The 57,671-nt window shown below is 39.7% G+C and carries 43 protein-coding genes and 1 tRNA gene (1 of these 44 running past the window's edge); 25 read left to right on the forward strand and 19 right to left on the reverse strand.

Annotated features, from left to right (window positions below; translation table 11 throughout):
- Positions 1 to 101: 101 nt before the first annotated feature.
- Positions 102 to 650, reverse strand: coding sequence for an N-acetylmuramoyl-L-alanine amidase-like domain-containing protein (locus tag DDZ16_RS16350; protein ID WP_232526785.1), 549 nt, complete (start codon positions 648 to 650; stop codon positions 102 to 104).
- A gap of 345 nt (positions 651 to 995) precedes the next feature.
- Between DDZ16_RS16350 and DDZ16_RS16355 the strand changes: the two genes are divergently transcribed.
- From DDZ16_RS16355 to DDZ16_RS16400, 10 genes are all read left to right on the forward strand, one after another.
- Entirely contained in the window at positions 996 to 2,603 is a 1,608-nt protein-coding gene (locus DDZ16_RS16355; RefSeq protein ID WP_109265566.1) for a carboxyl transferase domain-containing protein, read from the forward strand.
- Between the two features lie 297 nt (positions 2,604 to 2,900).
- Positions 2,901 to 3,686 carry an enoyl-CoA hydratase/isomerase family protein gene (locus DDZ16_RS16360; RefSeq protein ID WP_109265567.1) on the forward strand — a complete coding sequence of 262 codons (786 nt, stop codon included), beginning with the start codon at positions 2,901 to 2,903 and terminating at the stop codon, positions 3,684 to 3,686.
- A 3-nt stretch (positions 3,687 to 3,689) separates the two neighbouring features.
- On the forward strand, positions 3,690 to 5,675 hold the full coding sequence (locus DDZ16_RS16365; protein ID WP_109265568.1) for an acetyl/propionyl/methylcrotonyl-CoA carboxylase subunit alpha: 1,986 nt from the start codon (positions 3,690 to 3,692) through the stop codon (positions 5,673 to 5,675).
- 69 nt (positions 5,676 to 5,744) lie between these two features.
- Positions 5,745 to 6,890: an acyl-CoA dehydrogenase family protein gene (locus tag DDZ16_RS16370; protein ID WP_109265569.1), complete on the forward strand. Its 1,146-nt coding sequence runs from the start codon at positions 5,745 to 5,747 to the stop codon at positions 6,888 to 6,890.
- 66 nt (positions 6,891 to 6,956) lie between these two features.
- Positions 6,957 to 7,958, forward strand: coding sequence for a beta/alpha barrel domain-containing protein (locus DDZ16_RS16375; protein WP_109265570.1), 1,002 nt, complete (start codon positions 6,957 to 6,959; stop codon positions 7,956 to 7,958).
- 230 nt (positions 7,959 to 8,188) lie between these two features.
- Positions 8,189 to 9,499, forward strand: coding sequence for a hydroxymethylglutaryl-CoA reductase (locus DDZ16_RS16380; RefSeq protein WP_109265630.1), 1,311 nt, complete (start codon positions 8,189 to 8,191; stop codon positions 9,497 to 9,499).
- A 12-nt stretch (positions 9,500 to 9,511) separates the two neighbouring features.
- Complete coding sequence (locus tag DDZ16_RS16385; RefSeq protein WP_109265571.1) at positions 9,512 to 10,456, forward strand: GYDIA family GHMP kinase; 945 nt, start codon at positions 9,512 to 9,514, stop codon at positions 10,454 to 10,456.
- On the forward strand, positions 10,453 to 11,499 hold the full coding sequence (gene mvaD, locus DDZ16_RS16390) for a diphosphomevalonate decarboxylase (RefSeq protein WP_109265572.1): 1,047 nt from the start codon (positions 10,453 to 10,455) through the stop codon (positions 11,497 to 11,499). Before DDZ16_RS16385 ends, mvaD begins: the two co-directional genes overlap by 4 nt.
- A gap of 6 nt (positions 11,500 to 11,505) precedes the next feature.
- On the forward strand, positions 11,506 to 12,507 hold the full coding sequence (locus DDZ16_RS16395; RefSeq protein WP_109265631.1) for a mevalonate kinase family protein: 1,002 nt from the start codon (positions 11,506 to 11,508) through the stop codon (positions 12,505 to 12,507).
- Positions 12,508 to 12,556: 49 nt separating this feature from the next.
- Entirely contained in the window at positions 12,557 to 12,901 is a 345-nt protein-coding gene (locus DDZ16_RS16400) for a phenylpyruvate tautomerase MIF-related protein (protein WP_109265573.1), read from the forward strand.
- 161 nt (positions 12,902 to 13,062) lie between these two features.
- Here DDZ16_RS16400 and DDZ16_RS16405 read toward each other — a convergent pair whose 3' ends face one another.
- The 3 genes from DDZ16_RS16405 to DDZ16_RS21060 form a co-directional block, all read right to left on the reverse strand.
- Positions 13,063 to 13,413, reverse strand: coding sequence for a P-II family nitrogen regulator (locus DDZ16_RS16405; protein WP_109265574.1), 351 nt, complete (start codon positions 13,411 to 13,413; stop codon positions 13,063 to 13,065).
- 206 nt (positions 13,414 to 13,619) lie between these two features.
- On the reverse strand, positions 13,620 to 14,942 hold the full coding sequence (locus DDZ16_RS16410) for an ammonium transporter (RefSeq protein WP_232526788.1): 1,323 nt from the start codon (positions 14,940 to 14,942) through the stop codon (positions 13,620 to 13,622).
- 323 nt (positions 14,943 to 15,265) lie between these two features.
- Positions 15,266 to 15,400: a hypothetical protein gene (locus tag DDZ16_RS21060; RefSeq protein ID WP_262511943.1), complete on the reverse strand. Its 135-nt coding sequence runs from the start codon at positions 15,398 to 15,400 to the stop codon at positions 15,266 to 15,268.
- A gap of 543 nt (positions 15,401 to 15,943) precedes the next feature.
- On the opposite strand from DDZ16_RS21060, the gene DDZ16_RS16420 reads away from it, so the two are divergent.
- The 8 genes from DDZ16_RS16420 to DDZ16_RS16455 all read left to right on the forward strand — a co-directional run bounded on the left by DDZ16_RS16420 (position 15,944) and on the right by DDZ16_RS16455 (position 25,614).
- Positions 15,944 to 18,061 carry a TonB-dependent receptor gene (locus tag DDZ16_RS16420; protein ID WP_109265577.1) on the forward strand — a complete coding sequence of 706 codons (2,118 nt, stop codon included), beginning with the start codon at positions 15,944 to 15,946 and terminating at the stop codon, positions 18,059 to 18,061.
- Between the two features lie 135 nt (positions 18,062 to 18,196).
- Entirely contained in the window at positions 18,197 to 19,396 is a 1,200-nt protein-coding gene (locus DDZ16_RS16425) for an MFS transporter (protein ID WP_109265578.1), read from the forward strand.
- Entirely contained in the window at positions 19,393 to 20,763 is a 1,371-nt protein-coding gene (hemN, locus tag DDZ16_RS16430) for an oxygen-independent coproporphyrinogen III oxidase (protein WP_109265579.1), read from the forward strand. The genes DDZ16_RS16425 and hemN overlap by 4 nt, the downstream gene beginning before the upstream one ends.
- A 345-nt stretch (positions 20,764 to 21,108) precedes the next feature.
- Positions 21,109 to 22,542 carry a protoporphyrinogen oxidase gene (gene hemG, locus DDZ16_RS16435; protein WP_109265580.1) on the forward strand — a complete coding sequence of 478 codons (1,434 nt, stop codon included), beginning with the start codon at positions 21,109 to 21,111 and terminating at the stop codon, positions 22,540 to 22,542.
- Positions 22,543 to 22,676: 134 nt separating this feature from the next.
- Positions 22,677 to 22,761: transfer RNA gene (locus tag DDZ16_RS16440), tRNA-Ser, on the forward strand.
- Positions 22,762 to 23,021: 260 nt separating this feature from the next.
- Positions 23,022 to 24,236 carry a site-specific integrase gene (locus DDZ16_RS16445; RefSeq protein ID WP_109265581.1) on the forward strand — a complete coding sequence of 405 codons (1,215 nt, stop codon included), beginning with the start codon at positions 23,022 to 23,024 and terminating at the stop codon, positions 24,234 to 24,236.
- Between the two features lie 174 nt (positions 24,237 to 24,410).
- Positions 24,411 to 24,944: a hypothetical protein gene (locus DDZ16_RS16450; protein ID WP_198416750.1), complete on the forward strand. Its 534-nt coding sequence runs from the start codon at positions 24,411 to 24,413 to the stop codon at positions 24,942 to 24,944.
- Positions 24,925 to 25,614, forward strand: coding sequence for a nucleotidyl transferase AbiEii/AbiGii toxin family protein (locus DDZ16_RS16455; RefSeq protein ID WP_109265582.1), 690 nt, complete (start codon positions 24,925 to 24,927; stop codon positions 25,612 to 25,614). Before DDZ16_RS16450 ends, DDZ16_RS16455 begins: the two co-directional genes overlap by 20 nt.
- 210 nt (positions 25,615 to 25,824) lie before the next feature.
- Here DDZ16_RS16455 and DDZ16_RS16460 read toward each other — a convergent pair whose 3' ends face one another.
- On the reverse strand, positions 25,825 to 26,448 hold the full coding sequence (locus DDZ16_RS16460) for a hypothetical protein (protein WP_109265583.1): 624 nt from the start codon (positions 26,446 to 26,448) through the stop codon (positions 25,825 to 25,827).
- 760 nt (positions 26,449 to 27,208) lie between these two features.
- A complete protein-coding gene (locus DDZ16_RS16470; protein WP_109265585.1) occupies positions 27,209 to 28,294 on the reverse strand; it encodes a pentapeptide repeat-containing protein in 1,086 nt (361 codons plus the stop codon).
- A gap of 1,204 nt (positions 28,295 to 29,498) precedes the next feature.
- Between DDZ16_RS16470 and istA the strand changes: the two genes are divergently transcribed.
- Together istA and istB are read left to right on the forward strand one after the other, a co-directional pair.
- Positions 29,499 to 31,046: an IS21 family transposase gene (gene istA, locus DDZ16_RS16480; protein ID WP_109265587.1), complete on the forward strand. Its 1,548-nt coding sequence runs from the start codon at positions 29,499 to 29,501 to the stop codon at positions 31,044 to 31,046.
- A 28-nt stretch (positions 31,047 to 31,074) separates the two neighbouring features.
- Entirely contained in the window at positions 31,075 to 31,812 is a 738-nt protein-coding gene (istB, locus tag DDZ16_RS16485; RefSeq protein ID WP_109265588.1) for an IS21-like element helper ATPase IstB, read from the forward strand.
- 441 nt (positions 31,813 to 32,253) lie between these two features.
- Here the strand turns inward: istB and DDZ16_RS16490 are convergent, their stop codons facing one another.
- From DDZ16_RS16490 to DDZ16_RS16555, 13 genes are all read right to left on the reverse strand, one after another.
- The gene (locus DDZ16_RS16490; protein WP_109265589.1) at positions 32,254 to 35,937 is read right to left on the reverse strand and encodes a YobI family P-loop NTPase; all 3,684 of its coding nucleotides are present in this window, start codon (positions 35,935 to 35,937) and stop codon (positions 32,254 to 32,256) included.
- A gap of 71 nt (positions 35,938 to 36,008) precedes the next feature.
- The gene (locus DDZ16_RS16495; RefSeq protein ID WP_109265590.1) at positions 36,009 to 38,864 is read right to left on the reverse strand and encodes a type I restriction endonuclease subunit R; all 2,856 of its coding nucleotides are present in this window, start codon (positions 38,862 to 38,864) and stop codon (positions 36,009 to 36,011) included.
- A complete protein-coding gene (locus tag DDZ16_RS20780) occupies positions 38,861 to 39,631 on the reverse strand; it encodes a transposase (protein WP_158275694.1) in 771 nt (256 codons plus the stop codon). Before DDZ16_RS20780 ends, DDZ16_RS16495 begins: the two co-directional genes overlap by 4 nt.
- Positions 39,632 to 39,675: 44 nt before the next feature.
- The gene (locus DDZ16_RS16510) at positions 39,676 to 40,776 is read right to left on the reverse strand and encodes a restriction endonuclease subunit S (RefSeq protein WP_109265592.1); all 1,101 of its coding nucleotides are present in this window, start codon (positions 40,774 to 40,776) and stop codon (positions 39,676 to 39,678) included.
- Between the two features lie 430 nt (positions 40,777 to 41,206).
- Complete coding sequence (locus DDZ16_RS16515) at positions 41,207 to 41,800, reverse strand: transposase (RefSeq protein ID WP_109265593.1); 594 nt, start codon at positions 41,798 to 41,800, stop codon at positions 41,207 to 41,209.
- 12 nt (positions 41,801 to 41,812) lie between these two features.
- On the reverse strand, positions 41,813 to 43,366 hold the full coding sequence (locus DDZ16_RS16520) for a type I restriction-modification system subunit M (RefSeq protein WP_109265594.1): 1,554 nt from the start codon (positions 43,364 to 43,366) through the stop codon (positions 41,813 to 41,815).
- Positions 43,367 to 43,425: 59 nt separating this feature from the next.
- A complete protein-coding gene (locus tag DDZ16_RS16525; protein WP_109265595.1) occupies positions 43,426 to 44,340 on the reverse strand; it encodes a restriction endonuclease in 915 nt (304 codons plus the stop codon).
- 233 nt (positions 44,341 to 44,573) lie between these two features.
- Positions 44,574 to 45,431: a toprim domain-containing protein gene (locus DDZ16_RS16530; protein ID WP_109265596.1), complete on the reverse strand. Its 858-nt coding sequence runs from the start codon at positions 45,429 to 45,431 to the stop codon at positions 44,574 to 44,576.
- Positions 45,432 to 45,681: 250 nt separating this feature from the next.
- Entirely contained in the window at positions 45,682 to 47,139 is a 1,458-nt protein-coding gene (locus tag DDZ16_RS16535; RefSeq protein WP_109265597.1) for a hypothetical protein, read from the reverse strand.
- Positions 47,140 to 47,227: 88 nt separating this feature from the next.
- Positions 47,228 to 47,503 (reverse strand): helix-turn-helix domain-containing protein, encoded by a 276-nt coding sequence (locus DDZ16_RS16540; RefSeq protein ID WP_109265598.1) that lies wholly within the window; start codon positions 47,501 to 47,503, stop codon positions 47,228 to 47,230.
- A 165-nt stretch (positions 47,504 to 47,668) separates the two neighbouring features.
- Positions 47,669 to 49,096 carry a hypothetical protein gene (locus DDZ16_RS16545; RefSeq protein ID WP_109265599.1) on the reverse strand — a complete coding sequence of 476 codons (1,428 nt, stop codon included), beginning with the start codon at positions 49,094 to 49,096 and terminating at the stop codon, positions 47,669 to 47,671.
- 115 nt (positions 49,097 to 49,211) lie between these two features.
- On the reverse strand, positions 49,212 to 50,741 hold the full coding sequence (locus DDZ16_RS16550) for a Fic family protein (protein WP_109265600.1): 1,530 nt from the start codon (positions 50,739 to 50,741) through the stop codon (positions 49,212 to 49,214).
- Positions 50,742 to 51,357: 616 nt separating this feature from the next.
- Entirely contained in the window at positions 51,358 to 51,816 is a 459-nt protein-coding gene (locus tag DDZ16_RS16555) for a DUF7713 domain-containing protein (protein WP_109265601.1), read from the reverse strand.
- A 294-nt stretch (positions 51,817 to 52,110) separates the two neighbouring features.
- Here DDZ16_RS16555 and DDZ16_RS16565 point away from each other — a divergent pair, with 294 nt between their 5' ends.
- From DDZ16_RS16565 to DDZ16_RS16595, 5 genes are all read left to right on the forward strand, one after another.
- A complete protein-coding gene (locus DDZ16_RS16565) occupies positions 52,111 to 54,243 on the forward strand; it encodes a S9 family peptidase (RefSeq protein ID WP_232526790.1) in 2,133 nt (710 codons plus the stop codon).
- A 1,036-nt stretch (positions 54,244 to 55,279) separates the two neighbouring features.
- Complete coding sequence (locus tag DDZ16_RS16580; RefSeq protein WP_109265604.1) at positions 55,280 to 55,510, forward strand: hypothetical protein; 231 nt, start codon at positions 55,280 to 55,282, stop codon at positions 55,508 to 55,510.
- 398 nt (positions 55,511 to 55,908) lie between these two features.
- Positions 55,909 to 56,595, forward strand: coding sequence for a response regulator transcription factor (locus DDZ16_RS16585; RefSeq protein WP_109265605.1), 687 nt, complete (start codon positions 55,909 to 55,911; stop codon positions 56,593 to 56,595).
- A gap of 708 nt (positions 56,596 to 57,303) precedes the next feature.
- Positions 57,304 to 57,573, forward strand: a complete 270-nt coding sequence (locus DDZ16_RS16590; protein WP_109265606.1) for a histidine kinase dimerization/phospho-acceptor domain-containing protein — start codon at positions 57,304 to 57,306, stop codon at positions 57,571 to 57,573.
- Between the two features lie 83 nt (positions 57,574 to 57,656).
- On the forward strand, positions 57,657 to 57,671 hold the 5' end (the start) of the coding sequence (locus DDZ16_RS16595) for a hypothetical protein (RefSeq protein WP_109265607.1). Its footprint extends 708 nt past the window's final position; the window shows 15 of its 723 coding nt (coding positions 1-15); it begins with the start codon at positions 57,657 to 57,659; the stop codon falls past the right edge of the window.

Below are 57,671 nucleotides of genomic sequence, written 5' to 3' on the forward strand. Positions count from 1 at the left end.
TGGCTAATCGAAAAAACAGATATACAAAGGGCTAGCAAGGTTCGGTCGACAAAAGGATTGATAGTTCATGCCTTTGGTCGTTTATCTGCTGCTTTTTTAAACTATGCTTTCAACCCTTGATTCACATTACTAACTATTTTCAATAATCCCTTTGCATTATTATCGCCCAACCATTCACTAAAATAATGCAATCGTGAAGGGTATTGATCTATAATCCCTTTTCTATAGCGAATTTCTGTCAGCCGGTTCAGGAAACATTCAAAATGCATATTGTCCTCTTTAATACAATTGGCAATAGCCAGAACGTTTTCAACAAATGTAGTGCAATCAAATTCCCGTAAATTAATAACCATCTTCTCCTCCCCTTCCTGTTCAAGAGTATTTGCCACATAAGGGATCCCGCGAAAATGCAAAGCAACATGGGAGATAACTGATGAAAGCAGACTATCAGAAAGATTTAGCGATTCTGAATATTGATAAACTTCCCTCAGCCTCAAAGAATCAACCGGGTTAAGAAAAACTACCCCTTTGGGTTCTTTTGCAGTTTTTAAATGTGAACGATCATCTTCTTGCTTCTTTTTGCCGGAACTTGAACATGACAACATAAGCAGAAGGGCAAAAAGCAATACGGTAACGGTCTTTTTTTCCATATGACCAAAATTATGCGATTCCCTCGAAAGCCGCAACCCATTTACAACAAATTAAATTAATGCATCACATAATTTTCATTTTCATCTAATGTTTCCAAAATTTTATCCCTCAATCTCAACCATTGGTAAAACGGGTATGTGAAATACTATCCGGAGTTACGAACAATTCATTATCTTAAGAGTTAATTATCCTGTTAAACCCCATTATTCAGACAAGTTCATAACTCTTTTAAGTTAAAACAGAATGCTGTACCGGCCCTAAAACAGGAAATACATCAATATTATGCAATGGGCTTATAAAATCAGGAGGTGATTTATTTCAAAGATATACTAAAACCACTGTTCATGAATCCACTTGAAAGCAAAATAAATAATAATGACCACCAATTTCAAAGTAATTACACAACTTATCAATCTCTTGTTCAAAAACTTCAACAAAAAATCGAAGAGGTAAGTGAAGGTGGTCCCCCAAAACTCAAAGAGAAACATGTTGAACGGGGCAAATTACTGGTACGCCAAAGGATTGAAAAATTACTGGATCCCCATACCCCCTTCCTGGAGCTATCGCAACTTGCTGCCAACGATCAATACAATAACGAATTCCCCTCAGCAGGTATAGTCACCGGCATTGGAACCATCCACCACCGGGAGGTTATGATCATTGCCAATGATGCCACGGTAAAAGGTGGCACCTATGTTCACGAAACCATAAAAAAGCATCTCAGGGCACAAGAAATTGCAAGAGAAAACCATCTGCCATGCATCTATCTGGTTGATTCAGGAGGGATTTTTCTACCAAACCAGGCAGAAGTTTTTCCTGACAAAGAAGATTTTGGAAGGATCTTTTACAATCAGGCCCGATTATCTGCTGAAGGGATTCCACAAATTTCAATTGTGATGGGTTCATGCACAGCAGGAGGAGCTTACATCCCAGCCATGAGTGACGAAACCATCATTATCAGAAATCAGGGAACCATATTCCTGGCCGGCCCTCCCCTTGTTAAAGCTGCAACAGGTGAAGAAGTCACCTCGGAAGAACTTGGTGGAGCTGCTGTTCATACCAGCATCAGTGGAGTGGCCGATTACATTGCTGAAAACGATGAACATGCTCTCTCCATTTGTCGCGACATAATTGAATCAACTGATGACGACACGGGAGTAGTTGAGAACACTAATGAACCTGAATCTCCAATATTTGACCAGAAAGAATTATACGGACTCATTCCAGCTGGTAAAAGTTCATTTCCTGATGTCCGGGAAATCATAATGCGTATTACCGATGGAAGCAGGTTTCACGAATTTAAACCGGATTATGGAAATACTCTGGTTACCGGATTTGCCCGAATTCATGGCAGGAAGGTGGGAATCCTCGCCAACAACGGAGTTCTGTTTTCTGAATCCGCCCTCAAAGGCACTCACTTCATTGAGATATGCAATCACCGCAAAATCCCGATGGTATTCCTTCAGAACATCACGGGATTTATGGTGGGGAAAGATTATGAGCATGGTGGAATTGCAAAAGACGGGGCAAAGATGGTGCATGCACTGGCAAATTCCGTAGTACCCTTTTTTACAATAATAATAGGCGGCTCATATGGTGCCGGCAACTACGCCATGGGTGGCAGAGCTTACAACCCAAGACTTCTTTTCATGTGGCCCAATGCCAGGATCTCAGTAATGGGAGCTCAACAAGCCGCAGAGGTTCTTATTACTTTGAAAAAAGACCAGGCAAAAGCCAAAAACAAAGAGGTTAAACCAGAGGAATTAAAAGCCATTGAAGACCAGATCATGGAGAAGTATGAAACTGAAGGCTCACCCTATTACAGCACAAGCAGACTTTGGGACGATGGAATAATTGACCCGCTACAAACCAGGGATATACTCGGTATAGCCATACACATGGCGTCCCGAAAAACAGTTGAAAAACCCAGATACGGAATTTTCAGAATGTAAATTTTCACACAAAACTATGACAACCGTTCGTTAAACTATTCTAATGTATTGTAATCCATTTTAATTGTTTCATGACATGATATTTATTAAAACACAGATTATCACAACACTCGGTTAAACACTGGTAATAATTAGTTATTCTACCACTTATGAAAGATCAAGGGAATGTAATAAAATGCAGATTAACAACACTAAAGTGTTCATCTTTCGTCTATCCAAAAGCCCCGGGACTAACAACCTATTGCCATCAATAATATACGAATTATCTTAAATCAATGAATCTAACGATCTATTACTATGATATACTTAACTAAAAAATATGCTCAACATGTAGCCTATATTGAGTTGAGCAGACCTCAAAAGAAAAACGCACTCAATAAGGAGTTAATTGAACAGCTCATTGATTTTCTGGAAAAAACAGCAGATAGTAGTCAATTCAGGGTTCTGGTAATTTCCGGAAAAGAGAGATTTTTTTCTGCGGGAGCAGACCTTGCCTGGATGCAAAATGCCAAAGAGCAAAGTCACGAGCAAAATATGGCGGATGCCAATTTATTCAATAAGCTCTACGATACATTGAACAATTATCTTAAACCTGTTATTGCAAGTGTTGAAGGAGGTGCTTTTGGTGGAGCCATTGGATTAATGGCTTGTGCTGATATAGTAATCACAACTCCTGAAGCCAATTTTGCCTTTTCAGAAACACGACTCGGACTGGTTCCTGCTACCGTAGCCCCCTGGGTAGTAAAAAAGACCGGATCTGCCTTTGCACGTTCAGTATTGGTAAGTGGTTTGAAATTTTCTGCAGAAGATGCAAAAGCAAACGGCTTAGTCCAATACATTTTTAGTCAGGAACAAATTCTTCCCCGAACGAGGGAAATAGCAAATCATATTGCCAGAAACAATCCTTTGGCCACCAAAGAAACTAAAAATCTGCTGAACAGAATCGATCATGAAATTGTTAAAATTGACGAAGAGTTAATGCAATATTGTTCGACAAAAATAGCAGATGCCCGAATCTCAGAAGAGGGTCAGGAAGGGGTAAATGCCTTTTTTGCTCAGCGCAAACCATCATGGAACCGTTAAGAAATGAACCAGCGCCAGATTAATAAAATCTTTGTAGCCAACCGGGGGGAAATTGCCCTTCGTATTATATCTACGGCTCAAAAGATGGGTATAAACACAGTTTTACCTGTCACTGCCCATGAAAAAGAGAGCTTACCAGCCAAAAAAGCTGATAAAGTATTTCTATTGAAATCAACTGATTTGGCAAAAACGTACCTGGATGCTGATCTTATGATCAACTTAGCAATATCCTATGAAGCTGATGCCATTCATCCGGGTTATGGGTTCCTTTCTGAAAATACGGTTTTTGCTGATAAAGTTGAAAAAGCAGGATTGATATGGATTGGCCCCTCCCCTGAAGCAATTGCTAAAATGGGAAACAAATTGAGGGCCAGGGAGATTGCCCGGGAAGCCGGTATTTCTGTTACCAGGGCGCTCACTGGAAAAGGTGAGGAAATTCTTAATAACCATAAAACTCTTTCCTTCCCCCTACTCATCAAAGCTGCGGCAGGCGGTGGCGGGAAAGGAATGAAGATAGCCCGCGACTATCAAGACCTGGAAGAGATGCTCCTGACAGCCGGCCGTGAAGCAAAAAGCTATTTTGGTGATGAAACCGTTTTTGTAGAAGAGTACATAGAGAACCCCAGGCATATTGAAGTTCAGGTATTCGGAGATCAAAGTGGAAACAATGTACACTTATTTGAAAGAGAGTGTTCCATTCAGAGACGTTATCAAAAAATCATTGAAGAAGCCCCATCTCCGTTTGCCAATGAGCAACTAAGGTCAAATCTTACCGCTGATGCGCTTAAATTATGTCGTGCCATTAATTACCATAATGCCGGAACTGTTGAATTTCTGGTTGACAGTCAGGGCAAACACTATTTCCTCGAAATGAACACCCGTCTTCAGGTAGAGCACCCCGTTACCGAAGCCATAACAGGCCTGGATTTGGTTGAACAACAAATTAAAGTAGCGATGGGCCTCCCCCTCGATTTCACTCAGGATGAAATTATAATAAAAGGGCATGCCATTGAAGCTAGAGTTTATGCAGAAGATGCGTTAACAGATTTCAGCCCGGCTCCGGGAGATATAAATTTTGTAAAATGGCCGGATTCAAAGAAAGTCAGAACCGATACTTTCTTCGACACAAAAACTGAGATTCAGCCTGAATTTGACCCGATGCTGGCTAAAATTACCTCATATGCTTTCAACAGAGATGCTGCTATTACGAAATTATCTAATGCTCTGGAGCAAACATCTATCCTTGGGGTAACAACGAACCTGCCTTATCTGAGTGAGTTGCTAAAAACCAACGCTTTCAGAAATGGAGACACCACCACTCATTTTACGGCACAGCATCACAACATATTAAAAGAAGCAATTAACCCCAACGGAAGTGAAAAAACCCGTCTTCTCTGGGCCGCTTACCTGGTTTGGCTGAGCCGCTACAGGCAGCAATCCTCCCGGAATATTTGGTCAAGACTTGGACACCAGCGGTGGAGTGGCCATTGTACGGTAAAATTCAACAATAAAGAATATGAATTAAAAAGAACAAATGAGAGTGGCCAAAACAATCTTTTCTGGGAAGCTGAAGGAATGACAATGCCACCAATATCAGACATGGTTTTCTCAGGGAACCATATGTCTTTCAGGCTAACAGACATCTGGCACTATTTATATTGGCAGTACCTGAAAAGTGGTGAATTGCTTTTGGGTGCTGATGGCTATACTTACCGTCTCATTCCGGGATTTCAGCTCCCCAAAAAGGTTGAACTGCATAATAGTCATGAAAATATGGACAAAATAGTAGCTCCAATTCCAGGCAGAATCACCTCTGTTCTTGCCTCTCCGGGAGAAAAGGTCACCAAGGGAACGCCTTTGATGATTTTGGAAGCCATGAAAATGGAAAATACGATTAATGCTCTATCCGACGGCATTTTAAAAAACATTTGCATTCATAACGGAGACCAGGTTAAAGCCGGACAGGTATTGGTAGAATTTGAAAATTAGCCAGGTCGTTTTATCATAAAACAATGAGCCACTGAATTGTTAAAACATCATTCATTAAATCTATAATCCATGATATTAACCACCAAAGAACACGAAGCTTATCGTCATAAAGTGCGCGAATTTGCCGAATCAATAATCAAGCCTGAAGCAGAACAATTGGACAGGGAGGAAAAATTCTCTTCGGAATTAACCCGAAAAATGGGAAAAGCCGGTTTCTTTGGAATTACCCTCCCCAAAGAATATGGAGGCCAGGGACTGGACACCCTCTCGTATATCATTGCAGTAGAGGAACTTTCAAGGATTGACGCTTCTCAGGCAGGCACTATCGCTGCCCATAACAGTCTGGGTATCAATCCTATTTTTGAATATGGCAATGAAGAGCAAAAAGCAAAATATCTTCCAAAACTCACCTCTGGCGAGCATTTGTGGGCATTTGGACTAACGGAAGAAACCGCAGGCTCGGATGCACGAGGCACTCAAACCAAGGCTGTCAGGGAAAACGACCAATGGGTAATCAACGGCAGCAAACGTTATATTACCAATTCGGCCAATGAACTTACCCTCGGGGCTACACTTCAGGTTATGGTGACCGATGAAAACGGGAAAGAGAAACTAACCACAATTCTGGTTGAAAAAGATACTCCCGGTTTTTCCTCGGAACGAATGACAGGAAAAATGATGTGGCGCGCCTCAGATACCGGTCGAATTAAACTGGAAAATTGCCGTGTTCCTCACTCCAACCTTTTGGGAAAAGAAGGCCAGGGAGCACGCTACATGCTAAAAACACTCGACGCAGGCCGTTTGTCAATTGCTGCAATGGGGGTAGGCCTGGCGCAGGGGGCATTTGAAATGGCGTTGGAATATGCCCATAAGCGTAAACAATTTGGACAACCCATCTCTAAATTTCAGGCCATCAGTTTTAAACTGGCAGATATGGATATGAAACTTGAGCTGGCCAGAAATACACTTTACAAAGGTTGTCTTCTCAAAGACCAGGGTTTGCCATATGGCAGAGAAGCAGCTATAGCAAAACTTTACAGTTCGGAAATTGCTCGCGAAATTGCTGATGAAGCCATACAGATATTTGGTGGTTCCGGTCTGTTTAAGGACAATCCCATCGAGCGTTTTTACCGGGATCAAAGAATACTGCAGATAGGTGAAGGAACTTCTGAAATTCTTAGATTTGTGATTGCAAGACATCTTGGAATAAAATAGCAGTAACCAAAGACCACCACAGTCTGACTAAATTTGCTTTTTTGATCATTGTTTAAAAAATTATTAATGAGTGACAGAAAAAAAGACCATATAGATTTGGCTTTCTCTTCCAGAACAGAGACCGGTGATGCTGACAGGCGGTTTTATTACGAACCTTTACTGGCTGCTCACCACGACGGGCGGTTTGAACCATTCAGTTTCGCCGGAAAGTCTATGCGGCTTCCGATGTGGGTAAGCAGCATGACCGGTGGAACAGAAAAAGCCGGAACCATCAACCGTAATTTGGCAACAGCCTGCGGAGAATACGGAATGGGAATGGGTTTGGGCTCTTGTCGCTCACTACTTAAAGATGATCAACATCTGGCAGATTTCGATGTCAGACAATATATGGGTAGCAACACTCCATTATATGCTAATCTGGGGATTGCTCAGCTGGAAAAGCTGGTGGAGAACAAGCAGGAAGAACTGGTGGAAGAGCTGGTTGAGAAACTTAAAGCTGATGGCATTATCATTCATATTAATCCCCTTCAGGAAGCTTTTCAACCTGAAGGGGATTTTCTAAAAACACCTCCCATCGAAACCATTGAAGCTTTTCTTTATCGCACCAATCTGAGAGTCATTGTAAAAGAAGTGGGCCAGGGAATGGGACCGGCGAGTTTGCAAAAACTTCTCATACTGCCCCTTGAAGCCATTGAATTTGGAGCTTTGGGAGGTACCAACTTCACTAAACTAGAGTTAAACAGGCAAACGAAAGGTTATAACTCTCATTTTGACACCTTCGGAAGAGTTGGACATACAGCCGCTGAAATGACCGCTTTTGTGAACCAAATAGTAGACCAGGAAACTGTTAATTGCCGCCAATTAATCATTTCGGGTGGCATAACCAATGTTCCTGACGGATATTATCTCACTCAAAAATGTAAGTTGAATGCAATATTCGGCATGGGGTCTACCTTCCTTAAGCATGCTATGGGAGATTATCAGGATTTGGCCATTTTCATAAATCAGCTGCAACAAGCATTAGGGATCGCCAAAAACTTTCTCATTCCCACTTCAAATGATCTATAATTTTTTTTTGAACAAAACAGGGCTAATTAGCGCCTGTCTATAAAGTAAGTAAAGTATGTTTTTAGTCATGTATCTGATCAGAAAGTGCCAATTGCAAAGCCTGCCCCGATTTTTCTTCGGGGGCTTGCGAAGCCCCCAAAAGCGGAGTCCCTATACTTCGGGATGAGTATTTTGGTGGCAAGCATAACGCAGCAAGTGGTACTTTAAGGACAGACACTAATTATATCGCTATGGGGTCAATAATAATGGGATTTTCCAGGATGTCTCGCCAGGAGAAAATAGAAACACTTATTGAGTATTACAAATTACCGGAGGATTTCGCAAATCGTCTTGCTGACTTCCGTCACCCTGAAAAACAGGAATTATTTGATGATTTTTCGGAAAACACACTGTCCAATTTCTACTTGCCTTTTGGTGTAGCGCCTAATTTTCTGGTTGACGACCAAACATATGTAGTTCCGATGGTTGTAGAAGAAAGTTCAGTAGTTGCTGCTGCAAGTCGCGCCGCTTCTTTCTGGGCCGCAAATGGTGGTTTTAAAACAACCATTCACAACACATTAAAAAAAGGCCAGATCTGGTTTGAATGGAAAGGACCTGCCTCCTTTTTAGATCCCCTTCCAAAATCTATGTTTGAATATCTTTCCGAGGCACTTTATCCGGTAACGCGCAAAATGGAGAAGCGTGGTGGGGGCATCATTGAAATGGAAGTGATCGAACTGGATGGCAAACCCGGCATATTCCAGCTGGAGGTAGGCTTTGAAACCATTGAAAGCATGGGCGCCAACTTCATCAACTCCTGTCTGGAAGAGATGAAAGAGCCATTGAAAAATTATTTCAGGGCCCATGCTGAACTGAAGCAATACGGCGAGCCCGACATAATAATGGCCATCCTGTCTAATTACACCACCAAGTGCCTTGTTACATCACGGGTGGAATGTCCCGTTGATTCCCTTAAAGCATATAGTGCTAATCTTTCGCCCGCCGAATTTGCCCGCAAATTTAAAAGAGCTGTAGACATTGCTCTGGGCGACACATCAAGGGCAGTAACTCACAACAAAGGTATTTTTAATGGAATCGACTCGGTTGTAATAGCCACAGGCAATGATTTTAGGGCGGCAGAAGCAGCAGGACATGCATGGGCAGCCAAAGATGGGAAATACCGCTCATTGTCAAAATGCGAAATAACACCGGATGGCCTTTTCCGGATGGAGCTTACAACCCCCCTTGCCCTTGGCACGGTTGGAGGACTCACTCGTCTACATCCAATGGCAGCCCTCGCACAAGAGATGCTTGGCAACCCCGAAGCCACAGAGCTCATGGGAATTGCGGCAGCTGCAGGTTTGGCAAATAACTTTTCAGCTGTGGCTTCATTGGTTACCACGGGCATTCAGAAAGGACATATGAAACTGCATCTCTCCAATCTCTTAAAAGCAATGTCAGCCACCCCGGAAGAACAAAAAAAATGTATGGAATATTTCTCAGACAAAACTGTTTCTGCAAGGGCTGTGGAAGAATACTTACAAACATTGAGAGCCAAATAAAACAATTACAGTATGAGTGTTCAAGACAGGGAAAAAGAGCAATCTTTTTATGCCCATGGCAAACTTCTAATATCGGGTGAATACATGGTTTTAAATGGAGCCATGGCACTTGCAGTACCTCTTTCAAAAGGACAACTCATGAAAGTTAGCCCTAACTCCTCCCCAGTTTTTAGCTGGACAGCTTTTTCTCCTGCAGGCGAGTGGTTCTCGGTTAATTTCAAAAACGATCTTTCTGTTATTGACACCAATGATCCACAAAAAGCAAAAACACTCAAGAATATTCTTACCAGGGCCGCGGCAATAAAAAATGTAACTCCTGACTTTTTCGCAGGAAAATCGGTAACCACAGAGCTTGAATTTGATCCAAACTGGGGATGGGGAAGCAGCTCAACCCTGATCAGCAATCTCTCTAACTGGATGGAGATAGATCCATATCAATTACTCTCCCGGACTTTTGGCGGATCAGGATATGATCTGGCATGTTCCAATGCCAGTGGACCTGTTTTTTATGTCTTATCCGGAAGCACCCCGTTACACGAGCCCACCCAATTCAATCCCCCGTTTGAGGATCAATTATGGGTTGTATACCTCAACAAGAAACAAAGTTCATCCAAAGCAATAAAGGAGCACTTGAAAAAAACCCAAAAGAAATCATTACTTATAAAAGAAATCAGCCACATATCGAGGCAAATGAGTATTGAGAAAAGTTTTGAAAACTTCAGCAAACTTATGATTGAACATGAGTCTGTTATTAGTGGTTTGATTGGGTGGGCACCATTGAAGGAAAAGCACTTTAATGATTTCCCCGGAGCCGTAAAATCACTTGGCGCCTGGGGAGGTGATTTTTTCATGGCCCTCTCGCCCCTATCAGATGATGAAACAAAAAAATACTTTCAAACAAAAGGGCTGAACGTTTTGTTTAAAATTAAAGACATAAAATTAGACAGTATAAAATGACACATACCGCATCGCTAACATCCACGTGGCAATCACCTTCAAATCTGGCAATTGTAAAATACTGGGGAAAAAAGAATATCCAGGAACCGGTAAACCCGTCTGTAAGTTTTTCCCTCTCCCAAGCATTTACAAGAACATCGGTGAATCTTACGCCTAAAGAAGGCGGCGGTTTCTCTTTCAAACTCGACCAGCAACCTGTTCCCAAATTTGAAAATAAGATAGAAACATTCTTCAAAGCCGCGCGCCCCAGGTTACCTATAATTGAGAATTACTATTTCGACATTGAAAGCACCAACACCTTTCCTCACAGTACAGGAATTGCCTCCTCTGCCAGTGCAATGAGTGCATTGGCCTTTTGTCTGGCAGACCTTCAGCAGCAAGTGGATGGAAAAAAAGACCTCGACATCACGGAAGTCTCTTCTCTGGCCAGAATTGGTTCCGGGAGCGCTTCGAGATCAGTATATGGAAGCTGGAGTCTTTGGGGTAGAATGTCGGAGTTACCTGAAAGCAGTGACATATATGCTATTCCTGTTCCGGCAGATATTGCTCCGGTATTCAGGAACCTACACGATGATATTCTAATCGTAAGCAGCCAAGATAAACCGGTAAGCAGTACACAAGGGCATAAATTAATGGATAATCACCCTTACCGGGAAGGCAGAATATCCCAGGCAAGGCAAAACACGCTGACTTTACTCAAACATCTATCTTCGGGAAGTTTTGAAGGTTTTGCAGAAATAGCAGAATCTGAAGCACTGTCCCTTCACGGACTGATGATGAGCAGTACCCCTCCATATACTCTGTTACTTCCCAACACCCTTAGCATTATTGAAAAAATCAAAGACTTCAGAAACAGGAAAGATATTCCTGTGACCTTCACTATGGATGCAGGGCCAAATATTCACCTGCTTTACCCTGATGAATTTTCCAAAGAAATTGCTGAGTGGGAAGAAAAAGAAATAAAACCCTTTTGCGCAAATGGCCGTATTATTCGCGACCAGGTGGGAAGAGGGCCTAAAAAAGGAATTGCAACCAAGAACTAAATGAAAATGCAGACAGAGGCAGGTGAAATATTTTATTCTAAAATAATGCTCTTTGGGGAATACTCCATCATAAAGGGCTCAATGGGATTAACCATTCCATATTCACATTTTAATGGCCAACTTGCTTTTCCCAACAGGTCTAGTTATACAGATCTGGCTTTCGCTCAAAGAAGTAATCAGCACCTTTATGATTTTTGGTACTATCTGCAATCATGGGTAAACAGTGGAGATATCATCAGCAAATTTGATACAGACAGATTGAAAAAAGATCTTGACGATGGTTTGTATTTCGAATCTACAATCCCGGAAGGCTATGGATTAGGGAGCAGTGGTGCCCTGGTTGCAGCTTTTTATAAAAAATATGCTGCCGGTGCTCTGAAACCGCTAGAATCAATGACACCTGCCGACATCCGTGCTTTAAAATCAGAACTGGCCCAACTTGAATCATGGTTTCATGGTACCAGTTCCGGCATCGACCCCCTGATTTGTTACATGAAGCATCCCCTGTTGCTTAAAGACCTTGATCACATTGAGCCTGTTGGACTTCCCAGATATCATCAGCAGAAATCTGATGCCATATTTTTGATTAACAGTGGGAAACCCGGCAAGACGGCCCCTCTCGTTGATCACTTCATGACGCAATACAAACAAGATAAAAGTTTTCAAAATTTTGTTGACAAAGAATTTACTCCTGTCAGCAACGATTGCATTTCCAACCTTATCAGCAACGAGAAGAACCAATTCTACAAAAACCTTAAGCACCTTTCTGAAATTCAAATTAAATCCCTTTGCCCAATGGTACCTGCTTCGGTGCACAACATTTGGGAGGAAGGTATAAAAACAGATGATTTTTACCTCAAGCTATGTGGATCGGGAGGTGGTGGTTTTATTTTAGGATTCACGCGAGATCTTCAAAAAGCCAAAAACGTCATGGAGCATCACAATCTAGACATTATCCCTGTTTACCAAGATCTTAGAAGCAAACTTCCACAAAACAATTCTGAATAAGAAAAACCCGGAAAGTCACAAAAGTTCAAATCACAAAATGTAATAAACCATGCCATTATTAAAAGTAAGTACAAACAAAGCCGTTGAAATCACATCGCAAACCATGTTTTTAAAAACTGCTTCGAAAAAAGTGGCAGAAATCCTTCAAAAACCGGAAAAATTCGTAATGACCATTTTTGATCAGCCCACCCCCATGACATTTGGTGGTTCAGATGAGGATGCGGCTTTTCTTGAAATTAAAAGCATTGGATTGACAGAAGATCAGGCCGGAATTTTGGCCAGGGAAATACCCGGAGTTGTGCAGAAAGAACTTGGAATTGATCCCTCCAGGATATACATTCAATTCTCCGACGCTCCAGGGAAATTCTGGGGATGGAATAAGGGAACTTTTTAAAAATTCGAACCGCATAAGCCATATAAAAAGCCCGGATTTTAAAATGTCAAACAGGCATGCTATGCCTGTTTCTTACATCCTTACGAATTCGAACACAAACTATAAAAAAGCGAGAGCTCAATACTATTTGAGCTCCCGCTTTTTTATCAATCATTAACCTCTTATATTGCAGCTCCACCTCTTTCACCGGTCCGTATACGTACGACCTGATCCATCGGTGTAACAAAAATTTTACCGTCCCCTACTTCTCCATCCATTCCACCATTTGTTTTGGCAGCTTCCACAATGGCATCTATAGTAGGATCAACAAACTCCTCGTTTACAGCAATATCAATTCTTATCTTCGGAATAAGATTGGGGACAATTCTTCTTCCCCTGTAAATTTCCTCATTTCGTTGAGCCCCATGTCCGGAAACACGGCTAACAGTAATACGGGTAATTCCTGACGAAATGAGAGATTCCCGAACCTGGTCAAGTTGCTGCTCTCTTATTATGGCTGTTATTAATTTCATTTTCTTTGTTTTTTCAATTAAAAAACACCAACTGATTTACATGACAATATCACTAATTTAATTTGAAATTCACAAAAATGCCATGTTTCACAGATAAGTTGAATAATTATAGGGAGTGCTACCCTGTAAGATAAATCTCAGTGCTAAGATCCCGCTTTGCCTTAGGATTCACTTTTCTCCCCCCGCAAAACGATTCTTAAACAACACTAGTTGGGATTCAACATACCGTAACCTCTTTCTCCATGATAAGAAGGATCAAGCCCCTGCATTTCTTCTTTTGGTGTTGATTTTAATCCCATTGTTTTCTGAACAATCCAAAGTAATACAATCGTCACCACAAGGGCATAAACAATAGCGATACCTACCGCTGCAGCCTGAACAACAAACTGATCCCAAACAGACCAGGCACCACCAACAGCATCAGCAGCATTAGCCATCCACTCCGGGCGAATGAAGAAAACAAGCAACAACGCACCTACAATACCACCTACACCGTGAACGCCAAAAGCATCCAGACTATCATCGTAGCCCCACTTATCTTTAAGAATGATAGCAAAGTAGCAAACCAGGGAAGCTACCGCTCCCAACACGAGAGCTCCGATGGGCTGAACCACACCGGCGGCAGGGGTTACGGCAACCAGACCCGCTAATATACCACTGGCAAACCCCAGCGCGGTGGCTTTTCCCTGGTGGGCCAACTCGATGACCATCCACATCAGAGCACCTGCCGCAGCAGCAATCTGAGTGGCAGTCAGGGCCTGGGCAGTCGTCAGTCCACTTGAGACGCTGCTTCCGGCATTAAAGCCAAACCAGCCAACCCAGAGCAAACCGGCACCAATCAAGGTAATAACAAGATTATTGGGACGCATTTGTCGCTGAGGATATCCTCTTCGGGCACCTAAGTAAAGAGCTGCAACCAATCCGCTTACACCGGCAGAAATATGAACTACAGTTCCTCCGGCAAAGTCAATTGCTCCGTCAGCTCCAAGATTGAAAAGAAATCCATCAGGAGCCCATACCCAGTGACACAAAGGATTGTATACCAACAATCCCCATAATGTGATAAAAACAAGATAGCTTTTAAATTTAATTCGTTCTGCAACAGCCCCTGCCAACAAGGCAGGTGTTATAATGGCAAACTTGCCCTGAAACATGGAGAATACATATTCAGGAATTCCTTCCTCCATAATAGTTTGATCAATGCCTTTCAGGAATACATAATCCCAGTTCCAGCCAATCCATCCACCTAATACATTTTCTCCAAAAGTCATGCTGTAACTCACAGCTACCCATAATACACTCATTACCCCCATTGCGGCAAAACTGTGCATCATAGTACCTAATACATTTTTGGATCTTACAAGACCGCCGTAGAACATAGCCAGTCCGGGAATCATTAACAATACCAGTGCCGTAGATGTCAGCATCCAGGCTGTGGCGCCGGTATCAATTTCAGGTTGTTCGGCTGCCAGTATTGGGACCACGCCCGCCAACATAAAGGCAGCTAACATTAACAATCGCTTACTCATAGTTCAATTTATTTTAGTCTGGTTAGTAACTAAAAAATGTCCTGCAGGAAAAATTCAATTTTTCGGTGCAAATATATATCAAAATTGGGGTTATATCAATTTTTTTGGACTTTTTATTGCCCCACCCCCATCAAAAACACCCTTGTATATATCATAAATGCAATAAACCTGAAAAAACCCTTCAAAAAACACACCCTGCAATCTTTTTAATAGCACACCAGGATATCCAATTGTAGCGACCACTTCATTTCCTCCATTTTTTATATCTTTGGGCATTCCGAAAAATGGCAATTATGTTTCATCTGGGGCTTTTAAGCACACATTTACCATACATTCTCATTATCGTCTTTTATGCGGCAACCTTTTTTTTGCCCGGCAAAGACCAATCTTGTGAATGCACCACAGATGACAGCAGCAATAAAATCAGCTCTGAATGCAACATCCATTGCCTGTCTCATGCTTCGAATTACAGCCGGTGTTTTTTTCAGAATAATGAGTATAAACGGAATATTTCATCAAAGGCTGAAGCAAAAACAAGCATCACCCAATTCCGGCTATCAAAAAGTGACATTCTTAACTATCCACCTCCTGCGCCAATCCTGCAAACATTGGTAAACGGTCATTTTTCAAACCGTCCACCACCGTTAGTAAGTTTAATTTGACATTTTCCTTTTGAGCAGTACCCGGCCGTTCTGAAAAAACAAATTAATCCTGATAAAAATACAGGGCCCAAATCGACACACGACCAATCCTTTATGGTTTCAGTCCATTTTGCATGAGGCATCCAATTTGTCTGACCGAATCAAGCAACAGGCAAAAAACGCATTGCAAAATCTGTCAGGGATGCTTAGATAAATCAAAACGCACGAATGGGTTTATGTCATTTCCGGGATTTTTCTCATTTTCTTAATAAATGGATTATTTTAGATTTCAACTCCTGCAATAAAATTGAAGGAGATCAGGTTTTTTGTAAAACTATACTCAATTCGTAAAGACCAAATATGCAGACCATAAAAACAGGACTATTTCTAATTATCGCTTTTTCTCTTTCACTTGCCACCAATATAAATGCTCAAAATCAATACAAACAGGACGACTTCCTGGTGTCGCTTGATAGCGTAAATTTCCCCACTGTTCAGCTGGGAGAGGTCGTTATAAAAAGTGCTCGTGAACAAAGGCCTCTTCAAGAGCTGCCTATCTCTACAAGTCTGGTACCGGCCTCAAAAATTGAACAGGAACAAGTAACCGGCTTAACGGACTTAACCACCAGGGTACCTAACCTCTATATGCCATCCTATGGAAGCAAGCTTACTTCTCCCATATACATCAGAGGTATCGGATCCAGAATCAATAGTCCGGCCATTGGACTGTATGTTGACAATGTTCCGCAATTTGACAAGTCTTCCTTCGACTTTGAATTCTATAATATAGAGAGAGTTGAGGTTCTGAGAGGCCCCCAGGGAACAATGTATGGTCGTAACAACCTTGGTGGCCTGATTCATGTCTTCACCCAAAGTCCCCAGGGGCGTAAGAACATAGAAATAGAAGCAGAAAGCGGGAATTATGGTCTTCAGCAATACAAAGCAATCATTAATCAACCTATCGCTGAAAAGACCGATTTCCAGATAAGCGGTCAATACCGTCATTCTGATGGCTATTTTGAGAACCAATATTCAGGAAAGATGGCCGACAACATGGACGTTTACAATGGACGATTTCGATTGGTGCATCGCTGGAGCCGGAATTTGGAAAGCGACTTCATTGTTTCATACGAAAACAGCGACCAGAATGGCTATCCTTATGGTAAAATAGATCCGGAAACCGGGAAACTTCAAGAGGTAGATTATAATGAACCCAGCTCTTATTATCGAAATCTTGCCACAGCAGGACTGGTCAACACCTGGAAAAAAAACAATTTCACTTTGAGATCGGTTACCAGTGCACAATACATTGATGATAAACAAGTTATTGATCAGGATTTCACAGAGGAAAGCAAGTATCTGGTAGACCAGCCTCAGACAAAACATATTTTCTCTCAGGAACTAACAGCCACAGTGGAAAAAGAAGATCTGGAAACCATTATCGGGGTGTTTGCTTTTTCTCATCAATTGGATAAAGATGTAAGAGTGGATATAGGTCCTGACAAGTCGACCATCGTACGAAAAAGTTACGATCACTCCAACACCGGGCTGGCCGCGTTTTCACAAACCACCATCAGTAATTTCATTGTCAATGGATTGTCATTCACTTCAGGCATAAGGGTTGACTGGGAAAATGCCACGCAGGATTACTACTACGACATGGTCCAAAATGGGAGGGTTATTCCGGTGGACAGTACCGATTCAGAATTGAAATTCTCAGAAGCACTCCCAAGAATTACGTTTGATTATCAATTTCGAAATGTCGTTAATATTTTTGCATCCCTCACCAAAGGCTATAAAACAGGAGGCTTCAACAGCACCTTTGAGCGTGCGGAAGACCAAACATTTGACGCCGAACACAGCTGGAACTATGAAGCAGGTATTAAATCCAAATGGTTGTTTAACCTGATGCGTATGAGTATCTCCGGTTTCTACATCGACTGGAAAAACCAACAGATATACCAGCCGGTACCAAGCGGACGAGGCAGCATGCTCAAAAATGCCGGTCGATCAGAAAGCCGGGGTGTTGAAGCAGAAATAATCCTAAAGCCAGCCAAAGCTCTGGAAACAACAATTAACATTGGACACACCAGAGCCACCTTTTCAGAATACCAGAAAAATGATTCCACCGATTTATCGGGAAACTTCCTGCCCTATGCGCCAAGAGTTACTGTTTATGCCGGACAGGAAATAACCCTCCCCATCCGGGAAAACATTCTTGACAAAGCACTGGTAAACATCAACTACCAGGGAACCGGAAAACTTTACTGGGATGATGAGAACAGTGCTTCACAGGATTATTATGGTGTGTTGAATGGATCTGTAACCCTTGAAAAAAAGAATTTGAGATTAACTTTGTGGGCCCGTAATATTCTGGATACCGATTATCAGGTTTTCCGGTTCAGTGCATTGGGCAACAATTATGCACAACGGGGCATCCCTGCAATATGGGGTGTTAGGTTAAAGGCATCGTTTTAGAGTTACTCAGAAAGTGATGGGCAATTACAAACAATGAAGCTACGGTAGAGACCCATGGCCATGCGTATCTAGTTGTCCGCAGAATCAATCCGGGATAGCACCCCAACCATTAGGTTTTATTTAAAAACATAACAGATGAACCAGGCATTTAAGAAATACGGAACGCTTCTGAGTCTCTATCTGGCACAATCCATACCCATGAGTTTTTTCTCAACGGTGGTGCCCGTAATTATGAGGCAGGAAGAATACTCCCTCACCTCCATCGGCCTGATCCAGCTAATAAAAATACCCTGGATATTAAAATTCCTGTGGGCCCCTTTGATTGATCACACCAGTCCGCAACGAAAGCATTACAGAAGATGGATTCTCGGAGCCGAAATCTTCTATGCCATGGTGATTGTATTCGTCAGCTTTTTCAACCTTTCTACCGATTTTACCACCATTATAATATTGGTCGTAATAGCCTTTATTGCTTCGGGCACTCAGGATATTGCCACCGATGCTTTTGCCATTTTAACTCTAAAGCCCAAAGAACGGAGCCTGGGTAACAGCATGCAATCGGGCGGAAGCTTTCTGGGAACAACCATTGGCAGCGGGGTATTGCTTATGGCCTATTATTACATTGGCTGGCAGGCTTTACTTTTACTTTTGGCATTTCTGGTCACCATGGCATTGATGCCTGTAACATTTGCCAGGCTTCCGCTGGAAAAAAAGGACATGACCCCCAAAAGACGCCCGAAATGGGATGACGGGTTCAGTTTTTTTAAACAGAAAGGAAACATCAGGCACCTCCTTTTGTTGTTCCTATATAACTCAGGCATCATAGGTCTTTTGGCCCTGTTTAAGCCATTCATGGTGGACCAGGGATATACCACAAAAGAGATTGGAATGATCTCCGGAATATACGGAACCGCTGTAGGAGCCCTATTTTCTTTAGGTGGCGGATGGCTTATCAGGAAAATAAAGCGGCCAACTGCCTTACAGATTATTTTCCTGGCGGGATTTCTCACCTCCCTTTTTTTTGTATGGGAGATGAATGGGGACGTTCCATTATGGGCAATTTATGTTGCCAGTTCAATGGTATGGGGAACATACGGCATGGCTTCAGTCTTTATTTATACCGTTGCTATGGATAAAGTAAGACCCGGACTGGAAGGCACCGATTTCACTATACAGATTGTGATAACGCACATGAGCAGCCTGTTCCTGACTATAGGTCTGAGTAAGTTTGCCAATTCGTTTGGTTATCAGGGCATGTATATACTGGAAGCCCATATGGGCATAATACTATTAATTTTGTCGCGAACCGTTTTTAAGAAAGTTGTAGAGAGATGATTGACAAAACACTACTTGATAAATACAATCTGCCGTTACCAAGATACACCAGCTATCCGCCGGCCACTTTTTTTAATGAGGAATTTACTGCAAGCGATTATATCAAAGCTGTTGAAGAATCGAACTATGAGCAGCCAAGGGCTATTTCGCTTTACCTGCACATTCCTTTCTGCACGCAGCTTTGTTTCTACTGTGGATGCAACACACATATTTCAAGAAACAATACCTTATACGAAGATTACATCGATGCTTTAATCAGGGAAATTACCCTGGTTGCTGAACACATCGATCTTTCTCGTCGTGTGACTCAAATACATTGGGGTGGTGGAACCCCAAATGCATTAAATATGGATCAGGTGGATCGGATTATGGATGCCATTTACAAGCATTTTCAAACCGACCAGAACACTGAAATTGCCATGGAGTGCAATCCGGCCTACTTAACCGAGGAGTACATCGACCGCCTCCTGAAAAAAGGGTTTAACCGGATTAGTCTGGGCATACAAGATTTTGACAAGAAAATTCTGCTGGCAGTCAACAGAGAACCGTCAGCCATGCCCATATCACAAATCATAAATCTTTTTAGAGCCGGTGATGCATCGGTCAACCTCGATTTTATTTACGGACTCCCCTATCAGACGCCGGAATCTTTTACAAAATCAATAGAGCAGGCCATTGAAGCCAGGCCCGATCGTATTGTTACTTTCTCTTATGCTCATGTTCCATGGGTAAAGAGTCATCAGAAAACGTTGGAAAAAAATGGCATTCCGGGGCCCGATGAGAAGATGAAAATGTTTGAAAGTGGTCGAAAAGCAATGCTGCAAGCCGGATATATCTCCATTGGTATGGATCACTTTGCTTTGCCTGAAGACCAACTTAGTGTGGCGTTAAAGAACAGAACCCTGCACCGCAACTTCCAGGGGTATTGCACCCGCGAAACCACCGGTCAGGTATATGCCTTCGGAATGTCAGCCATCAGTCAGCTTCACAATGCATATGCCCAAAACACGAAGAATATTCCCAGATACATTGAAGCGATCAAAAACGGAAGCCTCCCTATCGAAAAAGGTTACCGGACTGATGAGACAGATGTGGCAGTAAGAGAAGTCATCAACGAAGTGATGTGCAATAACCGGCTTAACTGGCAGGAAGTGGCCTCAAGGATCAATAAAACGGCTGATGAATTGAAATCCATCACCGGGTTTAATCCTGAGCAGTTGAAGCCGCTGGCCGATGACGAATTGGTTACTTTCGACAAGATTGAAATTAATGTAACAGAAAAAGGTCGTTTCCTGATCCGCAATATTGCTGCACTTTTTGATCCCAAGCTGAAGACTGCTAAAAAGCAGTTTTCGAAAACAATATAATTCAATGATCAATGATCAATTATCAGTGATCAGTGGTCAGTGATCAGTGGTCAGTGGTCAGTAAACAAGTGATCAGTGGTCAGTGGCCACTATAGATCGTAAGATTTTTAGATTTTTAGATTTAAGATGAATCGTATTGCATTGACATTATGGACTTTGAGAAACAGACCTTTAAAAAGCAAACATCTTATTTAAAGCTTCTTGCAAAGCCAAACCATAGAATTCGGGATAACGAACTGTCATAATCAATAAACAATTCATCAGCAAGGCAAGTTATTTAAGCAGACCAGATCAAAGAAAAATAAAAAGCAATGCCCATTTATCAGTGAGTTTTGATACTTTAATATGAAAAAAGCAGTTATTATTGGCGCCGGGATTACCGGACTTACAACAGCTTATTACCTCAAAAAGGCCGGATGGGATGTAACCATTCTGGAAAAACAAATGCGCACCGGAGGAGCCATTCATACTCATCGGGAAAAAGGATTTGTTTTTGAAAGTGGTCCGAACACCGGTATGATTTCCAATCCGGAAGTGACAGAACTGTTCGAAGAACTGGGGGAAGAATTCCAGGTAGAGCCGGCCAACGAAGCTGCTAAGCGACGTTTGATATGGAAAGACGGACGATGGCACCAATTGCCATCATCTATCAGGGATGGTATAAAAACCCCGCTTTTTTCGTGGAAAGACAAATTCAAACTTCTTACCGAGCCGTTCCGGAAACGCGGAAAAAACCCTGATGAAACTCTGGCTCAGTTGGTGAAGCGAAGAATGGGACAATCTTTTCTCGATTATGCCGTAGATCCCTTTATATTAGGCATTTACGCCGGCGATCCTTCAAAACTGGTAACCCGCTATGCACTTCCCAAGCTCTATAATCTGGAGCAAAATTATGGAAGTTTTATTAAAGGCGGAGTTAAGAAACATGCTGAACTGATTAAAGAGAAGAAACACGATCCGGAACTTTACAACTACCATAAAAAAGCATCAAAAAAGATGTTCTCAATGTCGGGGGGACTGGATATTTTGATACAATCTCTGACCAAAAGATTTTCAGAAGACGAAATAAAACTTGGCTGCCACGATGTTTCGGTTTGTCCGGCAGGTAAAAAATACACCACCAAATTCACCCATCATGGTGAATCCCTGCTTATAGAAAGCGATGCCGTTATTACGACCACAGGAGCCCACGATGTTCCATCTGTCCTTCCTTTTTTAAGAGAAGACGAAAAACAAAAAATCACCCGCCTTGAATATGCCAAGGTCGCTCAAGTGGCTATTGGATACAACAAATGGAGGGGCATACCTTTAAAAGCCTTTGGAGGATTGGTTCCATATAAGGAGCATCGGGATATTCTGGGTGTTTTGTTTTTATCCGCGTTCCTGAAAAACCGTGCTCCAAAAAATGGAGCATTGTTATCTGTATTTGTTGGGGGAGTTCGCAATCAGGACATCGTAGACTTAAAGGATGACGAAATTATCAAACTGGTAATGCCCGAACTGGAGAGAATGATGATGGTCACCAACGATAAGCCCGATCTTTTAAGAATATTCCGGCACACTCATGCCATTCCACAATATGATGCCTCTACCGGAGAGAGGATACAAACTGTCAAAGAAATTGAGGATCATTTTCCGGGGCTCGTGCTCGGCGGAAACCTTCGTGACGGAATTGGAATGGCCGACAGAATCAAGCAAAGCGTTAACATCGCCCGGGAATTGGAGGAAAAATTTCAAAAAAATCTTCTGCGTCAAAAATCTGAAATCCAAACAGATTGAACAAAACAGAAAAAATGATCAATATTTTTTCATTAAAAGGTTTGGGGATTTCACAAAAACGCCTAATTTTGCAACCGCTTTGACAGAGAAACACACGGTTTCACTACTGATCAAAGCAAACTTAATAACCGACTGGAGAGATGGCAGAGTGGTCGAATGCGGTGGTCTTGAAAACCATTGACCTTCACGGGTCCGGGGGTTCGAATCCCTCTCTCTCCGCTGAGAAGAAAAGCAAAAAGAAGTAAAAGCCTGTAAGTCAACACTTACAGGCTTTTTTCTTGGTGCACAACGGTGCATAAAAGGGCAGAAAAACGCACTTTTCCGGTGGACTTCTGGTGGACTTTATAAACCGGAATTTTAGTCCACCAGAAATTGCTTCAAATTGCCCCCAATCGCCCTGTATTACTGCGATTCAGAAACTTCAAAAATGAGCTCATAACAATAGTTTTACATCAAAATTAACTATTAAATTTACTGTTATGAGTGGACTAGAAAACGTCAAGATCCTGTTCTTTATTAAAAGGACAAAACTGCTGAAAAATGGAGAAGCTCCAATTTTTGTAAGAATTACCATCAACAAAGAGCGTACAGAGTTTGCAGCTAAAAAAAGTTTAAAGCCTAAATATTGGAGTGATGCCCAACAAAAGGCTAAAAACACAGCGCCAGAGGCGGAAGAGATTAATGAGGCTTTAAACAGAACGAAAAAAAGACTCCTTTCTATCATTGATTATCTGTCTTACGAAGAAGAGCCCGTCACTCCCCGATTAGTTCAGGAAAGATTCTTAGGAAAAAAAGAACAAAGGCGTACTATTCTGAAGATTTTTGAAGAACACAATGAGAATGCAAAAAAATTGGTGGGTATCGACTTTGCTCCAGGCACAGTGGAAAGATATGAAACCAGCTACAAACATACCAGAGATTTTATTCACTGGCGTTACAAGCGCGAAGACCTGGCACTGGACGATCTCAACCAACAATTTGTAAAGGATTATGAACTTTATTTCAAAACGGTGCGCAAGTGCTCCCACAACTCCACTACCAAGTACCTTAAAAACTTCAAGAAGATAGTCAGAATTGCCCTGGCGAATGGTTGGATGAAGAAAGACCCGTTTGCCACTATAAAATTCAAATTGCAGCAAATAGATGCTGTTTATTTAACTGCTGAAGAACTGGAAGCCATGCGCAAAAAGAAACTACATATTGATCGAATTGACCAGATTCGAGATGTCTTTCTTTTTTGTTGCTATACCGGGCTGGCATTTGCAGATGTGAAAGGCCTCAAAGCAGAAAACCTCGAAACAGACAAGGATGGTTTTCTCTGGATCCACAAAAAGCGCCAGAAAAGCCACCAAATGAGTACTATTTTTGTAATTGATGCTGCCAGGCGTTTGCTGGAAAAATACAAAGGCAAACCGGAATTACAGGATAAAGGACTTTTATTGCCTGTACTGAGCAACCAAAAAATGAACAGTTACCTTAAAGAAATAGCAGATCTTTGTGGCATCAATAAAAAAATAACCACTCATACTGCCAGGCATACCTTTGCAACCACTGTTGCATTAGAGAATGACATGCCTCTGGAGGTAGTTTCAAAAACGCTTGGTCACTCCAATATCAAAATGACTCAGAGATATGCGCGTACTACGGAGAATCTGATTAAAAAGAATATGCAGAAAATTGCTGATATGTATTAAGTTGCAATTACAAATAAAAGCGTAGCTAAAAGGCTGCGCTTTTTAATATAGCATTCAAAAGGACCTCACTTAACACATATCGCATATCGCGATATGTGATATTTTACCACAAATGATTGTTTTAATGAGATTAATATTTTAATATTGCATATCGCGATATCCAATATTAAGAATATGAAAAAACAACAAACCGCCATGAAACCACAGGATATTGTCTTACTACTGAAAATTATCAGTTTGGAAGATAAAACCTGGAATCAAAAGCCAATGGCTGAAGCATTAGGAATGAGTCAATCTGAAATAAGCGAATCTGTGGCCAGATCAAAAAACACCGGATTGTTAGCTCCCAATGGGAAAGTTGTTATGAAAATGGCATTAATGGAGTTCTTACAATATGGCTTCCGTTATGTATTCCCTCAAAAGCCAGGTGCAGTAGTGAGAGGTATACCGACTTCGCATTCTGCCTCACCATTAAAAGAGGAAATATCAAGTTCAGAAGATTACGTTTGGCCTTATGCAAAAGGGAAAATCAGAGGACATGGGATTACGCCTTTATACCCATCTGTTCCGGAAGCTGCATTAAAAGACCCTGCATTCCATGAGCTTCTGGCCTTGGCAGATGCCCTGCGTGTTGGCAGAGCAAGAGAAAAAGAATTAGCAATTAAACACCTAAAAAAAAGATTAAATCTTGAAGAACAGAACAATTAATATTGGAGTTGTCGCAGAAGTTGCCAGGGTTTTAAGAGATTTCAAAGATCACGTAGTGTTTGTAGGCGGTGCAGTAGTTAGTCTATATGCCGACGATCCGGCAGCTGATGAAATAAGACCTACACAGGATATTGACATGACTTTGAATATCATCAACCTGAGTAATTGGGCTGACATACAAGATAAATTGGCTAGTTTAGGTATACACCCTGACCCATATGGACATGCCATTTGTAGTTACCGCTATAAAGATATTCCAATAGATATTATGCCTTCTGAAGATAGTCCACTGGGACCAGCCAACAGATGGTATAAAATTGGATTTGATAATCTTCGAATAGAAAAAGTACATGATCAGGTAATCCAAATTCTTCCTACACCTTGTTACCTGGCCACTAAATTTGAAGCATTCAACGATAGAGGCAAAGATTACAGAACCAGTCACGATATTGAAGATATCATCTACGTGATTGATAACAACAGTACAATAGTTGAAGAGATTCAAAATACAGATAAAAGAATAAAAGACTACTTAATTGAACAACTGCAAGCTATCGAAGAAAAACAACTTCTTGAAGAAGTTATCATGTCGCATGTCCATCCGATTATGCTTGAAGAACGAATGCCAATTGTTATTGAAAAAATCAACAAAATATTAGGAATTGGATAAATATGCAGGAAATTGAGGGTAGGTATTGATGATTGACTTTTGAATATGAAAAAGCGCAGATTCTTGGTTGTGAACTGAGATTTGCGCTTTTTTAATTTAGATTTTCAAGCTTATACAAACCTTCAGCAACCAGAATAAGCATGAAATGATCCCTCCACTCCTATAAATAAGGGTTAAATCCAACAAATAAAGTTTACGGCTGATTGAACTTTATTCTTCAAAAGGTTTCAATCTTTCGTTCATATACCAATCAGAAAATTCCTCAAAAATTTGATTTGGTATTATTTCCATTTTTTCATTACATCCGAAATAAAACTCAGGATACTGCCAAATAAGCCTACACAAAGAGGTTATCTCTTTATTAATTTCCTCATTTGTTGAATATAATATTCGCATTTTACGCCAGGCAGTAGATCGCACAAGAAAAACCCCCAACCCTGGAGTCCAAAAATGTGTTACACATCCATCAATAGCTCTTGGGTTAGATGCATATTTATAAACCTTATATGATTTAAAATTCAAATTAAATTCTTCTACATCGGCCAAAATGAATGCACTACCACAATCCCCATTCCATTGATATTCGGGCTGAAAACTTGAATCTTCTTTTAAAATATAGGTTATAGTATCAATTCGATCCAGCTCATATACTTTGTATTTAATCCTATAAACACTATCCTCTTTTTCTACTGACTGAATGGTTCGTATGGTATCAATGTAGGCAGAGGTATAAGATTCATAATTATGACTTAAATAAAATAATTCACTATTGTCAGTCAAAGATCGACAGCTGGAAATGAAAATAAGTCCTATTAAAACCAGAATCAATTTCATATTTATTGTTTTTTTGCATCAAAGGTCTTGTTTGTAGAAATAAAAAACGGGCAGCCAGCATTCTGACAAACCCGTTTTAACCTTAACCCTAACCCAGCAACAAAAATAGCAAAAAATGAATAAGACCAAAAATGTCCGGAAAATCCCAATAATTATTTAAGGATTCCGGAAAATCTCCTACTAATTCCAGGAGATTCCAGTAGAACCTGGAAAAATCAACATTACGCTTTGATTTAAAACCGGAGAGCTTCAATAAGCGCAGAAAAAACAATTTATCGTCTTCCTTCTGCGCTTGTTCAAAGCTATCAACATTTCGTTGCACGCTCGTTGCAGGCTTGTTGCACGATAACTGCACGTTCATTACCAGCCACTTGCAACTATTTCTTAAACCTACTTTTTTAAGCTTTGTTGCAGGCTTGTTGATGGCACGACCAACATTTTATTGGTGGCTTGTTGCAGGCTCGTTGGTGGCATTTGTACCATTCATGAAAATTAGCCCATTTCCAACCGATATATTCGGCACATTTTGAAACGAAATAGTTGGAACAATCCGAAACAAAATACCTGCATCAGGGGGTCAATATACTCCGGAGAAAAACCTCTGGTAATTACAGATCATTGATTGTTATTGGCAAATAATTCTGTTGCTTTTTTATATTTTTTCTATTAAATTGCCTAACGGAGCTAAGGCAGCCTAAGGTAGCCTTAGGTAGCCTTACGTCACTTTGGGCACTGCCACGAGGGGGGTAAGGAAGGGGCTTTAGCTCCACTTTTTCGAAGCAAGTTGCAATAATTTCATTTTAGTTTCCTCACTAAAATTAGCTTTCTCCCAATTTTTTGATCGTATTATACTAAGCAGATCCGCATCATTGTATTTAATCTTTCGAAAAAAAGCGTTGTTTAGATCAGCCTGCTCAAACTTTGCACCCCTTATATCAGCTCCATCAAGAATGGCATCCTGCAAGTAGGCCTTTTGGAATTCTGCATTTTTTAAATTAGTATGTTTAAGTTTTGCTGAAATCAAATTTGATTCATGAAACTGAACACCTTCAAAATTGGATTCGTTAAATCTACCCTCCAAAAGGTTTGATCGAGATAATCTTGCATAGCTGAAATCTGTTTTAAATCCTTTGCTCCTTATAAATATACAATCAACTAGGTTTGCATGTTGTAATTTTGAAAAAGAAAAATCAACATTGGATAAGCCTTTCATACCATTAAAGTCTAATCTGTACATATTCATACGGGTTAGATCAAGCTCTAAACTGTTTTCCTCCGGGAACTTATCTTTTATTGGGTTGCGAAATTCTTTAAACTTTAATCGACCAGCTTCTTCAAATGTTTTAAGCATAAGAGAATTAATATTATTAGATAATTCCGTTTTTAAATTAGCAAGCAGTATCAAATATATTTGTTTGTGAAAGTTTTTATATTCTGGCCTCAAAAAAGTTAATAAAGATACAGCTGCACCAGCCCTTACAGAATTACTAGCTGCACAAAGATTGTTTATAATGGAATCAAATTTTGTTACTAATCTTAATTTTGTTTCATCTTTTTTTTGCTCTAATTCGATTCTCTTTTCTTTAATATATTTAAAAAAAGAGATTATTACACCAACTACTGCAACGAGTGCAGTTAAAACCCCAGCAAAAGAAGGAAGTATTTTGATAATTGGTTTAACTTGATTTTCTGATTTTAGATTTTCTACCTCCTGCTTAATTTTTTCTAACTGATAAAATTGGATACTATCAACGTTTGTAGCTACATGCAAATTGCTATTTTGAGAAAAAGAGCTTGCTGAGTAAAAAATCAAACATAAATAAATAAATATGGAATTAAATTTCATAATACAACTTATTAAAACGGTGCAACACACTCACACAAGATACTAACTTCAAACACCTTACACAACTATAATCTATTAACATCCTTATTCCGTATAGTACTTAATGAGTACGAATCGGTAGTTCACAGTTGCTAGATCAATTTTTTGTTGACTGTAGGTAAATTACTGACACTTGTCCCTTTCTTTACTTAGGGCACAATACAAACCCGAAATAATTGGCACAATCCAAAACGAAATTTATGCATCAGCGGGTCAATATGCACCGGGAAAAACGATTCCCTATAAATTGCAGGATTATCATAGCCATCAACAAAACATTGCAGGCTTGTTGCACGATTACTGTGCGTTCATTATTAATTACTTGCAACTATTTCTTAACACTACTATTATATGCTTTGTTGCAGGCTTGTTGATGGCACGACCAATATTTTGTTGGTGGCTTGTTGAAGGCTCGTTGGTGGCAATTGCCCATTTCTTTTTACTAATGGCACAATTCAAACCGAAATAATTGGCACATTTTGAAAAGAAATAACCAAAATAGGGGTCAATAAGCTACGGAGCAAAATACCTGATAATTACAGATCATTGACTGTTGCTGGTAAATAATTCTCTTGCTTTCTTTACATCTATAATAATTTTTCGTTCATTTTATATTACCGCATCCTTTAAAATACCGTTTTTATATTTCTGAGCGGTAGCATGGGATACGTTAAACATGTCTCTGATACCACGCAAACCATATGCATATTCCATTACTTTTTAACTCCTCTCTTCCTTATGCTTAAGCTCACTTTGTTCGATTTCTTGTCTTATTAACGTCTTCATTTGACCGACTGTAAGCATAACGATAGGTGTATTATCTGTAATTTCCATCTTGATATTTTTAATAATAATCCAAAATTGATTAACAAGTTGGCTCATTTTCAATCAGCTATTCATTGACTTAGAATTAGCAACCATCAATCATGAATAAAGATCAAAAACCGGAATGTGGTTATAACGGTTCAAAATGTGCCACCGATTTCGGAGTTATTGTGCCAGTGATTTCGGTTTAAAATGTGCCACTTTATTGGGCTGCATGGCTAAAGGATTTCGGTTCGACTTGTGCCAACTATTCCGGTTCGACTTGTGCCATTTTTTTCGGTTTGATTTGTGCCAGTTTGAGAGATCAGGTTAAAACCGCTATATCGCAAATAAAAGCGCTATGGCCAATACACTTGATCTTATGGATTTAAAACAGATTTTGACACTGCATTTGGACGGATTGAGCAGTCGTAAGATAGGCGATATGCTTGGTATCCATCGAAACACGATTAATCGTTATGTGCAGCTATTTAATGCCAGCAAATACACAAAAGAAGAACTCCTGGCCAAAGATAATGAAGAGCTACTTAAACTTTTCCCGTCGCATACTACCATTAAAAATCCGCGCTATGATGAATTGATGCGCTACTTTGAAAAAATGAATCAGCAACTTGATCACCCGGGATTTACGTTTCTGTTTCACTATAACGAGTATCGCCTGCAGTCACAAGAGCCCTACAGCTACACTCAATTCATGGAGCACTACCACCGTAAGTTCCCAAAAGAGAAAGGCTCCATGAAACTCGAGCATAAGGCTGGACATGAGGTTTATATCGATTTTACGGGCAAGAAACTTCAAATTATTAATCGGGAAACTGGAGAAATCATCCCGGTTGAGGTTTTTGTAGCCATACTACCCAAGAGTCAATACACTTATGCTGAGGCTTGCCTGAGCCAAAAACGGGAAGATTTAATAAGCTGCTTGGCCAATGCACTGTCTTACTATGGAGGCGCGCCTAAGGCCATCGTTTCAGATAATTTGAAATCGGCCCTAACAAGGGCCAGCAAATACGAGCCGGAGATCAATCGCTCATTTAAGGACTTTGCGCGTCATTACAACTGTGTGACTAACCCAACCCGTGGCTACTCGCCCCAAGACAAGGCGCTGGTTGAAAATGCCGTAAACCTTGTTTATCAGCGTATATTTTATCCCTTGCGTCAAATGAGCTTCTTTTCACTGGAAGAACTGAATCGGGAAATAAGAAGGCTTCTGGGCCCATATAATAATCTTTTGCTTCAACACCGTCAAGCCAGTCGTAGAGAACTGTTCCAGTCTATCGAAAGGGAGTATCTTAAACCATTGCCAGAAACAGCGTATGAGCTAAAAGACTACCGCAGGGCCAAAGTGCAAAAGACCGGCTATGTTTATTTTTCACCGGATAAAAACTATTATAGCGTTCCTTATCGGTACATTGGTAAACGTACCCAGATACAATACACCAAATCAACTGTAGAAGTGTGCTACAATCATGAGCGTATAGCTAGTCATAAACGCAATCCGGCTCCGGGGGTGTACACCACCAACGAGAACCATCTTAGCAGTACTCATAAAGCTTATCAACAATGGAGTCCAGACTACTTTAAAAAGAAGGCTTCCAGGCATGGAGTGTATGTATTGAGCCTTATTGAAGATCTCTTAAAAGAAAGTGATTATCCTGAGATGGCCTATAAAAGAGCAATGGGTATCATCCAGCTACATCGTGACTACAGTTCAGAGCGACTAAATAATGCCTGTAAGATAGCTCTTGACGTGGAAACATACTCATACAAACGGATTAAAAACATCCTTAAGAATAATCAGGATAAAGACTTTGAACCGCTTGAAGATGCCACTCAGACACATATCCCTTATCACAGCAATATCCGGGGCGCTTCAGCCTACAAATAGAAATACAAACAAGTAAAAATCAAATGTCATGAATAACAACCAAACAATCGAAAAACTCAGAAAAATGCGCATTAATGCGATGGCCGAGTTACACCTACAGCAGGTGAAAAACAATCAACTGACGGATGTAACACCTGATGATTATCTGGCTTTACTTACCGATCATGAATGGGAAGAGAGGCAAAACAAAAAGATACAACGATTGCTTAAACAGGCCGGATTCCGTCAAAAAGCCACCATTGCAGACGTAGACTATCAGGCTGGCCGACAACTGGACAAGAATATGTTCCAAAGGCTCTCTTCGCTTGACTTTATCGCTAGAAGCGAAAACCTCATTTTTACAGGCCCCTCGGGTGTTGGGAAGAGCTATTTGGCACAAGCCTTAGGAAATCAGGCATGCATGATGGAATATAAAGTGGTTTATGCCATTACCTCCCGCTTGTTTAAACGTTTTAAACTCTCAAAAGTGGATGGTACATACATGAGAGAACTCAACAAACTCTCAAAAGCAGATGTGTTGATTTTGGATGACTTCGGTCTGCAATCCCTTGATAAACATGATCGTGAAACATTAATGGATATAATAGATGACCGCTATAACCAAAAAACAACAATCGTGTCATCGCAAATACCAGTATCAACTTGGTACGACATTATAGGGGAAGGAACAATTGCTGATGCAATACTCGACCGACTGGTGAACTCATCCCATCGAATCGATCTAAACGGGCCTTCTTTAAGAAGAGATATTTTGAAAGCAGAATAACATTTTTTTTGTACTATTGCATCATCTCTCAGACTGGCACATTTTGACCGAAATGCCTGGCACAGTCAGACCGAAATAGCCAGAATGATTAAAAAAGCGCAGAAAAACGTTTTTCTGCGTTTCATCTGCGCTTTTTTAAGCCATCAACATTTAGTTGCTCGTTCGTTGCAGGCTTGTTGCACGATTACTGCGCGTTCATTATTAATTGACTGCAATTATTTTTCTATACTACTTTTTAAAGCTTTGTTTTAAGCTTGTTGATGGAACTATCAACATTTTGTTGGTGGGGTGTTGCAGGCTTGTTGGTGGCAATACCCCTTTTCTTTGCTTATAGCATAATTAAACCGAGATAATTGGCACATTTTGAACCGAAATATCTGCATCAAGGGTCAATATGCTCTGGGAAAAAAGCGATTCCCTATACTTTCAGTATTGTGCCTGTCACTTGTAGCGCACATTAATCTTTATTTTGTCTTTGTATCTAGTCGTGTTAATAGATTTAAAATAACCTATTTCCACCAATTTATTAGCAATCGATAAGTGCAAATTATCTTTCGGCCATTTTGGGTGATGCTGCAATTTTGTAGCTTTCTTATAAACACTTCCCAAGTTAATTAATATGGTATCGATTTCCTCAAAATCAAAATCAAAGAAAAATTTATCCAACAACTTAAGAATTAGCTCGTGTTTTTCACAATGCAACATCACCTGAATTACCTTTTCTTTTTCTATTAATTTCTCTTTTGAAAGGTAGATATTATTTCCAATCAAGTCAGCTAATCTTTCATTGTTAATGTTTTCCAAATGTATAAGTGGAATCACCTGTTTCCTTTGGGCTGAAGATATTCTTTTTGTTTTTAACAGCCCCAGATGTAATTCTAAAGAAAATTCAAAATCTTCATAATCATCAATAAAAGTATCAATATTTTCCTCAGCGAATGTTATTAGGACATCATCCAACTCTCGTCCAATGAGCTGATTATAATGATGCTTATTAAACTTTATCATTTTAAGTCTTATCAAAATCAAAATTTTCTCGACAGATAAATTACTAAGATTGATTAAATTATAAATAAACGGAAATGTGGTAAGTAGATTTTCATAAATGCTCAGAGAAAAGTTATTACTCTCAATTACTGCTATTTGGAACAAGGTAATTAGATCATTATCTAAATCTGGGAAGTTTTTTATTGATAATTTGTTATTCAACAACTCTTTACAAACATCACTAATACCAAGCCAATTGATTAATGTTTCATCTAGGTTTTCTTCTTGATATTTAAAATATTGAACCGGGTTATTCCAATTTGGCTTAACACAATTTACATCGAACAATAAGCTCCACTTCGCCTCCCTTCCAAATTCTTTTAACAGGCAAATTTGTGATGAAACTTTTTCAAGGACATTAAACAGAAGTGTTTTGCTTTTCTCATCCTCGTCTTCCTCTTCATCCAATATTTCAATAAAGATGTCAATAGCATCTTCGGTTTCTGATTGTTTTGATTCAAGACCTAGATAAATGTTTTCAATATAAGCAGGAAATTCAGAAAATACATAATGGATTAAAACATCTTCCTTACTCTCTAAGACGCAGGTGAAATTTTGGTTATTAAACTTTTGAACAAATTCTTTGTGAGATAAAGAATACTTATTAAAAAGCATTAATTGCAACATCTCCTGGTTTAATTCATAATGCGTATTCTCGTAAATGTAATTAAAGATTTGATTCCCCTTATAGCTCTTATAGTTCTGTTTTTTAAACTTCAAGCTTAAGGCTTTGATAAGTTTAATAACATTTTCGTCGTCAGCATGAGCACTAAAAACATCTAAAAAGTCGGTTTTTTCAGACAAATAGTTTTTTAGTTTATCATTTCCGGATTCAGCATTTAATTTTTTCAAGTTATCCTCCGATAGAAAAAGAAAAGATTTAATAAGGTTATCTTTCTTTTCATTGTCGTAATTATGTTCTTCAATATTATTCCATAGAGATGGGTAAAACCTTTCTACAAGTAGTTCTATAAGACGCTGATATGCAATTTTTGTTTTTGCCCTATTAAGATTATCCATCAACGGCGCAATGTATTTCTCAAAAGCATCTTCAATTTGAAAGAACTGCTCCAGCAAAAGTTTTAACTTTTCATTGTTTTTGTAATCGGCCCCTTTTAACAGATAAGCTATAATATCCCCATTTAGAGTAGCCTGATATTCGCATTCACTCTCATCAATTCTTGAAATTACCTCTGCAGGGTTGGTTAACTCATTTGTAAAGTTGTCTTCTTCGTTAGCTTTGACATTTAGAAGGAATTCAAAATCAGCGAAACTTAATGCACCTTCATAAAAATGAGAGATATATAGCTGAAAGTTTTCTTCGATGTATCCTTTTCGTAAAAGGAGCGCCAACAATTCCTCATTTTGAGTAATTGCCCTTTCTTTGTCCGGATTAAAGATTAAGTGTTTCCAACAATTATCTTTATATTGCTTTATAAGTTGGCTTAACTTTCTGCGCTTTAATTTCTCAATCTTATTTTTAATATCTGAAATTTCTAACTTAATTTCCTGTAAGCCTCCATTTGTTTTTCTATCTAATAGATTCGATCGTTCCTCATAAGTTTTATTTGGATCTACTTCTGTCTGGATCTTTTTAAAATCAATTACTTGGTCTTCTAGTCGTCCATAATAATTATTGAAGGAGTCAATTGAAGCATTACGATCAAATAAATTATTGAATTTTTGGGGATTATTAACTAAGGTGGTAATTTCTTCGTCACAAATGCGAATAACGTTTGGATAAGTGCGCAGAATCTCCCAAATATATTCTTTTCTAAGATCTTCGCTAGTACTAGCTTTTTCCTCTAATATATTTTGTTTCTGTATCTCTAAGTTTTTAATTTCTTCCTTTTTAGCTTTTACTATAAAATCAAGAACTTCCTTTTTCCTTTCGGTAAATACTTGAGAAAGAAAGCCTGCACCAGATTTTTCCGTGCAAAACTCCTGTGGAAAAAGATTCTTATAAACAACAAGACTAAACAGGTTGGTTTTATTTCGTTTTAGGTCATGATTTACAATAGTGTTATAAATATGAAACTCATTCACAATATTTTTTAACAGCCTTAAATCGTGAATGTACAAACCTATCTCATTGAAATAGCTTTGTTTGATACCATATTTTTTCAAATCTTTCCATAAAATATCTCCGGAATTGGTAACGTTAATTACGGGAACAATAGGAAGGATGAAATCAAAGAATTTTGTTCTAATAAGACTGTCAAAAAAAACATCATCTTTAATAGCATAAACAAATTTTATAGACTTGTTAATTTGTGGTGAGTTGTTTAACAGGAAGTTAATCTCTCTCAGTCGCGTAAACAAAGTAATGTTTTTAAAGCGATCAAGGTCTTCAATTATTACTATCTCTTTCGAAGTGGCTTCAAAAAAGTAAATTAATTCATCAATGTACTTGTTAAGGGGATTTTTTTCAGATAATTCAATTTCAGCGGATTTAAAGGCTATTTTCTTAAATTGCCTTTTCTGTTTTGAGGCAATTAGCTCCATAAAAAAATAGTACAAACCGCCGAAGAAAATTAATAAGACCATTAAATTTATTCCAGTTGTAATCCAACTCGTATTATGCCACAAATGCATTACTCCACTAGAACCTAATGTCTCCATATTCTCGTTAAAGAGACTAAAAATATTGGGAATAAAAGCTAAGGATGTTAACCAAAGTAATATTCCAAATACTATCTTTTTTTGAGATTTAATGGTCTGGTGCAAAATCCGCTTAAACCCGGAAAATGGAATTTCTTTTTGATGTAATTGATAAAACAGTTGTTGTAGAATGTGCTCTTCTACCTTATTTTCAACTTCATCTGTTTTTAAAGGATCACGAAACTCACAAAAGTCTGCCAAAGAAACTCTTAAATACTTATTCTTTTCATCGGAATCCTCTTTATTAATGAATGATTCTATTACAGTGCTTTTTCCTGAGCCATAAGAACCCGTAATTGCTATATTCTTTATCGAAGGATCATTCAGTTGATCTTTAAGCGCCTTGAAATAGACAGGAAAATCCTCTGTTGATAAAGGTGAAAGAGGATAGTACTTGTGAGTCTTATAGTCTTTCATAGGTTAAGTATTGTTGGTTAAAACAGTATTTGTAATTAAGAGGGATTGGGCAAGTAGTTAATACTGCATTTTTACTCCTTCACCTCCACAACCCCGTTAATAAATGTTTCCACAAATCGCATGATGCGTTTGGTGATTCTTTCGGCGGTGGTGCCGCGCTCTTTTAGCTTTGGCCGTTGGTGCATGGCGGCAATAATATCATCGCGCAACGGCTTCTTTTCAGTAAAAAGGTAATCACCTATGATCTCCTGAATTTTGTCGGCGTCCAGATTCTCTTCTTTGGCCATTTGCTCAATGGCTTGTTGGCGCTCCTTGTCCCAGAATGCATAAAAAGCATCGGGAATATCATCGGTTTCTTCAATGTGGGGCAAGTTTTCCTGAATGAATTTTTCTATCAATTCACGCTTGCTGCGGAGTTGGGTATCTCCGGCCACAGTGTCCAGAATGTTTTTCTTTTGCGTTTCGTGCTCTTCGGCAGTGGCATTTTTCAGATTACCCAGCAGTTTCAGAATGTAAGCCACATTGATCTCATCGCGGTGGATGAGCTCCAGTTCAAAATCGATGTCGTTAAGAATGGAGACCTTCTCTTTCTGGTTTTGGTTACGGGCCTTATCGTACAAATCGAGGTACTTACTTTTGTAATCCTCGAAGGACTGCTCATCCATGGAGATGTCGTCGAAAGTGAACTCTGTAAAGGTATTGAGGACATTCTTCAACCGCATGAGCTCGCGGAATGCCTTGATGAATTCCAGTTCTTTGTCTTCATCGGGCAAATCATTGACGCTGTTGACGGTTGGGGCAATCTGTAACATCTGAATAAAGGCTTCATTGAATTGTTTCACATACTCATCATAAGGTTTCATGATGATTTCGTCCTTTGCATCCTTGTCGGAAAACAAGGCGATGGCATCGTCGGTGGCTTGTTTCAGATTACGGAAACAAACGATGTTACCCTGCGATTTCAGTTCGTTGAGAATGCGGTTGGTACGTGAATAAGCCTGTATGAGTCCGTGGTATTTCAGATTCTTGTCTACATAAAGTGTATTGAGGGTTTTGGAATCAAAGCCGGTGAGGAACATATTGACCACCAGCAATACATCCACCTGGCGGTTTTTTACTTTCCGGGAGATGTCTTTGTAATAGCGATAGAACGATTCGCTGTCGCGGGTGGTAAAATTGGTCTGATATTCCTGGTTGTAATCGCCGATAAATTCCTCCAGGGCATCGCGCGAATGTTTGGTATCATAGCCAATGCGGGGTTCGGCAGCAGTGAGGAACGCTTCATCTTCCACAAAGCCCACGGCATCTTTATCGTCCTCATTGGCATGATAGGAGAAGATGGTAGCTATCCGCAGATTGTGCTGCCCCTCCTCTTTCTTCTGTTTAAATATTTTATAATAGTCGATGAGCGTTGGCACGCCCGAAACACAAAGAATAGAGGTAAATTCGCGGCTGTGGGTTTTGCGATTGTGGTTTTCGATGATGTAATCGGCCACGTTTTCCAACCGCTGCGGGGATTCCATTACTTCCGCTTCATCGATGGCCTCCACTTCAATATCCAGAATGTGGTCTTTCTTTTTAAAAGTGCGGATGTACTCGATGGAAAACTTCAGCACATTATTGTCGCGGATGGCATCGGTAATCACATATTTGTGGAGACAATCGCCAAACAGCATACCGGTGGTGCGCTTCCCATATTCATTTTTCCCGGCATTTTTCTCAAAAATGGGCGTTCCGGTAAACCCAAACATCTGGCCCTGGCGGAAAAAATGCTTGATGGTTTCGTGGGTTTTACCGAACTGACTGCGGTGGCACTCGTCGAAAATAAAGACAATGCGTTCATCGCGCATGGGTTCCATCTTCTCCAGAAACCGTTTTTTACTGACAGCGGTATTAAGTTTCTGAATGGTGGTGACAATTAATTTGTTGCTGCCGCCAAACTGCTTTACCAGGGCTTTGGTATTGTTGGTTCCGTCGATGCTGTCCTCACAAAAACTGTTGAACTCCTTAATGGTTTGGTAATCCAGGTCTTTGCGGTCCACCACAAACACCACCTTGTGCACCTTGGGAAATGCGGTAAGAATCTGTGCCGTTTTGAACGATGTCAGTGTTTTTCCCGAACCTGTGGTGTGCCAGATATACCCGAATTTCCGGGTGGTTTTCACCCGCTCAATGATGGCCTCCGTGGCATAATACTGATAAGGCCGAAGCACCATCAGTATCTTTTGTGATTCATTGAGCACCACATATTTGGTGATCATTTTGGAGATGTGACACGGTTCCAGAAAAAGATCCGTAAAGGCCGACAACTGGGTGATTATTCGATTGCTTTCGTCGCTCCAAAAGAAAGTCTGCTTAAACGACCTGGCCTTGATGGGCCCGTTGGCGTAGTATTTGGTATTGACACCATTGCTGATGACAAAAATCTGGATAAACTGAAACAATCCCTGTCCCGCACCATAGGAATGACGTTCGTAACGGTTGGTTTGGTTAAAGGCCTCTTTTAGTTCCAGTCCCCGGCGCTTCAATTCAATCTGCACCAGTGGCAGGCCGTTAATGAGGATGGTCACATCGTACCGGTTTTTGTATTTTCCCTCCATGGTAACCTGTTGCGTTACCTGAAATTCATTCTGACACCAATGAATCTGGTTGATCAGCTCCACCGTTTTATTTTCACCCCGGTCGTCCGTGAATGGCACCCGGTCGCGCAATATTTTGGCCCGTTCAAACACATTGCCCTTGTTAATGTAATTAAGGATTTGTTTGAAATCGTTGTCGCTAAGGGTTGTTTTATTGTGGATCTCCAACTGTTTTTTGAAGTTGAGCAACAGATCGGCCTCATCTTTTACGGAGACCTTTTTGTACCCCAGTTCAATTAATTGTTTTACGAGATTGTTTTCGAGTATTTGTTCGGGTTGTGCGTTCATGGATTGAAAAATTTGTCGTTTCCCCAATTTTCGGGATTGGTCAGGATGTAATTTCGTATTCTGTAAAAAGAGGCGTCATCGCGTATTACATGATCATGAAAACGGGATTGCCAACCAAAATCGGAATTTATTTTACGGGCATTGATGGTACAAATACGTTTGAATTGATTCAAAATCACCCCTAAAATTCCGGGTTTCCATTTTTGGGATGCAGGGGCGGTTTGGGACGTGGATGGTGTGGCAGGGGTGGTTGGGGATGTGGTGGGGGTGGATCCGGGGGTGGGGGTGGTGGTAGAGACGCCCAAATTGGGCGTCTCTACGCCGTCCCGCGTTTCACCATCGTCCCGCGTTTCACCACCGTCCCGCGTTTCGCCACCGTCCCGCGTTTCGCCACCGTCCCGCGTTTCACCACCGTTCCGCGTTTCGCCACCGTTCCGCGTTTCGCCATTGTCCGGTCGTATATTACCATTATCCCGCGTTTCACCGTCATCATTTTTATCAATCACGATAATTCCGTGCACATGATTGGGCATCACCACAAATGAATCCAATACAACAAATGGGAAATGGCTGGGTATTTCGAACCAAAATTTTTCGACCAATTGTCCAATATCAGATAGATGCATTTTACCGTTGGCAACATAACCGAAAAAATGGTCACGTTTTTTGGTACAGATGGTAACAAAATAGGCAGCATTGCTGCCATAATCCCAATTTGGCAAACGGGCAGATAAAATGCGGTATCTGTTTTGAAATTTGTCGGTCATATCATTTGGTTTGGTTTTTTATTCATGAAAACGCCCAATGTTAATTACACAAACATCTTTTGCAACAATCCCCGTTTCCATTCTTTCATTTTTTCGATTTCGCCGGTGGTGTGTTCTATCTTTTTGTCAAGGGCGGTGAGGAATTGGGCGATTTTTTGTTGTTCGGAGTAAGATGGCAGTAACAACTCAAATTTCAATAAATCAACTTTCTGAATATTTGGCAAACCTGAACCCACTCTTAATCTCATAATTGCTGCTTGTTTAATCTTTAAGAACTGATACAAATAAATGTCATTGATTTCTTTTTTAAGATTCAATATTGTATAACAATGACCTCCACACCAAAACTTTGTTTTCATATAGTTAACATACCCACAGGAGTTCCCTCCCTCGCTAATGGTAATGGTATCTTCATTGCAATTCCATTGATCAGTAAATCCTGAAGGAACTACCCCACCATTTTGAGCAGGATATGCACCTTCATTCTCTAATTCAATTTTATTTAACTGCTGTCCTTTTCTTATTTTACAAACCTCCCCTAATTTCTTCTCCTCCCACTCCGGAAACTCCTTCCCATTTTCATTTTTAAAACGGATTTCCCGGTTAAAGATCTTTTGCATGGCGCCTTTTTTGTAGAACTCCAGTTGTTCCTTTTTGCAGGTCAGGAGTTGGATGCGCTTGTCAACGGAGGTGAGGAATTGGGCGATTTTTTGTTGTTCGGGGAGGGTGGGGATGGAAACAGATAATTTCTTTAACATACTACCAGTTACCAACGGTTGACCAGACCCAAAAACGTATCTATTTAAATTGGCTACTGTCAATAAGAAAAAGCCAAAAATAACATCAATTTCTTGAGTGTTTTCAATAATTAGCGTATTATCTGTCACACCAAAATCCCCCTCAACAAATCTGATTTTTCCTGCGTTTGCACCTACTCGGGCAACCAAGATAAATTGGCCTACATATGTTGGTTTTTCGGCTTTACCAATAACTCCCATAGACCCGTATAATGGGAACCTTCCTGAAGCAACATTTTTATCTTTTCCAGATTTGATTTTCTCCGATAAATCACCAAATTTTTTTTCCTCCCACTCCCCATCAAACTCCGGGAATCTCAGTTGCGGTATGTTGTTATGTTGTTTCATTTGTTTTCTGTTGGTTGTCTGAACCTTGATTGTACTGGATTAATTTATTACATTTTCACCAAACGCACCTCGTAAATACGCACGGCCGTGCGTATTCCCTTTTTTCCCCATAAACGTGTTAATATTTTCAGATTACATCCATTCTACAATCGGGTTTGACGTGTTTCGTTGTCTGGTTTTTTGGGTTTGTTTAATCGGGTTAAACGTATATCGTTATCAGGTTTTTTGGGTTTGTTTTATCAGGTTAAACGTATTAATAATAACAGGTTAGACGCATATTTAAAAACAGGTTAGACGCACGGCCGTGCGTCTCTACGTGCCACGTTCCACAGGCCACGTGCCGCATGCCACGTTCCATATTCCAAATGCAGGAACCAAAATCCCGATTCAATTTATATTATCATTCCAAAACGCATCCATTTTACCGGGGTTAATCATCCTGCGGGTTATTAAATTCATCCTTATCCCAATTTTTAGGATTTTGGATAATGTAATTTTTAATTTTCAAATATTCCTCTCTGTTTCTGATCACATGGTCATGATAATTGTGTTGAAAAAAATGATTGTTTTTGTTGTATTTGGGAATCCTCAGGTGTTTTTCATCAATAAAATCATCAATTTTTGAATTTACACCGGCCTTAAATCCACCAATAAATGAGGATATGGATTTTGGTAATCTTTGTAAATACGCACGGCCGTCTATATCCTGTAAATACGCACGGCCGTGCGTATCTACGGGCCAATTGCCTCGTTTGCTAATTTTTACAATGGCATGGATATGGTTGGGCATAATCTGATATTCATCCAGGATTAATTCTTCGCGTATGTCGAATGATTTCAACCATTCTGTGTTTACAATTTCTCCAAAATCGGACAGATACATTTTAGCATCAGCAATATGCCCCAGGTTGCAATCGCGATCTTGTGTTACCAATGTCAGGTAATACATACCATTCCCGGCATAATTCCAACCGGGAAAACGATGGGACTCACTGCGATATTTATTGCAAAAACTGCCAGACATCAATTTACTAGGTTAAAATGGTGTTGAAATATTCAACTCATTACAAAACGAAGCAATTTCTTCATTCACCTCCTTCATTTCCCGGTCAATTTCCTTTATTTCTCCGGCTACCTGATTCAGATCCACGGGTTCTTCCTCCTCGAACGTGTCCACATACCGGGGGATATTGAGATTGTAATCGTTTTCAGCAATTTCATCCAATGAGGCCACATAGCTGTATTTGTCGATGGTTTGGCGATTGCGGTAGGTATCCACAATCATTTCCACATCTTCATCGCGCAAGGTGTTTTGGTTGCCGCTTTTGATGTAATGGCCCTCTCCGCTGGCATCGATAAACACGATGTTATCGTCCACTTTGCGGCATTTCTTCAACACCAATATGCAGGTGGGAATGGATGTTCCGTAAAAGATATTGGCCGGCAAACCAATGACGGCATCCAGATAATTGAGTTCTTTTATGAGGTATTGACGAATAACACCCTCAGCTGCACCGCGAAACAGAACCCCATGCGGCAACACACAGGCCATTATGCCATTGTCGGCCAAATGATAAATCATGTGCTGCACAAAAGCATAATCGGCTTTGGTTTTAGGGGCCAGTTTGCCGTATTGACTGAAACGTTCATCGGTCTCAAAAAGGGGATTGGCAGCACCCTTCCAGTGTGCAGAAAACGGCGGATTGGCTACCACGGCTTCAAAACGCTGCTCAAGGTGCTGAGGACTTTCCAGGGAATCGTCCTGTTGAATGTCGAATTGACGAAAATGTACATCATGCAGAATCATATTCATCCGGGCCAGATTGTAGGTGGTGCGGTTCAGCTCCTGACCGAAAAACTCACCCACAGTGGCTTCCTTGGCCACCCGCAAAAGCAAAGAACCGGAACCACAAGTTGGGTCATAAACCGATTTTATTTTGTCTTTATCGGTGGTCACCACTTTGGCCAAAATTTTAGAAACCTGTTGAGGGGTATAGAATTCTCCAGCCGATTTTCCGGCACCGGCAGCAAATTTAGAAATCAGATACTCGTAAGCATCACCCAGTACATCCGATTCAATCTCTTCCAATTTGAAATCTATTTTATTGAGATAATCCAGGATCCTGACGATAATTTCATTACGAGCTTTTACCGTACGGCCTATTTTGGTAGAATTCAAATCCAGGTCTTCAAACAAGGCATTGAAATCGTCCTCCGATTCCGTTCCCATGGTACTTTGCTCTACATGGTTAAGAATACGCTGGAGATCTTCCAGTATGTAGTCGTTCTCAAGTCCACGCCGGGTCACCTCCGAAAAAAGATCCCGAGGTTCGAGAAAATAGCCCAACTTTATCAGCGACTCTTCACGTATGGCATTCAGCAACTCTTCATCGGTCAATTCCCGATATTCGGTAATGTCCTCTCCTACCAGCAAGTGATTGGCATAGAGATGCTGTTTTTCAGACAAATATTTGTAAAAAATAAAACCGAGAATGTAATCCCGGTAATCGTCGGCACTAATCTTTCCCCTTAACAGGTTTGCGATACCCCAAAGCTGTGCTTCTAATTGTTTTTTCTGGTCTTCTGACATATTGTATAAGACTATTAAATCTTTTAAACTTAAGTACTAAGAATTTTTATAGTTAAAACTCACCCCTCAAAATAATCCGAATCAATTTCCTTCACCTGGTAAGTCTCTTTAACCGAAACCCCCATTTTAAATTCAATCATCAATTCGGCCAGGCGAATGCCATTGATTAATACGATATTTCTATCAATATCGTGTGCAAATTCATAAGCAGATTTTGGGAAATCAGAAGTTGTAATAAAAACCCCTTTTCGGGCTTTTTGTGCCAGGAGAGCTCCTGCAAAGTCGCGTACCTCTTTTATAGGCACTGTGTTCTCCCATCGTTTGGCTTGAAGGTAAATCTTGTCCAGTCCAAGGCGATCTTCATTGATAATCCCATCTATTCCTCCATCTCCGGTTCGACCAACTAAGTTACCGGCTTCCTGGCGTGACCCGCCATATCCCATGGAGAGCAAAAGATCAATCACCAATTGCTCAAACTTAGCAGGAGATATTTCTTTAACCTTATCCAGCAAGTCAGAAGCCAGGGTTTTATTCAGACTTTTCCAGGCATTTTCTAATTCCTCTTCAGGTGTTTTGTCACTTTTTTCTTCTGGAGTTCCTTGATCTGCATCTTCCTTAATTGATTTCTGATCTCTATTGATAAATTGATTAAAGGAAGAGAACTTTTTTAAGAACGCATTATCTATCCTTGAAGGTTTTTTCTTTAAAACATCACGGCCTTGCTCAGTTATCTGAACGTGTCCCCGATTTTCAGAATGCAATAAACCAGCTTTTTTAAGATAAGTGTTCGCCCAATTCACCCTGTTATCAAAAAGTGGCTGAGATCCACTTGGCAATAACTCTCGCCGGTCCTCGGGTGAAAGATTAAACTCATTAGAAAGTAATTCTATAATTTCTCTGATTCTGTATTCTTTTCCATCAGCAACCATTTTCAACAACGGCAACATGATAGATTGATAGTCGGGTACGGCCATATTTCTTTAATTTGCCCTAAAATTAACAATTCGTTCGAATTTTATGGTAAATTAATCTATGAGATTTCCCCAATGAGACTTTTTGTACCTAATGCTCAAGAAAATAAAAAAACCGCCCCACTACGTTTAGAAGGACGGTTTTCAAAATTGGTTGCTGTTGATCTTAAAATTAAAACTAACAGCTTATTCAATTGATCTATTCACCTAAGTATTTAAAGGTCAAAAGGTGAAATTCACTCCAACTTCCCACATATGAACTCGTTAAAGTCTTTGTATTTTGGATAAAGATTTTTAGAATGGTTAATAACGTTGGTGTGTATTTTCTCTATTTGCTCAACGACTCTTTGTCCAGCCTCATCATTATCCAGGTAAAGATGCACCTTCTTAAATTCAGGCAAAAGGGATATTAAAACCTTTGTCTGACCAGTACCATTCAGGATAATTGAAGTATGCCTGGGAAAAGCAGTCTTAAAAAAAGTCAGAGCAGACAGGTAATCCATGAATCCTTCAAAAACATTCACTATTCCTGGATTGCCGGGGATGGTCGTAATGCTTTTTGGACTGGAAGACCCTTTCCAAAAGGAATTTCTTATTTCATACCCTCCCCGGTCATTTTTGAATCCAATGGCATAATACCGTTTATCTTCGATTGCATAATAAAGCTCTTTTAGAGACATACAATTTCTTACGGCATTGCCATCAATTTTCCTTTGGTTTAGATAATCGATAAGTGCCGGTCTATTAATGGACGCATTGGCCTTGATAATTTTTAATGCAGAATTCCCTAGTGTTTTCTCTGTTTTAAAAATAATATTTCGTGGTTTAGGGAACCCTTTTCCGGAAATAATCTGGAATGCTTCTTTTGCACTAACGTTATTTAACCTGCAGATTAAAGTAATGGCATTCCCTCCTTCTCCCAGTCCAAAGTCATACCAAAGGTTCTTTTCTGTATCAACCACAAAAGATGGTTTGGTTTCGTTTCGTAATGGAGAATTGAACCAGAATTTATGGTTGCGGTTTTTCACTGGCTGAATGCCATAGCTATTCAAAATAGCGAGTATATCTACATGAGATATGTTAATATCATTCACGATCTATTCAGTTTTAATTATTCGACATCAATAAAAAATGAAAATCAGCAGGCAAAGCGGTTATTAAATTGTCTATCAGCATTTAAAAGCGGCCAACAAATCGGTACTCTTACGGTTTCTCCCCTACTCTATCATTAAACCAGCAAGACTCTTTACCGGAAAACATCCGCTTTCGCAACCTATTTTGATTGTTTATTTTCAAATGGTTAACCGCATTACCGCTAAGTTTTAAAAGAAAAAGGGGATCGCATCATTCACTCTTTTGAGAGATACGAAATCCCCGGGGACGCATATTTGATAAAGCCACATATTCATAGCCATATATTTGGCAATAGGCTTTCACGTAATTGGTAAATTTCCGATCCGACAATGAAGTAAACCTTTGATTGGTTGCATCCAGAAAAGAATCACGCGTCTGAATTGTCCCCACACCCTCAAAAGCTGTCAATAGTTCCAGGTTATCCTCTATCCATTCAGCAAAAGATTGATTGGTCTCCCGGATAAGCTCTTTTTGTTGGGGATTTTTTTCTTGATATTCGGTAACACCATGCATCAAAAACAACATCACACAATTAAGCATGAACACATCAAACCGGCGCCACTCGTTTTCATCCCAGTCACTAAAGAAGGTACTTTCGTAGTAATCCAGTGGTGTAAGCTTATTGCTGAAAAACTGGAAAACCTCAATTTGGTGTTGGCGACGCAGAAAAGAACCGCTGTTACCTTTCAGAATATTGTTGGTAGTAATAACAATTGTGGGAGACTCTTCTACGGACAACTCAATTTCATCCCTGTTTTTCTTATTGATATTTCTAAACCCGGAAGTTATGATTGAAAACAGATCTTCAAAGTTGAATCCTCGCTTCACATCATCAATCCCCACAATTCTGACACTTTCATCAATCTTCTGCCAAACAAAATCCGCTTTCGCATCAAATTTCTTCCCGTCAAACAAAGCAGTCTTCCTAAATTTTGACAATGCATCAACAATCAGGCTTTTTCCACTTCCTCCTTCCGGAGCAGAACTTACCTTTTCATCATTAATAATAACGGCCCGTGATGTTGCAGATGTTTTGTAATCGAACAAACAATACCCCATTACGGAGCAAATTCTTTTAAATCGTTCTTCATTGCCCTCACTAAGCTTGGAAATAAAATCCTGAAACATCGGAGGTGTTGTTTCAATATCTGTTTCGTCATTGAAGGTGCGCGAGATAATATGATCCTTCCAGATTAAGCGCTTAAACTGACGATAAGGAATCGGTGGTTGAATGCCCTTAGCAGTAACCTTCACAACCCCATTTTGAAAATAAAAGAAAGATTCACCTGGTTTATCTCTGTGCATTTTAGGTTTTATGGTTTCCACAGCATCCAGATACTTCAATGAGAAAAGAACTGTTTTGTTGAGTATATAATCTGTTAAACGGTCATTTTCCAAGGTCTTGACATAGTTTAAAACAATTTCTTTCACCTCTGAGGTAGAAATCTTGGAGACAATGTAGTCCTGGACAAGGACTAAATCGAAATCCGCACCCTGCCTGATCTTTCGTATTCCTTTTCCATGAATAAACCTGAAAAATTTTGAAGACGAAAACCTTAGCTTCTTATCTTCAGTTTCTTTAATAAAATCACTCCCGTCAACATGCGATTGATTGAGCTTACCATCAGACATACCGGTGACCGTCTGAGTATTATCAGTTAATTTCATCTTAATAAAAATTTTATTGATTTACCGGTAATTATCCGGTTAATGAGAATAGAAAAGGCAGGCTAAAACAGAACCTGCCTGGTTGTCTTTAAATCTTATTCAAATATTCCTCAATATCGGAAGCTTTGTAATAGATCTTTTTACCGGACTTCCTAAATTTAATGGTCTGATTATCGCGCATATTTTGCAGCGTTCGCTTGCTTACTTTGAGGATTTTACAAACCTCGGCGCTTACATACCATTTTTCTTTAAAACCGTCGTTGCTCTTTAAATCAAGATTTTCAAGCTTATCAGATATTCTATCAATCTTGCGAATTAATTTCCCGAACTCATGTTCATCTATTATCATTATTTGACTTGCCATTGCAATAATTTTAAGAATTAACACTGCACCGTTGACGTCGTTAGGTGATTAATTACGTTGGCAAATCTGTGAAATAAAATGCAGGGAGGTACTCCCCGGGTATCCCCAGGGAGGATCATAAGTAATTCAATACTTGAAGCTTATTAGAAAAATATTTTTGAAAAGTTATTTCGCTTTCAACTGTGCAAGTTGAACCTTAATTTCATGCAGCTTTTCTTGTATATACTTGACACTTTTTTGATTACTTAACGGATCTTTGAAGGCTTTCAAGATAGTATCATAACCAAATGAATCATCGTTTGCATTAAAAGAGACAGAAAGGATCCTGGCTACACGGGCTTTTTGATTTTTTGATTTAATCAAACCAGACTCAAAAAATAAGGCAAACAGCAATCCTAAACTATCTGCAGTACCATTGTAATCTATCTTCTCTGACAAGTACTTTTTACTATCAGCCTCAAGCAACCTTATTTGCTTTGGTTCGGCATTGCTGGATTGTGAAGATTCAACCGATTGAGCAAGAGATTCTTTTTCATCTGTATCCATTCCATATCTTTCGAAATATCCCTCTAAAATTAAAAATGCATCATCAAGGGTTGATTTTTCAATTTTATTTATCCGTGATATATTAAACTTCTGGTACCTAGGAGTCTCTTTTATCCCTTCCAATTTTTGCCTAAACCATTTCAATCCACCAACAACTCTTTCTTCGCTCTCACTCATTTCAAGCAATTGAAGTTCTTGGCTTATAAATTTAAGGGTAAGATCTGATGCCAAATTTGTGTGAAGCATAAAATCTAAAATAAAATCTAATCTTTTCCCGTCCTCCTTAATTTCTTTCAATTCTCCTTTCAAAAATGCTAATGCAACTTGATAAAAGAAGCTTAATCCTGAATCCTCATTAAAAACAATATAGTCATGAATGAATTTCTTTACGTATTCTCCAAATTCCATGTGAGAATCGATACGAAACAAGTTAATTACTTCTTTTATCTGGGATACCTGATCTCTACTATGGATTTTGGGTGTCAAAGACTTAAAAAAGTCAAGATGGCTCTTATCAAATGAATATATAAATGTTATATCTTCTGGAATGGGAAGATCTTTTTCAAGTACTTCTACCATTTTTTTAAAATCATTTTGCAAATCATCTTCATAAAGTAGATGAACACCATATTCGATGGCCTTTTCTTTATCCACCCATTCATAAGTTAGCTCAAACTCTACGAGAATAATGCATATAAAAGAATGAATCTGTGTATACAAAGAGTAAAAATTTTCGAGTTCAGGAAATATTTTTGATATTGAAGGTCCAAATGTTATATAAGTATTCTGTGATTCTTTAATCAGTTCCTCAAGTTCCTGCTTTAATGTTAGCAAACGTTTCAAGACCTTTTCAAAATAAACGGAACGATGTTGATTTTCTATCGAACTGTAAAATTCAGATCTTAAAATGCGTAAAACCCTCCTTCCTTCTATTTCAATTTTGTCGGCAATTAATTTTTCTTTTATAATTTGGGGAGGAGCGATTGTATAAGTGGCTGAAATTAATTCACCAACCATCTCATCAAAAAAATGGAGAGGATAACTCATTTGTAAAATTAATATTGAAAATAAGACAAAAAATAAGTTTCCTAAAATACTTTATTTTGCCTAAACAACACCTCATAAAAAGGCACCTATTTCAGTCCCTATGCTATCCAAGCATTTATTTTGAACTATCAGCCACCAATTCTCCCAAGAACCGGGCAAAATCAGTAACATCCCCATGAGCACTGGCTTTTTCCAATGCAGCCATATAAGCAACCCTTTGTGCAAGTGGTATTACTGTCCATGAATAACCTCCGGATGCCAACATCACATTAAACAGGAAACGTCCGATACGACCGTTACCATCCATATAGGGATGGATAAATACAAATAAAAAATGTCCCAGCACTGCACGAACACCAGCATGGGTTTCTTCTTTTAATAAATCAAACAATACAGGCATGGCATCACGCACTCCATCAGGATTCAGTGGGGTATGCATTGATCCTTTAATGTAAACCTGAGCCGAACGATAACCTGCCAAATCACCTGCCTTTAGAATACCTGCGGTAACACTTGGTGCAAACAATTCCCGGTACCAGTCTCCATGATCATAATCAGCAACTTCCCCTGCATTTTCCCCCTCCAGGATTGCCTTAATGCTTTCTTTAACTGCCTGAAAAGCCTGATAATAGCCACGTGCTGCCATTGCATTTCGGGTTTCCTGGTCTGCTTCATTATCTTCGGGATTCCAATTTCCTGACTTTACCTTGTTTATTAGTTCAGCTGTAACCCGATACCCTTCAATTGAAAGAGAGTTGTATGCATCATCGACATAGTTGTCTTCCACTTCTTTCAAATATGCTTCAATATCTGATGGTAATTCTTTTGGAACCGGAAAATTATTAACTACCGTTTCGCGCATATTGTGCCACATTAAGCGCATTCGATTAGCATAAGGAGAGGCATCCCTTGTGCTTAGGGAAATTGACAATTGCTCATCAAAGGGATCAAGCTCTCTGACATCATACCCTGATGACTTCATGGCTTTAAGTATATTGTCTGCCAACTTTTTGTTGCCAATATTCCGAAATGCCCCGGCAAGACGGCCAGCGACAATACTATGCCCCCCATTAAGTAGCTTTTCAAGCAGCATGGAACCATCTTTAACCAACGCAAGACAGGATCGGGCATCCGTAGCATGACGAGTGAAAAAGTCTTCACTTACCGCTATAAGACCTTCTTCCAATGTTAAGAGTTGCAAACCATCCTTGTTCACCCGGGATTTTTCTTCAGGGATCTTCAGCTTGTTATCCAGAATAGAGGTACCATGCAGCAAATGAACAATATTGTTACTGGCCTTTGGAGATCGAACCAATAGCTGCGCAGGTATTATGGTATTGCCACTATGAATTAGCAATGATTGTTCCGGCGACAGGCACCAATCAGTCCCAAAGCGTGAATTAACATATACAGAAACAAATTTCCAATAAGCCATATACCATGAAGTAGTATCTCCATCACGCTCATCCGGACGGGTTGAGATATACCATCCTCTAATAACTTCTTTGATAAAGCCATTCGCTTTCAAAAGCTTTTTATGAAGAGCCGTCAAATCATCAGCATGAATAATTACGACATCGTTATCTTGCTGTAACTTCTGCAATGCTGCCAATGCCTGAGCCAGTTTTTCCTGTGGTGTGGCCATGTTTTATAAACTTTTATAGTTGAGTGCACTCGGAAAAGTAAGAATTTTGTCAAATTCGAGGCGACCGGATTTTTTGACCCGGAGTTATCGTTTGATAATGAGGATTCAAAAAAACGGCTCAACGAAGAAGTTGGCTAAATTGGACTTTTCGGAGTGGGCTCAATAGTTGTATTACATTTAGTATTTACCTGCGTACCAAATTTAGTATTTACAAATGTAGCATTTTTAGTTTATGCCATTGTACTATTTTTAGTATTTGGCAATGTAGTATCTTTAGTATATAGCCATATTATTTCAAAAAAAGAGAACCCATTTTTTTTAATTTAGGTTCGAATCCTTTTCATTAAAAATATTACCTTTAAAGTGAAATAGAGTTCATTTTGAAGTGAGCTAAAACACCCTAATTAACATAATCTGGGTGGACTTGCAGAGGACTAAGCTTAACGCCTCAGTTAAAACATTGAAAGAGTGGTATTTGAAGCCAAAAATTCATTTCCCTCTCTCTCCGCAAATAAACCATCCTTTTTTAAAAGGGTGGTTTTTTTACATCTGTGAATGAGGAGCTGCGCCCTAAGCAACGGTCGAGGCTCGAATTCACCTTCAAGCATAAGCAATCCTAATCGGTTGGATCAATTATTTCGAATTTAAACTTGAAAGTACAATAAGGGGAAAGCATTTCAACAAATTGCTGCGAAGAAATTTTCCTGCCATCAATAGAAAACAAAGGCTCTGACATCCGTTCGCCACCATCTGCCAGAATGATGCCGCTTAAACTGTTTTCTTCGAAATCAAAAGCACAATTCTCACCCATTTTTAGGGACTTTTGATTGATCTCTTCTTTGACTTTTCCTTTCAATTGCAGTTCCGCTAATTCAATATCAGCATCATAATCTGATAATATTTCAATTCTCCTGGGATAATAGACCTCTGTCTCTTCAGCAACCTCAACAGCTAATGATAACATACCACTGGGAACATCAAAAGATATTACCTTAAAATGATATTCTTTTCCCCACCTGTCTGAAATATAAAAATCATACCCGTCTTCAAGCGGACTGGTTGTAATTGTTGTCATAATATATTTAGTTAAACATTCAGTCGTTACAATTGTCTTCTGTAAATGTAATTTTTGCAGTAAATAATTCGAAATCTGTTCCGCGATAATTGTCACATTCAAAGCGCGAACCTATAATATCACCAATTATTGCTCCTATGATATTTCTGCCCAATTTTATCTGTTATGTTTTTATTTGTTGTCGGTCAGCGAATCTAATAATTTCGCCTAATACATGCCTGAAAAATAAGTATTAACTTTAATCACAGAAAAAAAAATTCATACCAATCACTTTAAAAACAACATCAAATAATTATGAAACAAACTTCATTCAGGCAGTTATTTCTTGCCTTAACCATTGTCCTCCTTATTTTAGGATTAAACTCTTGTCAAACCATGGATACACCTCAACCTCCTGATGCCAAAAAGATCCCAAAAGAATTGACCGAACACGGGGAAACCCGAACGGATCCTTACTATTGGTTGAGGAAAAGGGAAAACCCTGAAGTCATTGAATATCTGGAAGCCGAAAATGAATATACTAAGGCTGTTATGAAAGATACTGAGGAACTGCAGGATACCCTATACGAAGAGATAGTAAGCCGGATTAAACAAGATGACAGCACTGTGCCATACAAAGATAATGGCTACTATTACTACGTTCGGTATGAATCTGATGGAGAATATCCGGTGTATTGTCGTAAAAAAGATAATCTGGATGCTGAAGAAGAGGTTCTGCTTGACGGTAATAAAATGGCCCAGGGATACGACTATTTTCAGATCGGAAGTATGAGCATCAGTCCCGATAATAATATGATGGCCTACAGCATTGATACCGTAAGTCGCAGGAAATACACGATCTACTTTAAAAATTTAACTACCGGTGAAATATTGCCCAACACGCTCAGCAACACCATGGGCAGCTGCAGCTGGGCGGCCGACAACCAAACAGTGTTTTATACGGTAAAAAATCCGGAAACACTGAGGGCTGAAAGAATACTAAAACACCGCACAGATCAGACCCAAAGCCAGGACCAGGAGGTGTTTTATGAAGCTGATGAAACCTATAACTGTTATGTTCATAAAAGCAAATCAGACAAATACATCATCATCAGTTCTCAAAGCACCCTCTCCACCGAGTACCGGTTTCTTGATGCCGCCAATCCGGAAGGCGAATTCACCATTGTGCAGCCACGTGAAGAAGAACTGGAATACCACATTTCGCACTTTGGGGACAAGTTTTACATTCTGACCAATCTTGAGGCTCGTAACTTCAGATTGATGGAGGTACCGGTAACTATACCCGGAAAGCAAAACTGGCAGGAAGTGATACCGCACCGGACCGATGTTTTTCTGGAAAATATTGAGATATTCAACAACTACCTGGTGACAGAAGAGCGAAAAGATGGCCTCACAAGGATTCGGATAATGCCCTGGGATGGCGGTGACGAACATTACCTCAATTTTGGTGAAGAGGCTTATGTGGCAGGCATCTCTACCAACCCCGAATTTGACAGCCAAAAACTACGCTACGGATACAGCAGTATGACCACCCCCTACTCCATCATTGATTACGATATGGAGACTCACGAAAAAGAGCTCAAAAAAGAACAGGAAGTTTTGGGGCCTTTCAATAAGGACGATTATGAAACCATACGTGTTTTTGCAACTGCCGGCGATGGTGCGAGTATTCCCGTCACCCTTGTTTACCGCAAAGGTATAGATCCGGAAGGCCGTAACCCTTTGCTCCTTTTTGGTTACGGATCTTACGGCAACACAATTGATCCTTATTTCAGTTCGGCACGTCTGAGTCTGCTCGACCGGGGCTTTGTATTTGCAATTGCCCATATCCGTGGCGGACAAATATTTGGACGCCAGTGGTACGAAGAAGGAAAAATGATGAAGAAGAAAAACACTTTTACTGACTTCATCGATTGTGCCAATCATTTGATTGATGCTAAGTACACCAATCCAGAACAGATTTATGCCATGGGTGGAAGTGCCGGAGGTTTGCTGATGGGTGCCGTCATTAACATGGAACCTGAGTTGTTCAACGGCGTCATTGCTGCGGTTCCTTTTGTTGATGTGATTACCACCATGCTGGATGAAAGCATCCCTCTTACGACCGGAGAATACGATGAATGGGGAAATCCAAACATCAGGGAGCATTACGATTACATACTGTCCTATTCGCCTTACGACAATGTGGAGCCTAAAGAATATCCCAACCTCCTGGTGACTACAGGACTTCACGATTCACAGGTTCAATACTGGGAACCGGCCAAATGGGTGGCCAAACTACGCGATGTTAATCAAAGCGACAACCTCATCTTGTTAAAAACAAACATGGAAGCAGGTCATTCCGGTGCTTCAGGAAGATTTCGCAGGTATCGTGAGACAGCACTTGATTATTCTTTTTTGCTGAAGCTTGAAGGGATTATGGAATAAGAAAGTTCCTGCTATTTCATTTTTCTCACTACTATTCAGTCTTTTAAAAAAGCCGAGGCTTCAGTTTGATACTCCGGCTTTTTATTGTCGTTTCACCATTTAAGGCATATACGGCTTACCTGTTGCTACACCTCAAATAGTGCGGATTTCTTTAAAGACAAAGTAAAGCCCCGAAGGGGTAACATAAGCCAACAAAGGGTGAAGTGAAGTGAAGTGAAGCCCTGTGAACTGGCATCTCCCAAAGACCAGAGCCCTGGAAGGGCGTAATAGTTAGAATTGTGATTACCCCCTTCCAGGGCTTTGGGTTCGTTAGTTAATTCTTAGCGATGGGCTGTAACCCATCGCTTTTGTATTGAGCCCTTTCAGGGCAAGGTGCCACGGGGTGCTGGAACAACACGCATCCTTAGTGGATTAGGCTCTTTCAGGGCTGGTAACTTTTTCAGCTCGGCTCTGCCGCTTTCCCCAAAAGAATCCGCTTTCTCATAACGGCAGATCGGAATCCGCCGCACCTGGGAGATTTCATAACTGACGCTGTGACCCGTCTCCATGCCCCACGCCCTATGCTCTATGCCCTATTCTCTATGCTCCATGCCTTTGGTGTTTTATGCTTTTCGGACAACTTCTCGTTTTTCCTTATCCCATTTCACTCCATTAGCTGCATATTGAAATAGCCAAAAATATAGGCCCAGAGTTCTGCCTCCTGTGCATTGGTAGAAGCGGCACCATACCCCCCCTTCTAAGGTTTCATGGTAATAAAAAGGTACATTTCTGTCCTTCATTTTAGCAGCCATTTTTCGGGCATGAGCAGGATGAGAACACAACACATCACCACAAGGAAGTACTGATAAACGCTGATGGCGTTTAACTTTTTGAAGCTCTCAGTTTATCAACCGAAAGTTTAAATCACAAAAGCCATTCTGGCAATAGAAAAATCACAAACAACCACTCTTTGGAGGTATCAGGAGGAGAGTCAATTTCTACATGAGGACATAAAAAAAGCAAAATTATAAACGAAAGACAGAATCAACATTACAGAATGTTTGACAACAGTGCAGACGTATTGGATGACTACAGAGAAGTCTGGAGCCCTATCCCGATAATGGCCCCGGTAAAGAACCAACTGGATGAGTTACTGCAGCGAATTCAGGAAACTGACAACACCTCACAGCTGAGCAGTAGTCAAATCACCGAGAAGAAATTTCATTCACATTTCAATAAAAAATCAGCCTACCAGGATCCGTACCCAAATTCACATTTGGTCTGGTAATATACTTCCATAAAAATTGGTATTTAAATGGTATTTGAATAATGTGGTAACCGTTCAATCTTTGTGCCCCATAAATACAACAGCATTTTTAACTTACACTTAATGTTATGCATGCATCTTTTTTTAAGGCCTCCCCTCATACCCCCTTCTCTTAAAGGAAAACACAAAAAACCAAGGTAAATTGACTGTGAATAAAGCATTGCCAATAATCATCGATGGGTTAATAAAATCTTTATTTAACCATGAAAAAAACCTTTTCATCGATAAAAACATGTCACTCATCGGACAACTTTTGGAACAACTAGAATAATAACTTTTTTTTGCGTTCCGAATTTTGTCCTATTTGATAATCAACCTAAAAAAATCCAATATGTCCACCAAATACCAAGTTCAACATTATGAAAAGAAAAAAGTTAGGCAATTTAGAAAACATTAATATTGCTGTCATTTCCCAAAACTACTTTTTTAACGAAGGACTAATAAATTTCCTTCACCTTACCTTTGATTGCCGAAATGTTATCCATTATGACTCCTCTTTTGAATACATAAAAGATGAATCTCAAAAGAAATTTGATTTTGTATTCATAGAAACTGGAAGCATTCAGAAATTTGATCTTTTAGCATTACTAGGATGTGATTTTTTACGGGGAAGAGTAAGAATTATCTTTGTAGGCAACCAGCATTTTGACTTAGTAAACGACCTGTCCGATAAGTTTTCATTAACAGGAGTCTTAGCTTACAAGGATCCTTCAATTACGTACATTAAAGCCCTAAAAATTTTGATTAATGGGGAAAAATACATCTCTGATAATATTAACCCAATAAGCAGCCAGGTTCCTTCACGAGACAACAACTCAATAATCAAAAAACTCACCCCCAGAGAACTGGAGGTCCTCAAATTACTATGCCAGGGACTTGATGCAGAAAGTCTGGCTGAAAGACTCTGCATAAGTCCCAGAACGGTAGTACGACATAAGACCAATATTTTAAAAAAAACCGGCTTTTCGTCAACCCTCCAATTGGTGGCCAATATAGTAGACCAGCCAAACATTAAAGAGAAATTGCCCCATCCCCTCCTATGGTAATTTTTTACCATAAAATTCGGTGATAAAATGGCATTTGAGAATAAGATTTAATCAAAGATCTTTGTTCCGTAATTTTTAAATAAACCAACGGGTTTTATTTAATATTTTTAACAAAGTCTTTTGTACACTTATGTGTGGATTAACACACAAAATAAGAGATTTTTGTTTTTATTGGAAATACTGGAGAGTAAAGGTCTGACCAAAATTCTATTTCTTAATATTTGTGAAGCTTTTGTAGAACGATGTTTTCATTTTTCAAAAGGTTCAAAGAAACAAACCTTTTTTTGAGCCTTTATTACAGATTTAGCACACCTGTTTCTATCCATGTATTTCTCATCCAGATTGAAATATGACTGTGAAGATTTTGCCTTGTAAAAAGAACACCTTGTTTATAATGTCCATTGTAAAACAAGGGTTCTATAAACCCCATTAATTCACGGTGGCTTTTCTATTTTGTTCAGATTTAAATTAATGTGAGACTTAGTGAAAGGGTAAAATTGGAGCAGTCATTTCTTTTTATGTTTGCGGAAAACGCAGAATCAAATATTTCGCATTACTCATTTACCCGACTCAAAGTAAAATGAAGAAGGATACACACAAGCATAATAACAAAGAAAGGACATAAATGTAAAGCATGAAATTCATTTATATGAATACACTATATCACAAAAGTTTAGAAAAGAAGTATTAATTAAAAAGTTGCTAAGGATGTCTGAACATTTAAACTCTTTTGAGAATCAAATTCCTCACGAATTGAGAACACCTCTTAATGTAATAATGGGGTTAGCTGAATTAATGACTCTTGATTCTGACCCCTTGGAAAGAGATTCTCAATATGCTAAGATCATTCTTTCTGCAGCGAACGAGCTTCTTTCATCCATCAACCAATACGAGGGGATTATTATTCAAAATTTAAAGCAGAATAATAAAACCAACATAAAAATGGCCACAGAAATAATGAAAAATAAAGACACATAATTGACCTAAAAAATTCAGAATTCCTTTTGCCCTCTTTTCAATTAAATGAAACATGAAAATCTCTTATTCGAACATTACATAAAATGAAAAAAGTATTA

The sequence above is a fragment of the Marinilabilia rubra genome, assembly GCF_003121985.1.
Classification (GTDB): domain Bacteria; phylum Bacteroidota; class Bacteroidia; order Bacteroidales; family Marinilabiliaceae; genus Marinilabilia; species Marinilabilia rubra.

Bases quoted from the DNA above. Each gene is read 5' to 3' on its own strand.
- DDZ16_RS16425 (WP_109265578.1), top strand. From the start codon at position 18,197: ATGAACCAGGCATTTAAGAAATACGGAACGCTTCTGAGTCTCTATCTG.
- DDZ16_RS16355 (WP_109265566.1), top strand. From the start codon at position 996: ATGAATCCACTTGAAAGCAAAATAAATAATAATGACCACCAATTTCAA.
- DDZ16_RS16420 (WP_109265577.1), top strand. From the start codon at position 15,944: ATGCAGACCATAAAAACAGGACTATTTCTAATTATCGCTTTTTCTCTT.
- DDZ16_RS16550 (WP_109265600.1), bottom strand. From the start codon at position 50,741: ATGGCCACACCACAGGAAAAACTGGCTCAGGCATTGGCAGCATTGCAG.
- istA (WP_109265587.1), top strand. From the start codon at position 29,499: ATGGCCAATACACTTGATCTTATGGATTTAAAACAGATTTTGACACTG.
- DDZ16_RS16375 (WP_109265570.1), top strand. From the start codon at position 6,957: ATGAGTGACAGAAAAAAAGACCATATAGATTTGGCTTTCTCTTCCAGA.
- DDZ16_RS16535 (WP_109265597.1), bottom strand. From the start codon at position 47,139: ATGAAATTAACTGATAATACTCAGACGGTCACCGGTATGTCTGATGGT.
- DDZ16_RS16580 (WP_109265604.1), top strand. From the start codon at position 55,280: ATGTTTGACAACAGTGCAGACGTATTGGATGACTACAGAGAAGTCTGG.
- DDZ16_RS16445 (WP_109265581.1), top strand. From the start codon at position 23,022: ATGAGTGGACTAGAAAACGTCAAGATCCTGTTCTTTATTAAAAGGACA.
- DDZ16_RS16410 (WP_232526788.1), bottom strand. From the start codon at position 14,942: ATGAGTAAGCGATTGTTAATGTTAGCTGCCTTTATGTTGGCGGGCGTG.
- DDZ16_RS21060 (WP_262511943.1), bottom strand. From the start codon at position 15,400: ATGAGACAGGCAATGGATGTTGCATTCAGAGCTGATTTTATTGCTGCT.
- DDZ16_RS20780 (WP_158275694.1), bottom strand. From the start codon at position 39,631: ATGACCGACAAATTTCAAAACAGATACCGCATTTTATCTGCCCGTTTG.
- DDZ16_RS16520 (WP_109265594.1), bottom strand. From the start codon at position 43,366: ATGTCAGAAGACCAGAAAAAACAATTAGAAGCACAGCTTTGGGGTATC.
- hemN (WP_109265579.1), top strand. From the start codon at position 19,393: ATGATTGACAAAACACTACTTGATAAATACAATCTGCCGTTACCAAGA.
- DDZ16_RS16450 (WP_198416750.1), top strand. From the start codon at position 24,411: ATGAAAAAACAACAAACCGCCATGAAACCACAGGATATTGTCTTACTA.
- DDZ16_RS16380 (WP_109265630.1), top strand. From the start codon at position 8,189: ATGGGGTCAATAATAATGGGATTTTCCAGGATGTCTCGCCAGGAGAAA.
- DDZ16_RS16385 (WP_109265571.1), top strand. From the start codon at position 9,512: ATGAGTGTTCAAGACAGGGAAAAAGAGCAATCTTTTTATGCCCATGGC.
- DDZ16_RS16395 (WP_109265631.1), top strand. From the start codon at position 11,506: ATGCAGACAGAGGCAGGTGAAATATTTTATTCTAAAATAATGCTCTTT.
- DDZ16_RS16370 (WP_109265569.1), top strand. From the start codon at position 5,745: ATGATATTAACCACCAAAGAACACGAAGCTTATCGTCATAAAGTGCGC.
- DDZ16_RS16470 (WP_109265585.1), bottom strand. From the start codon at position 28,294: ATGAAATTTAATTCCATATTTATTTATTTATGTTTGATTTTTTACTCA.
- hemG (WP_109265580.1), top strand. From the start codon at position 21,109: ATGAAAAAAGCAGTTATTATTGGCGCCGGGATTACCGGACTTACAACA.
- DDZ16_RS16490 (WP_109265589.1), bottom strand. From the start codon at position 35,937: ATGAAAGACTATAAGACTCACAAGTACTATCCTCTTTCACCTTTATCA.
- DDZ16_RS16585 (WP_109265605.1), top strand. From the start codon at position 55,909: ATGAAAAGAAAAAAGTTAGGCAATTTAGAAAACATTAATATTGCTGTC.
- DDZ16_RS16540 (WP_109265598.1), bottom strand. From the start codon at position 47,503: ATGGCAAGTCAAATAATGATAATAGATGAACATGAGTTCGGGAAATTA.
- DDZ16_RS16510 (WP_109265592.1), bottom strand. From the start codon at position 40,776: ATGAAACAACATAACAACATACCGCAACTGAGATTCCCGGAGTTTGAT.
- DDZ16_RS16365 (WP_109265568.1), top strand. From the start codon at position 3,690: ATGAACCAGCGCCAGATTAATAAAATCTTTGTAGCCAACCGGGGGGAA.
- mvaD (WP_109265572.1), top strand. From the start codon at position 10,453: ATGACACATACCGCATCGCTAACATCCACGTGGCAATCACCTTCAAAT.
- istB (WP_109265588.1), top strand. From the start codon at position 31,075: ATGAATAACAACCAAACAATCGAAAAACTCAGAAAAATGCGCATTAAT.
- DDZ16_RS16515 (WP_109265593.1), bottom strand. From the start codon at position 41,800: ATGTCTGGCAGTTTTTGCAATAAATATCGCAGTGAGTCCCATCGTTTT.
- DDZ16_RS16565 (WP_232526790.1), top strand. From the start codon at position 52,111: ATGAAACAAACTTCATTCAGGCAGTTATTTCTTGCCTTAACCATTGTC.
- DDZ16_RS16555 (WP_109265601.1), bottom strand. From the start codon at position 51,816: ATGACAACAATTACAACCAGTCCGCTTGAAGACGGGTATGATTTTTAT.
- DDZ16_RS16350 (WP_232526785.1), bottom strand. From the start codon at position 650: ATGGAAAAAAAGACCGTTACCGTATTGCTTTTTGCCCTTCTGCTTATG.
- DDZ16_RS16460 (WP_109265583.1), bottom strand. From the start codon at position 26,448: ATGAAATTGATTCTGGTTTTAATAGGACTTATTTTCATTTCCAGCTGT.
- DDZ16_RS16405 (WP_109265574.1), bottom strand. From the start codon at position 13,413: ATGAAATTAATAACAGCCATAATAAGAGAGCAGCAACTTGACCAGGTT.
- DDZ16_RS16590 (WP_109265606.1), top strand. From the start codon at position 57,304: ATGTCTGAACATTTAAACTCTTTTGAGAATCAAATTCCTCACGAATTG.
- DDZ16_RS16525 (WP_109265595.1), bottom strand. From the start codon at position 44,340: ATGGCCGTACCCGACTATCAATCTATCATGTTGCCGTTGTTGAAAATG.
- DDZ16_RS16400 (WP_109265573.1), top strand. From the start codon at position 12,557: ATGCCATTATTAAAAGTAAGTACAAACAAAGCCGTTGAAATCACATCG.
- DDZ16_RS16545 (WP_109265599.1), bottom strand. From the start codon at position 49,096: ATGAGTTATCCTCTCCATTTTTTTGATGAGATGGTTGGTGAATTAATT.
- DDZ16_RS16495 (WP_109265590.1), bottom strand. From the start codon at position 38,864: ATGAACGCACAACCCGAACAAATACTCGAAAACAATCTCGTAAAACAA.
- DDZ16_RS16360 (WP_109265567.1), top strand. From the start codon at position 2,901: ATGATATACTTAACTAAAAAATATGCTCAACATGTAGCCTATATTGAG.